Raw genomic sequence first — 55,367 nt, forward strand, 5'->3', positions numbered from 1 at the left:
ACAGAAAGAGGTTGAGGCGGCCGACCACGTCCTCGGTGAACAACGACTGCAACAGGTCGCCGCTGCCGAACACGTGCACCTCGTCGTGCCGCTCGCGGAGGTGGGCGGCCGCCATCGCATCGTGCAACGCGGTCGTGCCCGCCCAGGCAGGCTCGGTGAGCGTCGTCGACACGACGTACTTCGGCACCGCGTTGAACTTCACCGCGATCGGAGAGTCCTCGCCGGCATTGGGCCAGTAGGACGCGAAGATGTCGTAGGTCTTCCGCCCGAGCAGCGGCGCGTCGATCCGGTCGATGACCGCCCCGATCGCCTCGCCGGATGCTTCGTCGAAGAACGGAGCCTGCCAGCCGCCGTAGTCGAAGCCGCCCTCCGGGTCCTCGTCGGCCGCGCCCGGCGACTGGTACACGCCGTCAAGGGTGAGGAACATGTTGGCCACGATGATGCCCATGGGTCTTCCCTCCCGGCGCGTAACACCGCCCCCGACGCGCCGCCTTCATCCTGCCCGCGGGCCGGGACTGTTGTCCAGACCCGGGCGCCTCGGCAGGCCACGGGCGGGGCATTCGGGGACTCAGGGCCGAAAGCGGCCCGGCTGCACCAGGTTCTGCGGTGCCCGGCCGGCTGCGACCGCCGCCAGTTGATTCTTCAGGAGCCGGACGATCCGCGGTTCGAACGCCGTGGTGTCGCCGCCCAGGTGCGGGGTGATCAGCGCGTTGGCGGCCCGCCACAGCGGGTGGTCCGGCGGCAGCGGTTCGGGATCGGTGACGTCCAACGCGCACTTCAGCCGGCCGGAGACGACTTCCGCGGTCAGGGCCGCCGTGTCGACCACCGCCCCGCGCGCGACGTTGACCACCAGCGCACCGTCCGGGAGGGCCGCCAGTACCGCCGCGTCGATCAGCCCGCGGGTGGCGTCCGTCAGGGGGGTGATGAGGATCAGCACCTCGTGGGACGCGGCCAGCTCGGTCAACTCGTCCGTGCCGTGGACGTGGCCGTCGCCGTCGTCCCGGGCGCGGGTCCCCACCCGGGTCAGCTGCACGTCGAAGGGCTCCAGCCGGCGCGCAATTTCGCGGCCGATGCCGCCCACGCCGACGAGCAGCACCTTGCGGTCCGCCAGCGACGGCCGCCGCACGTGGCGCCACCGTCCCTCGGGCTGGTCGCGCGCGGCGACGTCGATCCCGCGCAAGGAGGCAAGCACGAGCCCGACGGCGAGTTCGGCGGTCGCGGCGGCGTGCACTCCCGCCGCGCTGGCGATGGCGACGTCCGGTCCGACGACGGCGGCTATCCCGTCAACCCCGGTGGTTTGGGCCTGCACCAGCTTCAGGTTCGCCAGCTTCGGCAGGCCGGCGACCGCCCGGGACATGTCCGGGTACGGCAGCACCACGACCTCGATCTGTTCGGGCCGGGCGTCCTCGGGGTCGCCGTCGAAATCCCAATAGACGGTGCGGATCCCCGCGGGCAGGGGTTCCAGGGCGGCCATCAGGCCCCGGTCGGGGCAGGCGACGGTGGTGACGGCTGGCGGGGCGGCATTCATGTGACTCCTGGAGCAGCGACCGGGCAACCCGGCGGCGCGAACGGGCTTCGCGTGGAAGCCTACCCTTTCACCGCGCGGGCACAGGCTAACCGCGCGGCACGGGCTGGCCGCGCGGCCGGTGCCGCGCGGCGCGGGCCGCGGTCGGCCGTCAGCCCTTGAAGACCGGCCGGCGTTTCTCCTGGAAGGCCTTGAAGCCTTCGGCGTAGTCGTCGCTCTTGCACAGCCGGCCCTGCGCGGCGTTTTCCTCTTCGGTGGCCAGCCACAGGCCCAGCCGCTGGTCGCGGATGTTCGCCACCAGCTCCTTGGACGCCCGGAACGCGCCGGTGGCGCCCTGGGCCACCTTGCCCACGATGCCGCGGGTGGTCTCCAGCAGTTCGTCCGCCGGCATGGCCCGGCTGAACAGCCCGGCCCTCACCGCCTCCTCGCCGCTCATCAGCTCGGCGGTGTAGATCAGGTCCAGGGTGCGGTGCGCGCCGAGCCGCTCGGTGAACAGCCAGTGCCCGCCCGAGTCCAGGGTGGCCCCCAGGTTGGCGAACGGCGAGCCGATCTTGGCGCTGTCGGCCACGTACACCACATCGGTGGCGATCAGCAGGCCGAGCCCGACGCCGAGCGCCGCCCCTTGCGCGGCGGCGAAGGTGGGCGCGGGGAACTCCGCCATCTTCCGCAGCACCGGGGTGACGACGCCGGACAGGTAACCGTAGGCGTCGTCGGTCGCCGGGTCCACCGCGGAGATGTCGCGGCCGGCGCAGAATCCGCGGCCCTCGCCCCGGAGCAGCAGCGCACGGACGCCGGCGGCGGCGGCGTCGTCGTAGGCCTTGCCCAGGTCATTGACCGCCTGCTCGTCCAGCGCATTCATCTTGCCCGGCGCGTTGAGCACCACTTCGGCGATGTTGTCCTCGATGGACAGCTCAATCATGCTCATACGTGAATCCTCCTGAGGGGCGCCTGGTTGTCGAAGAGAGACTGCGCGAGGGACGGGTGTGGCCCCCCCTCGCCGCGTGGCTACGCGTCGTAGTCGACGCTGATTTCGTCGCTGGTCGGGTGGGTCTGGCAGGTCAGCACGTAGCCGCGCTCGATCTCGTCCGGTTCGAGCGCGTAGTTCTCCTCCATGGTGAACGTGCCGGAGACCACCTTGGCGCGGCAGGTGCCGCACACCCCGCCGGCGCAGGCGAAGGGAACGTCCGGGCGGACGCGCAGCGCGGCGTTGAGCACCGACTCGCGGGCATGCTTGGGCGAGGCGACCTTGCCGGAGAGCCCGTCCAGCCTGAAGTTGATCTCGTAGTTGTCCGCGCTGGGGTCGAGCTGCACCGGCCGGCCGATGTTTCCCTGCGGCTTGGTCGGCTCGCCGGTGCTGAACAGCTCGAAGCGGATCTTATCGGCGGGCACGCCGCGCTCGGCGAGGGTGTCGCGGCACAGCTGCACCAGTTCGAAGGGGCCGCAGAGGAACCACTCGTCCACGTCGTCGGTGCGCAGCACGTTGTCGAACAGACTGGTCAGTTTCTCGGCGTCGATCCGGCCGGAGAGCAGCGGCGAAATGCGCTGCTCGCGGGAGAGCACGTGGTGCAGCGCGAAGCGGGTGGGGTACTTGTCCTTCAGGTCGGCCAGTTCCTCCACGAACATCACGTCCATGGCGGCCTTGTTCGCGTAGATCAGGTCGAACCGGACGCTGTCGCTGGCGGCCAGCACGGTCCGCGCGATCGAGATCACCGGCGTGATGCCGGAGCCGGCGGCGAACGCCACGAAGGTGGCCCCGGCGTCGGCATTGATCTGTTCGGGGTGGTTGATCTCCGTCATCTGGTGCTTGGAGATGAAGGCGCCGGTGGGGCTCATGACGTCCAGGACGTCCCCGGCCTTGAGGTGGTCGTTGGCCCAGTTCGAGAACAGTCCGCCGATGTCGCGTTTGATCGCCACCCGGATTTCGCCCGGCTTCGGCTCGGCACAGATGGAGTAGCTGCGCCGGATTTCCTGGCCTTCGAGCGTGGTGCGCAGCGCCACGTACTGGCCGGGCACGTAGTCGTACTGGCCGTGCAGTTCCTCCGGCACCTCGAACGTGACCTCGACGGCTTCGTCCGTGAGCTTGCGGACCTCGGCGACGGACAGCGGGTGGAAGGTGGCGCGGCGCTTGACGGCCGTGGCCTCCGGGGTGGAAGTAGTCATCTAGAGCACCTTGAAGTAGTCGAAGGGTTCATGGCAGTCGTTGCACTGGTACAGCGCCTTGCACGACGTGGAGCCGTAACGGGACAGCTCGCGGGTGTTGAGGGAATCGCAGCGCGGGCACTTGACGCTCAGGCCCAGCCTGACCGGTCCGGTGCGGACCGGCGCCATGCCCGACGGCGGGGCGATGCCGTACTCGTTCAGCTTGGCCTTGCCCTCGGCGGTCATCCAGTCCGTGGTCCAGGCCGGGGCCAGCACCTGCTTCACCCGGACGTCGGCGTAACCCTCGGATGCCAGCGCGGCGACAATGTCGTCGCGGATGGCGTCCATGGCCGGGCAGCCGGAGTAGGTCGGGGTGATGGTCACCTCGACGGCCGGCCCCCCGCCGTCGTCCGTTTCATCCAGCACCGACACGGACCGCAGGATGCCCAAGTCCTCGATGCTCAGCACGGGGATCTCCGGGTCGCAGACGGTGGCCGCGACGTCCCAGACGCGCGCCGCTTCGGTTCCTGCCGGCCGTTGGGCCGTATTGGTGGACATGAATAGCTCCGTTTACTCCGATGGCCGGCCTGGTTACCAGGTGGCGCCGGGGTGTTCGCGGGCGAGTACCTGCATCTCAGCCAGCAGGTAGCCCAGGTGTTCACTGTGTTTGACGCGGGTCTTGTCCGTCATGGCGGGCTGGACGTCCGGGACCTCCAGGGTCGCCTCCGCGAAGACTTCCGCGATGAAGGCGTCGAAGCCTTCGCGCAGTTCGGAGGGCCGCACCGCGATGCCGGGCAGCCGGTCGATCAGCTCATCGTCCAGGAACAACTGCTCCACGTACGGCCAGATGGAGAGGAAGCCGGCGGCGATGCGCCGGTGCGACTCTTCCGTGCCGTCGCCCAGGCGCAGCGTCCACTGGACGGCGTGGTCGCGGTGGTAGTCCACTTCCTTCAGCGCCTTGGCCGCGATGGCCGCCAGGGTCTCGTCCTGCGAGTCGACCAGCCGCGAGTACAGCTCGTGCTGGTAGGTGGCGATGACCAGCTGGCGGGCGATGGTCCTGCCGAAGTCGCCGTTGGGCTGTTCGACGAGATAGCTGGAGCGGAACTCGCTCTCCCCGCGCCAGTAGGCCAGGTCGTCTTCGGACTTGCCCCAGGCGGAGCCGGCGTAGGTCAGGAACGACCGGGCGTGGCCGATCTGGTCCAGCGCGATGTTGGCGAGCGCGACGTCCTCTTCCAGCTCGGGCGCGCGGGAGATCCACCAGCCCAGCCGCTGGGCCAGGATCAGGGCGTCGTCGCCGAGGCGCAACGCGTACTCGCCGACGTCGTGGCTGGCCTTGGTGCCTTCGGTCACCTGCGCGGCGATGTCCTCCGGGCGCAGGGCGTTGCCGGGCGTGATCCGGGTGGCGCTTTCGCCGCTCACAGGTGCTTCACCCCTTCGCTCTTGGTGTAGTACGTGGCATGGCGGTAATCCTTGCCCTTGGGCGATTCGAAGAATTCGCCCTTCGCGTCAGGATCGCTGGCCACGATGGCCGACGCCGGCACCACCCAGAGCGAGATGCCTTCGTTGCGCCTGGTGTAAAGATCCCGCGCGTTGCGCACGGCCATCTCGGCGTCCGGGGCGTGCAGCGAACCGGCGTGCACGTGGGACAGCCCGCGCGAGGAGCGGACGAATACTTCCCACAGCGGCCAGGGCTGCTTGTCGGACGACGCGGCTTCCGCCGTCGCCGTCTCCACGGGTCGGGCCATTGCGGTCTGGTCTCCAGTTGCCATTCAGGCCACCTGTGCTTTCTGTGCCTTCTTGTCCGCGTAGGCGGCTGCTGCTTCGCGCACCCAGGCGCCGTTCTCGTGTGCCTCGCGGCGGCGCTCCATCCGCTGCGCGTTGCAGGGGCCGCGACCGGCGAGGACTTCGTAGAATTCGTCCCAGTTGAGTTCGCCGTGCTCCCACATGCCGGTTTCCTCGTTGTAGCGGATCTTGTCATCGGGCAGGGTCAGGCCCAGGACCTTGACCTGTTCCTGGATCATTCCCACGAACCGCGAGCGCAGCTCGTCGTTGGTGAACCGCTTGATGTTCCAGGCCATCGACTGCTGCGAGTTCGGGGAGTCGGTGTCCGTGGGGCCGAACATCATCAGTGCCGGGGCGTAGAAGCGGTTGACCGCGTCCTGGGCCATCTGCTTCTGCTCCGGGGTGCCGTTGGCCAGTTCCAGCAGGATCTCGAAGCCCTGCCGCTGGTGGAAGGACTCTTCCTTGCAGATCCGCACCATCGCCCGGCCGTAGGGGCCGTAGGAGGCCCGGCACAGCGGCACCTGGTTGGCGATCGCGGCGCCGTCGACGAGCCAGCCGATGGCGCCCATGTCCGCCCAGCTGTTGGCCGGGTAGTTGAAGATCGAGGAGTACTTGGCCTTGCCCTCGAGCAGTTGCTGGTTGAGGACGTGCCGGGGCGTGCCCAGGGTCTCGGTGGCGGAGTAGAGGTACAAGCCGTGGCCGGCCTCGTCCTGCACCTTGGCCATCAGGATGGCCTTGCGCTTCAGGCTGGGCGCGCGGGTAATCCAGTTCGCCTCCGGCTGCATGCCGATGATCTCGGAGTGCGCGTGCTGGGACATCTGCCGGACCAGTGTCTTGCGGTACTTCTCCGGCATCCAGTCGGCCGGCTCGATCCGGGAATCCTCGGCAATGATCTTGTCAAAGTAGGCCTTCCCGGCCTCGTCCTCGGGGGACGGCACGGCGTGCAACTGGGAGTCGCCGGCCTGTGTCTGCGTTGCCACGATGGTCACCTCACTGTACGAAATCCGGCCGCGAAATAATTACCGACCGTTCGTTCAGGATATAGCGCATTTTCCGTAACCGTCAAGGCCAAGGGCGGCCGTCAGGGATCAACCGGGATCAACTTCCGGCGCCCGCGGGCGGGCGGGCGGAGCGGGCCGCCGGCGACCCCGCCACCCGGGGCGGCGGGAAACGCGGGGCCGGGCGGGAGCAGCCCGGTTTCACGGGGGCGTTCCGGCGGCTTCCACCCTCAGCCGAACCCGTCCGGCGGGGCGGGCGGGCTCTATATATTGGTGGCATGACGCACAGCCCCGCCGAAACCGTCCCTGCCCCCTCCCCCGCGGCACTGCCGGAACCGCCGTCGCCCCGCAAGGTTCCCGTCGAGCGCTCCCACCACGGCGACGTCTTCGTGGACAACTATGAGTGGCTGCGGGACAAGGAGAGCCCGGAGGTGGTCGCGCACCTGGAGGCGGAGAACGCCTACACGGCGGCGGTCACCGGGCACCAGCAGCCGTTGCGCGAGGCCATTTTCGCTGAGATCAAGAACCGCACCCAGGAAACGGACCTGTCGGTTCCGGTCCGCAAGGACGGCTGGTGGTACTACGGCCGGATGGAAGAGGGCAAGCAGTACGGCATCCAGTGCCGGGTCCGGGCCGCGGACACCGGCGACCGGTCAGCCGACTGGACTCCCCCGCAGGTCGACGCCGGCCGGCCGGTGCCCGGCGAGCAGGTGCTGCTGGACGGCAATGCCGAAGCCGAGGGCAAGCCGTTCTTTTCGCTGGGCGGCTCTGCCGTGACCCGAGACGGAAGCCTCTACGCCTACGCCGCCGACTTCGCCGGCGACGAGCGCTTCACCCTGAGGATCAAGAACCTGGACACCGGCGACCTGTTGGACGACGTCGTCGAGAACGTCTTCTACTCGCTGGCGTTCGACCCCGACGGCAGCCGCGTGTTCTACACCGTGGTGGATGAGTCCTGGCGCCCGTTCCAGATCAAGGCGCACACCATCGGCACACCGGCGGCCTCCGACGTTGTGATTTACCAGGAAGACGACCCGGCCATGTGGATGGGGTTCGAGCTCTCCTCCGACCGCCGGCACCTGGTGATCGGGATCGGCTGCTCCGAATACTCCGAGACGCGCCTGCTGGACTTCGCCGCCCCGGAAGCCGGGCTGCGGACGCTCATCCCGCGCAGCGAGCGGGTGCTGTACGACGCCGAGCCGTTCCTGCTGGACGGTGCCCACAAGGTGCTGCTGACCCACAACAAGGACGCGGTGAACTCGATGGTCTCGCTGGCCGACCTCGCGGAGTTCTCCAAGCCCTTGTCCGAGCAGCACTGGGACACGGTGGTGGAGCACGACGACGCCGTGCGGGTCAATGGGGCCGGGGTCACCGCCACCCATATGGTCCTGTCCATCCGCCAGGACACGATCGAGCGCGTGCAGGTGCTGCCCCTGGCCGGCTTGGGGACGGCCGCGCAGGCAGCCCCGGCGGAGCCGGCGTTCGACGAGGAATTGTTCACCGCCGGCGTCGGCGGTTCCGACTACGAGGCACCGGTGATCCGGCTGGCCTACACCTCGTTCCTGACGCCGCCGCGGATCTACGACTACGAGCTGGCCGCCGGTACGCTGCACCTGCGCAAGGAAACGCCGGTGCTCGGCGGCTACGACCCGGCGGACTACGTGGCCGGGCGGGAGTGGGCGACCGCGCCGGACGGCACGAGGATTCCGCTGTCGGTGGTCCGCAAGGCCTCGGTGCGGCGGGACGGCAGCAACCCGGCGCTGGTCTACGCCTACGGCAGCTACGAGGTCAGCATGGACCCGGCGTTCAGCACCGCGCGGCTGTCGCTGCTGGACCGCGGCGTGGTCTACGTGGTGGCGCATGTCCGCGGCGGCGGCGAGATGGGCCGGCACTGGTACGACGACGGCAAGAAACTGCGCAAGAAGAACACCTTCACGGATTTCGTCGCCGCCACGGACTGGCTGGCGGCCTCCGGCTGGGCGGATCCGCGACGCATCGCGGCCATGGGCGGCTCCGCCGGCGGCCTGCTGATGGGCGCCGTCGCCAACCTGGCGCCGGAGAAGTATGCGGCGATCGTGGCGCAGGTGCCCTTCGTTGACGCGCTGACCTCGATCCTGGACCCGGACCTGCCGCTGTCGGCGCTGGAGTGGGAGGAGTGGGGCAACCCGATCACGGACCCGGAGGTCTACGCGTACATGAAGTCGTACACCCCCTACGAGAATGTCCGGCCGGCCGCGTATCCGAAGATCGCTGCGGTCACCAGCTTCAACGACACCCGGGTGCTGTACGTGGAGCCGGCCAAGTGGGTGGCGGCCCTCCGGGAGGCCACAACGGGCACCGAACCGATCGTGCTCAAGACCGAGATGGACGCCGGCCACGGCGGCGCGTCCGGACGGTACGAGGCCTGGAAGGACCGGGCCTGGGATTACGCCTTCGCCCTCGACGCGATCGGCGCCACCGAGCCGGCCTGACCCGCCCGGCGTTCCCCGTCCGCCTTGACTTGAATCACAAATCAGGATTACCTAATGAACATTCGGTAATGAACAGCGAGGGGCTTCCATGACGGACATCGGCGTCGACACTTCCCGGAACAATCCGGCGGAAAGCAACGAGCTGCAGCTGGGCGAACGGCCCGTGCACCCGGCCTTCGTCAACGACCGGGCCGCACGCTGGATGGGTGTGGAAGTCGTGAAGGCGGAGTTTGGCGACGTCGTGATCGAGATGCGGCTGCGCGAAGAGATGCTCAACGGCTTCGGCATGGCGCAGGGCGGCATGGTGTTCGCGTTCGCCGACGTGGCCTTCGCGCTGGCCTGCAACGACCCCGACGGCGACGGCAGCACCCTCACGGTGGCCTCCGGCGTCGACGTCAATTTCCTCAACCCGGGATTCGCCGGCCGGCTGCTGACCGCGACCGCCCGGCTGGTCAACCAGACCGGGCGGAGCGGCCTGTACGACATCACCGTCACCCAGGAGAATCCGGACGGCGGTGCCGACGTCCTGCTCGAATTCCGCGGCCGTTCCCGCACCGTCCCCAACCCCGCCCGCAACCAGCGAAAGCCCTGACTGCGCCGCAGCTCCGACAGCGACGCCCCCAGCCTTCACCGACAGCACTGCCCGACCCGCATTAAAGGACCGTTCCCATGACGACCACCACCGGTACGAAAGCCCGCAAGACCACTCCCGCCGCCGAGGACACCCTCGACCCGGAGGAGCTGATGAGCCGGGACGAGCTGGAAGCCCTCCAGCTGAAGCGCCTGCAGCACACGGTCGCCTACGCCTATGAGCGCGTGCCCATGTACAAGCAGAAGTTCGACGACGCCGGCGTGCGCCCGGAGGACCTCAAGGAACTGTCCGACCTGGCCAAGTTCCCCTACACGGACAAGGAAGACCTGCGCCGGTCGTACCCGTTCGGCATGTTTGCCGTGCCGCAGCAGGAAGTGGCCCGGATCCACGCCTCCTCGGGCACCACCGGCCGCGCCACCGTGGTGGGCTACACCCGCCGGGACATTCAGAACTGGGAGACGCTGTTCGCGCGCTCCATCCGCGCCTCCGGCGTCAAGAAGGGCTGGAAGGTCCACAATGCCTACGGCTACGGCCTGTTCACCGGCGGCCTCGGGGCACATTACGGCGCGGAGAAGCTGGGCTGCACCGTCATCCCGATGTCCGGCGGCCAGACCGAAAAGCAGATCCAGCTGATCCAGGACTTCGAACCGGACGCCATTCTCTGCACCCCCACCTACCTGCTCACCATCGTGGACGCGATGGAGCACGCCGGCGTCGATCCCGCCAAGACGTCGCTGAAGGTCGCGGTGCTCGGCGCCGAGCCGTGGACCGATGAGATGCGCCACGAGCTGGAGGGCAAGCTGGACATCGACGCGTGCGACATCTACGGCCTCTCCGAGGTCATGGGCCCCGGTGTCGCCGGCGAATGCGTGGACTACAAGGACGGCTCCACCATCTGGGAGGACCACTTCCGGCCGGAAGTGATCGATCCGCTCACCGACCGCGTGCTGGGTGACAACGAGTCCGGCGAGCTGGTGTTCACGTCGCTGACCAAGGAAGCCATGCCGGTGATCCGCTACCGCACGCACGACCTCACCCGGCTGCTGCCCGGCACCGGGAGGCCGAACATGCGCCGCATCGGCCGGATCACCGGGCGCTCGGACGACATGATCATCCTGCGCGGGGTGAACCTCTTCCCCACCCAGATCGAGGAGATCGCCCTGCGCATCCCCGGCCTGAGCCCGCACTTCCAGCTGGAGATCAGCCGGCCGCACCGGATGGACGAGCTGACCGTCAAGATCGAACGCCGCGAAGACTGCACCGCCGCCAAGGCCACCGAAGCGGCCCGGGAGCTGCAGCGCCAGATCAAGATCCACGTCGGTTCCAGCTGCAAGATCGTGGTCGCCGACCCCGGCACCCTCGCCCGGTCCAGCGGCAAGCTGCGCCGGGTCTACGACCTGCGCGACAACGCCTGACGGATGTGGGGAACGGCGGGCGGCAGCAGGCCTGTGCAGGCGCCGCCCGCCGCATAACTGACCTAACGGTCGTGGGAGAATAGCACAATGGCGAAAACAAGGACCCAGGAGACCGCCCGCCGCGGCCGCCCCGGCTACGACCAGCAGTCGGTGCTGAACGTCGCCGTCGCCGTGTTCAACAAGCACGGTTACGAGGCAACCTCCATGGGCATCCTCGCCGAGAACCTGGGCATCTCCAAGAGCGCCATCTACCACCACGTTCCGTCCAAGGGCGACCTGCTGCGCCTGGCCCTTGATGAGGCGCTGGGCAGCCTGGAAGCCGTGCTCGAAAACCCGTCGGCTTCCGCCGGCCGGGCGGATGCGCGCCTGGAGTTCGTGCTCCGCGGCACCGTCCAGGTCCTGTGCGAAAAACTGCCCTACGTCACCCTGCTGCTGCGCCTGCGCGGCAACACCGAGATCGAACGCGACGCGCTGGACCGCCGGCGCGCGTTCGACCACAAGGTGGCGGACCTGGTGGACGCCGCCCGGGCCGAGGGCTCCCTGCGCGGGGACATCGACCCGAGGACCACAACCAGGCTGCTGTTCGGCACGATCAACTCTATCGTCGAGTGGTACAAACCGGGCGGATCGCTGTCCCCGCAGAAGCTCGCCGACGACCTGATCGCCATGATGTTCGACGGCCTCCACCTGCCTGCCGCGGCCCGCGTCATCGCCTGACTCCCGGCCGGCACCACCGCCTGATTTCCGGCCCGCACCAACGCCTGACTCCGGCCCCACCGCAGGCCGCACCAACGCCTGATTCCCGGCGGCAGGGCCGGCCGCACTAACGCGGATCCACGGCCGCCGGACGGAGCCGACGTACCTGCTGAATTCGCCGTCCTCCCCTGCTAGGCTGACCTCACCATTCGATGTTATGGGGACGTGATCGATATGGATGGGGAGTTCGGGTGGGTCTCGGCGCTCAGCATGGCGCTCACGATCGCCGCCATTGTCCTGTTCGCCTACCGCGTGCCGTGGGCCTGGTTGCTGCCGGTGGCCGCAACCGCCGTGCTGCTGGCCACCGGGATCCCCTACGGCCGGCTGAACACCAGCACCGTTTTTGTGCTGGCCGCGGCCCTCTACGGCCTGTGGAAATGGACCCAGTACCGGCGGGAAGGCGTCCACGTCCCGCTCCGCTCCGCCCACGGGCGTGAGTGGGGCATCGGCGCGGGGCTGTTGCTGCTGCTGTTCCTGCTCAACGGGTTCGCCGGCGTCACCCCGGTTGCCGAGATCGGACCCCTGCACCTCTTCAACGCCCTGCTGGCCGCACTCCCGGCCGTCATGTACCTGGGCTTCGCCCACGGCATCCTGCAGTCGTGGTGGCTGGGCGTCGCGCTCTCGCTGTCCACCATGTTCCTCTCCGCCATCCGCGACGCTCCGGTCTGGGTCTCCCTGTACGGTGCGATAGCGGCAGGCCTCCAAATCTTCGGTTACCTGGGCTGGCAGGCGGCCTTGCGGCGGCCGGTGCGGAGCAAACACCGGCTGGCGCCGACGCGGCCCGGCCGTCCGGCCGCTCCCGGTCCCGGCACAGCGGGACGGGCCGTGTAACGAGCTAAGGGGAGGGCGGCGGCATGGACTGGCTCATGGCCTTGAAGGTCCTGGACGGTCCCGCCGGCGCGCTGGTTTCCGTGGGCTACCTGCAGGCCTCGGTGGGCCTGCTGACGGTCTTCCTGTTCGGGCTCCACTCCCGCTGGGCCTGGCCCGTGCTGCTGATGCAGGAGGCCCTGGTCTTCCTGCTGCTGCTCACGCCGGCTTTCGACGGCGGCGGCGGGTTCTTCATCGATGCCTCGATAGGCGTGGCGCTGCTGCTGCCCTGCTACGGCGCGTGGCGCTGGCGTGCCGCCGCCCCGCTCCTTGCGCCGGGTGCGGCCGGCCCGGCGGTGTGGGTGCACCGGGCAACGGGACGAACCTGGGCGGTGGCCGTGCTGGTCCTCGTCGCCGCCACGGTTGTTTTCGCGGCCAGCGACATTCAGGCGGGCTTTCCCTTGGAGGGCGGCCTGCTGACCGTCCTCCTGCTCCAGGCGTTCTATGCCGCGGTGATGACGGTGGTGTATCTGGGTTTGGCGCACCGGATCTACGAGGCTTGGTGGCTGTGGCTGGCTTTTGCCGTGGTGCAGCTGGCCACGTCGCTGGTATTTCCCAGCCAGCCGACGCCGCAGCTGCTGTATGGCGCCACCGTGCTGCTGGTGCTGTTCGCCTTCTGGCGTTGGCACACGGTGGTGTTCCTGCCCGTCCCCGGGGCCCGGGCCGCCGGGGACGCGGCAGGAGGAGGAGCTCCGGCTACTTCTCCACCAGTGTGAGCACGTCGTAGGTCGCGACGATCTCGTCGTTCTGGTTGGTCAGCACCGCATCCCAGGCGACCTCGCCGTATTCGTCCGTCTCGCGCGGGGTGATGCGCTTGGCGGTGAGGGTCACCCGGATCGAGTCGCCGGCAGCCACCGGTGTGATGAAGCGCAGGTTCTCCAGGCCGTAGTTCGCCAGCACCGGTCCCGGTGCGGGCTCCACGAACAGCCCGGCGCCCCAGGCGAGCAGCAGGTAACCGTGCGCCACGATGCCGGGGAAGAACGGGTTGGCGGCGGCGGCCTCCTGGTTGGTGTGCGCGTAGAATGTGTCGCCGGTTTCGTTGGCGAACGCGGTGATGTCCTCCAGCGTGACCTGGCGGAGCTCCGAGCGGATGGCGTCGCCGATCCGCAGTTTGGCCAGGTTCTTGCGGAACGGGTGCACGTCGTCGAAATACTGGTCGGCACCGGTATGCCACACGCCGGTCACGGCGGTGAGCATGTTCGGCGAACCCTGGATGGCGGTGCGCTGCATGTGGTGCAGCACGGAGCGGATCCCGCCCAATTCCTCGCCGCCGCCGGCGCGGCCCGGCCCGCCGTGGACCAGGTGCGGCACGGGGGAACCGTGGCCGGTGGACGTCTTGGCGTCTTCGCGGTTGAGCACCAGCACGCGGCCGTGGTGGGCGGCGATCCCGGTCACCAGCACGCGGGCGGCCTCGGGGTCGTTGGTGGCGACGGTGGCCACCAGCGAACCGGAGCCCTTGGCGGCCAGCCGCACGGCGTCGTCCAGGTCCTCGTAGCCGATGACGGAGGACACCGGGCCGAAGGCTTCCAGGGAATGCACGGCGTCGGCCTCGGCATCGGCCCAGGTCAGCAGCACCGGCGACATGAAGGCGCCCTCGGAGTCGCCTACGGTCCCGTCGGCGCGGGTGACCTGCGGCGAATCGAGCGTGCCGTAGGCGAGCTCTCCGCCGCCGTCGATCATGGCCTGGACGGCTGCGCGGACGTCGTCGAGCTGCTCCACCGAGGCCAGCGCACCCATGGTGACGCCTTCGGCCCTCGGATCGCCGACGACGACGCGCTGTTCGATCCGGGCGCGCACGGCGTCGGCTACGTCCTGCATGCGGTCCTTGGGGACGATGGCGCGGCGGATCGAGGTGCACTTCTGGCCCGCCTTGGCCGTCATTTCGGTGACCAGCGACTTGATGTACGCGTCGAACTCCGGGGTGCCCGGCACCGCGTCGGGCCCGAGGATCGCGGCGTTGAGCGAATCCGCCTCGGCGGTAAACCGGATGCCGCCCTCGGCCACGTTCCGGTGGGACTTCAGCACGTTGGCCGTTGAGGCAGATCCGGTGAAGGCGACGGCGTCGCGGTAGTCCAGGTGGTCCAGCAGGTCACGGGCGGAACCGGAGACCAGCTGCAGCGAACCGGCCGGAAGGATGTTGGATTCGATGATCAGCTTGACGGCGGCCGCGGCGACGTAGCCGGTGGGGGTGGCGGGCTTGACGATGGTCGGCACGCCGGCGATGAAGGCCGGAGCAAACTTCTCCAGCATGCCCCACACCGGGAAGTTGAAGGCGTTGATCTGCACGGCCACGCCCGGGATCCGGGTGTAGATGTGCTGGCCCATGAAGGAGCCGTCCTTGGAGAGCACCTCGGCGGGCCCGTCGACGACCACCTGGGAGTTCGGCAGTTCGCGCCGCCCCTTGGAACCGAAGGTGAACAGCACGCCGATGCCGCCGTCGATATCGATCATGTTGTCGATCTTGGTGGCACCGGTGCGGTGCGAGACCTCGTACAGCCCCTCGCGCCGCGCGTTCAGGTACTGGGCCAGCTCCTTGAGCTTGAGCGCGCGCTGGTGGAAGGTCAGCCGGCCCAGCGAGGCCTGGCCGACGGTGCGGCCATGTTCGACGGCAGCGGCGAGGTCGAGTCCGTCGGTACTGACCCGGGCGAGCACGGCGCCGGTGCTGGCATCGCGGACCTCGGTGCCGGACACATCGCCCTCGGGGGTCCACCAGGCATCCTGGATGTAGCTGGGAACAATTTCGACATCAACGGCGGTAGAGGTCATCGTTGACAGCCCTTTCTTCGCCCGGCCCCGGCGCTGGCGCAGGATGGGGCGGGACATAAAATACTGAACGGTCGGTCGGTAACGTATCCAGCCTACATGACAGCCGCAGCCGGCACAGCCCCCTTTTTCGGTGGCCGCATGGCGCGGGCCGCCGGAGGATTCAGGCGAGCCGGCGGCGGAGCGCCTCGACGTCGGCGGGCGTCAGGCCATGGCGCAGCAGGAACGGCTCCACCTGCAGCTGGGCCAAGACCTGCAGCAAAGACCCGCGCATCTCCGCCACCCGGGCCTCCAGCTCGTCGCCGCCAACGTACCGCTCCACCGGATGCGGGTAGGGACTGACGCGGTGCCAGTCGTTGATGCCGCGTATGCCCAGCTCGTGTGCGTCGGCGATCCGCTCGGCCGGGACACCCGCGAGCTGCAGCAGCATCATGGAGACCATGCCCGTGCGGTCCCGCCCGGCGGAGCAATGGACGACGACGGCGCCCTCCGCGTGCGCCAGGGTGCGGAACACCTCGGCGATCAGGTGCGGGAAGACCCGCACGTTGTCCAGGTAGAAACGCGGGTGGTTCATGTACGGGGCGCTGTTGGCGAACTTCGCGTGCCCGGGCTCTTCGGTCGGCCGGTTGAGCACCGTGAAGTTGTCCAGCGCCCCGGCCGGCACCACCGGATCGGTCGGCCGGCGCGAGCGCTCGCCCGGGTTCCGCAGGTCCACGATGGTGCGCACACCGTCGTCGTACGCCTGCTGCCAGCCCGCGGCGGTCAGCCATTCGGCGCGGCCCATCCGGAAGATGTCCCCCGCCACCCTGCGGGCGTTGACCGCGCCTTCCCAGGCAACAGAACCGGGCTGTTCGGACGACATTCCAGCAGCCTACCGCCGGGCGGCTAGTCCTCCCAGTCGAAGAAACCCTTGCCGGACTTGCGGCCGAGTTCGCCGCGGGCCACCTTGTCGCGGAGGATCTGCGGCGGGGCAAAACGGTCCCCGAGCGTGGAGTGGAGGTATTCGGCAATGCCGAGGCGCACATCCAGCCCCACGATGTCGGTGGTCTTGAGCGGGCCGACCGGGTGCTTGTAGCCCAGCACCATGGCGGCGTCGATGTCCGCCGCAGATGCCACGCCCTCTTCCACCATGCGCATGGCTTCCAGGGCGATGGCCACCCCCAGCCGCGAGGACGCGAACCCCGGCGCGTCGTTGACGACGACGGCGGTCTTCCGCAGTGCCTCGACCCAGCTCCTGGACGCGGCGGCGAGCTCTTCCGAGGTCTTCGGGGCCAGCACCACCTCGACCAGCTGGGAGGCCGGGACCGGGTTGAAAAAGTGCAGGCCGCAGAAGTTCCCCGGGCGCTGCAACTGGTCGGCCAGCTTGGCGATGGACAGCGAGGACGTGTTCGTCGCCAGCCAGGCCGTCGGGGACAGTTGGGCCTCGACCGCCTTCAGCGCGGTGGCCTTCAGCTCGAAGTCTTCCGGCACCGCTTCCACCACCAGCCCGCACGTCGCGAACGAACCGTAGTCGACGGAGACCGACAGCCGGGACTTGAGCGTGTCCAAGGGTTCGGTGGCCGTGCCGCGCTCCACGCTCTTGGCCAGGGCCCCGGTCACGCGCTCGCGGGCGGCCTCGGCGGCGGCCTCGTCACGCTCCACCACGACGACGTCGGCTCCCGCCGTCAGGAACGCGTGGGCGATGCCGGCGCCCATGCGCCCGCCGCCGAGGACACCGACGTTGTTGGGAATGGTCTGCACAGAATTCATCTCGCTCACTTCGATCCTTGCTGCTCTGCGGCGCCGGGGCTTCGGACGGCGTCCCCGTCCGGGGCGGCGGCAGCCGTCGTGACCGCACTGCGGGCCGCGCTCTTGGCCGCGCTCTTGTCTAGGAATGCCTGCATCCGGTCGAACTTGGCCTGCGACTCGAACAGGATGCCCTGGGCGATGGTGTCGATCATCGGGTGCGCCTCGCGCGGGGTATGGAACACCGACTTGGTGATGCGCACCGCCAGCGGATCCTGCTTGCCGATCCGGTCCGCCAGCGCATGCGCGGCGTCGAGGAGCGCGGCCGGCTCATGGATCTCGGTGACGAGGCGGGCCGCCAGCGCTTCCTCGGCGCCCAGGATGCGGCCGGCCAACAGGATCTCCTTGGCCAGCGGCTCGCCCACCAGTTCCTTCAGGCGCCAGGTGGCCCCCGCGGCGGCCATGATGCCCAGCCCGACCTCGGGCTGCCCGATCTTCACCGAAGGCGTGGCGATGCGGAAGTCGGCGGCGTAGGCCAGCTCCGCTCCCCCGCCCAGCGCGAAGCCGTCGAGGGCCGCGATGACCGGCATCGGCAGCTGCGCAATGCGGTGGAATACCGTGGAATTGATGCCGGCCAACGCGTCATCCCGACGGCGTTCGCGCAGCTGGGAGATGTCCGCACCGGAGGCGAATATCCCCTTGCCGTTGACTTCGGTGCCGGACAGGATCAGGATCCTGGGCTCCCGTTCCAGGACGGCGCAGACGGCATGCAGTTCGTCCACCATGGCCTGGTCGATGGCGTTGCGGACTTCCGGCCGGTTCAGCGCCAAATGGACGCGGTCCTCCCGCTCGTCCAGCCGCAGCGTGCTGAAGGAGTAGTCGTCGAAGAGCATCAGACCCGCTCAACGATCATGGAGGTGCCCTGGCCGACGCCCACGCACATGGTGGCCAGGCCGCGCTGTGCGCCTTCGCGCTCCATCCGGCCCAGCAGGGTTACGACCAGGCGCGACCCGCTGGAACCGAGCGGGTGTCCCAAGGCGATGGCGCCGCCGTCGTTGTTCACAATGCCCTGGTCCAGCTTCAGGTCGCGCAGCACGGCGAGCGACTGGGTGGCGAAGGCCTCGTTGAGCTCCACGGCGCCGAGGTCGTCGATGCTCCAGCCGGCGCGGTCCAGCACCTTGCGGGTGGCCGGCACCGGCCCGATGCCCATGATCTCCGGTGCGACGCCGGCCGAGGCGCCGTCGACGATGCGGGCGCGCGGGGTCAGGCCGAACTTCTTGACGGCGGCCTCGGAGGCGACCACGATGGCCGAGGCGCCGTCGTTGAGCGAACTCGAGTTGCCGGCGGTCACCACACCGTCCGCGCGGTTGATGGGCTTCAGGCCGGCCAGGACCTCGAGGGTGGTGCCGGGGCGGGGTCCCTCGTCGGTGTCGACGACGGTGTCGCCCTTGCGCCCCTTGACCGTCACCGGGACGATTTCTTCCTTGAGCCGGCCGCCCTCGATGGCGGCGATGGCCCGCTGGTGGGACTGCACGGCGAAGGCGTCGGCGTCCTCGCGGGAAATGCCGTAGATGTCGGCGACTTCCTCGGCGGTTTCCGGCATGGAATAGGTCATCTTGCCGTCGCGGCTGAGGTCGCCGCTGGCGAAGCGTTTGTTGACGAAGCGCCAGCCGATGGAGGTATCGAAGATCTCACCCGGCTTGGCGAAGGCCTTGCCCGGCTTCTCCTGGACCCAGGGTGCGCGGCTCATCGATTCGACGCCGCCCGCGATGACGATGTCAGCGGCGCCGGCCTTGATCATGTGCGAGGCCTGGATGATGGCGCTCAGGCCGGAGGCGCACAGCCGGTTAACGGTGATGCCGGGAACGTGGTCGCCGTAGCCCGCCAGCAGCCAGGCCATGCGGGCCACGTTGCGGTTTTCCTCGCCCGCCCCGTTGGCGTTGCCGAGGATGACCTCCTCGACGGCATCCGGATCGATGCCTGCCCGGATCACGGCTTCCTTGACGACCAGCGCCGCCAGGTCGTCGGGACGGACCGCCGAGAGCGCCCCTCCGTAGCGGCCAACCGGGGTCCGCGCCCCGCCAATCAGGAATGCCTCAGCCATAGAAATAATCCCTCGCGCTTGATCGTTCAACGGTGACGATGAGCGGTCGCTTCGGCTGCCGCAGGCGACTAAAATTACCGACCGACCGTTCTATAAAGAATCCCACGCGGCTGGGGAGGGGTCAACTGCCGTGACGCAGAAGGTCCGAGGCAGCGCCCCGACGGAACCCGGCCGGCTTAACCGGCGGCGGTTTCGTCCCGGCCCTCGGCCTTGGCGGCGATCTCTTCCAGGTCTTTGGCCATTTGCTTGCGCGCCACGCGCAGTCCCAGCGTTCCGAAGAGCGCCATCATCAGCCTCGAGAGCGTTCCGGGATTCTCCAGCTCGGCCCCGAAGAACATGGCCAGCCGGGTGCCGCCGTCCGCCGGCGTGAGCGTGAACCTCGTGGTGTAGTCGGCGCCGTTCGATGCCGCCTTGACCGTCGTCGATGCCGGCGCGTCGACGTCCGCCACCCACATCTCCTCGGTGGCTTCCTTGCCCATCATCTTGCGGGTTTCGCGCCACCGGAAGCCCTCGGCGTAGTCGCCGGGCGTCAGGATCTCGACCCGCGTCACGGAGCTCAGCGTCCGGGCGGAGCCGGGGATGTCGGTGATCACGCGCCACACGGCGTCGACCGGTGCGTTGACGTGCCGGACTATTTCAAGGTGATGGCCCACGGTCGCCCTTTCGGAAGGAGTCAGGTTTCGAACAGCCTAGTGGAGGGGCAGCTCCCGGCCCAGCCGCGGAACGGCAACGATAAACTCGAAGGGTGACTTCCGAGAGCCCCGCCCCAGCCAGTACCGCCAACACTACCGCCGGCCGCGCCGGAATCCCGGCGCAGCCTGCCCTGCCGGAGAAGGTGTCCGACCTCTTCGACCCGACGCGGTGGCGCGTGGTGGAAGGCTTCGACTTCCAGGACATGACCTACCACCGCCAGGTGGAGCGCGACGCGAGCGGCAACGTGGTGCGCGACCTGCCGGCGGTGCGCATCGCCTTCAACCGGCCGGAAGTGCGCAACGCCTTCCGCCCCGGCACCGTGGACGAGTTGTACCGCGCCATGGACCACGCCAGGATGACGCCGGACGTGGCCACCGTGCTGCTCACCGGCAACGGCCCCTCGCCCAAGGACGGCGGCCACTCGTTCTGCTCCGGCGGCGACCAGCGCATCCGCGGCCGCGACGGTTACCGGTACCCGGTGGAGAACGCGGCCGGCGAGTCGGCTGAATTCATCGACCCGGCGCGCGCCGGCCGGCTGCACATCCTGGAAGTCCAGCGGTTGATGCGGACCATGCCCAAGGTGGTCATCGCCGTCGTCAACGGCTGGGCCGCGGGCGGCGGGCATTCCCTGCACGTGGTCTCCGACCTGACCATCGCCTCCCGGCAGCACGGCAAGTTCAAGCAGACCGATGCCACGGTCGGCAGCTTCGACGCCGGCTACGGCTCGGCGCTGCTGGCGCGGCAGATCGGCCAGAAGGCCGCGCGCGAGATCTTTTTCCTGGCGCGGGAGTACTCGGCCGAGGACATGGTCCGGATGGGTGCCGTCAACGAGGCGGTGGACCACGAGCGGCTCGAGGAGGTGGCGCTGGAATACGCGGCGGACATTGCCCGGCAGTCCCCGCAGGCCATCCGGATGCTGAAGTTCGCGTTCAACCTGGCCGATGACGGCCTGGCCGGCCAGCAGGTCTTCGCCGGTGAAGCCACCCGCCTGGCGTACATGACGGACGAGGCCGTCGAGGGCAAGGAAGCTTTCCTGGCCAAGCGCGACCCCGACTGGTCGTCGTTCCCCTACTACTTCTAGGGCGGCGGCATGGACATCCAGCCGGCACTGGCAGCGCTGACCGCGGCGCTGGGCGGCGAGGGCCCCGCCGTCGAACTCGCCCCGGACGGCACCCCGGTGCCGGTGGCCTCGCCCGGGCTGGTCCCCGGGACCGCCGCCGTCGTCCGGACCTCGGGGTCCACCGGCACGCCCAAGGCCACCATGCTCGGGATCGATGCGCTGGCCGCGTCGTCGATGGGCACGGCCCTGCGGCTGGGCGGCGAGGGGCAGTGGCTGCTGACGCTCGCGCCGAACTATGTGGCCGGACTGCAGGTTCTGGTCCGCTCCCTCTACGCCGGCACTCGGCCCCGGGCGATGGACCTGTCCGGCGGATTCACCGCCCGCGCGTTCACCGACGCGGCAGCCGCCCTGACCGACCGGTTCCGGATCACGTCGCTGGTGCCCACCCAGCTGCACCGGCTGCTCGCCGCGGCGGAGCCCGAAACGCTCAAGGCGCTGCGCCGGTTCGATGCCATCCTGCTCGGCGGCGCCCGGATGCCGGCGGCGCTGCGGGCGGAGGCGGCCAAACATTCGCTGAAGATCGTGCGCACGTACGGCATGAGCGAGACCTGCGGCGGCTGCGTGTACGACGGCGTCCCGCTCCAAGGGGTCACCCTGCGGCTGGAGCGAGGCCGGGTGCTGATCGGCGGCGACGTGGTTGCCGGCGGCTACCTGGACAACCCGCAGCTGACCGCCGCGCATTTCAGCGCGTCCGGCGGCACGCGCTGGTTCCGCACCGAGGACCTTGGCGAGCTGGACGACGCCGGTGCTTTGACCGTCATCGGGCGCGCGGACGACGTGCTGATCACCGGCGGCGTCAAGGTGTCCGCGGCGGCCGTCGCGGAGGTGATCGAGGGCCTGCCGGGCGTCCAGGCCGCGCTGGTGGCGGGCATCGACGATCCCGAGTGGGGCACCAAGGTGTGCGCCGCCGTCGTGGGCTCCGCCGCGGAGGCGGACATCGAGGCGCGCGTCCGCCGGGCGCTGGGCGCCCCCGCCGTCCCGCGCCACCTGGTCCGCCTCGAAGCGCTGCCGCTGCTGCCCAACGGCAAGCCGGACCGGCTGGCCGTGGCCGATCTCCTGCGCCGTGCGGCGGAGGAGGCCGCCGGCCGCGACCGCGGCTCCCGTGGCGGGAACCCGCCGTCACCGTGACATCGGCCACTCCTGCGGCGACGGCTGCACGGGCCATCCGCTTCCATGGGCGAGAATAGACCGGTGCTGCGGCTGCCCGCAGCCAACGATGCATGAACCCCCACAGGTAAGGACTCTCCACAGTGGCTACAGCCGGGCAATGGTTCGAAGGGGCACGGCCCCGCACCCTCCCGATGGCGGTCGCTCCGGTGATCATCGGCAGCGCGGCCGCCTACGACCTGGGTTCCTTCCGGCCGCTGCATGCCCTCCTCGCGGCGCTCATCGCGGTCCTGTTCCAGGTGGGCGTGAACTACGCGAACGACTATTCGGACGGCGTCCGCGGCACCGATGACGTGCGGGTGGGCCCGCTGCGGTTGACCGGGTCCGGGCTGGCCAAGCCGAAAGCGGTGAAGGCCGCCGCGTTCGCCAGCTTTGGGCTGGCCATGGTGGCGGGGCTCGCGCTGATCATCCTGTCGCAGACCTGGCCGCTGCTGCTGGTGGGCGTGGGCTGCGTGATCGCCGCCTGGGGATACACCGGCGGCAACAACCCCTACGGCTACCGGGGGCTGGGCGAAGTGTACGTGTTCCTGTTCTTCGGCATTGTGGCCACCATGGGGACCACCTACACGCAGGCCCTGCAGGTCAGCTGGCCGTCCTTCCTCGGCGCGGTCGGGACCGGCCTGATCGCCACGGCACTGCTGATGGCCAACAACGTCCGCGACATCCCGACGGACCGCGAGGTGGGGAAACTGACGCTGGCCGTCCGGATGGGCGACGAGGCGGCGCGCGTCAGCTACGTCATGATGCTCGCGGTGGCGCTCCTGCTGCCGCTCATCATGGTCTACGACTTCCCGTGGATCCTGCTGGTGCTGCTGCTGGTGCCGGCGTGCCTGACGCCGAGCTGGCTGATGCTCAAGGGCAAGAAGCGCGAGAGCCTCATCCCGGTACTCAAGCAGACCGGGCTGATCAACCTCGGGTTCGCCACCGCCTTCGCGCTGGGCGTGGTGCTGAGCCGGCTGTCGTAACCGGCCGGTAGCCACGCTGTGGCGGCTCGCCGGAAGCCGCGGAGACCCCGGTCCCCGGGCCGGGTGCCGTCCGGACTGAAGCTAAGTCAGCCCCGGTCCCCGGGCCGGGTGCCGTCCGGCTTCTGCCCGGTGTCCCGGGTCCTGCGGTAGGAATCCACGTTCAGTTCGCCGTGCTGATCGACGGCGGCGTCCTCGGCCAGCGCGTCCGCAATTTCCGTGGAGGTCCTCGGTGCCTTGGCGCCGGCGGAGAACCGGCGCGCCAGTGCCGCCCCCGCTTCGTCCCTCATCTTGCGGAAGAACAGGTAGGTGATGCACCAGCCCATGATCGCTGCGGCGAGGGCCGAGTAGACAACACCCAGCCTCAAAAAGAGGCAGATGACAAAGATGACGGCCATGATGCCGAGACGCAGGGCGCTGAATTTCCAAAAAGCCACGCCTCAAGTTTACGCTGCGCGCGAGATCGACCGGACGGTCCCACAATTCCTCAGCCCCCGGCTTAACGCTCACCTACAATTGATTTCATGGTCCGTCTCTATGTCCTGCTCGCGGTACTGGCCCTCGCGGTGGTGATCTATGCCCTCATCGAGTGCATCCGGTCGCGGCCCCATGAGGTGCGCAGTATCTCAAAACCGGGATGGATCCTCACGATCATCCTGGTGCCCCTGATCGGAGCCCTGATGTGGTTCGTGTGGGGCCGGCCCAGGTCGGGCGGCCGGCAGGCCCAGCAGGCTCCCCGCCCCGTGGCCCCGGACGATGACATCGCCTTCCTGCGCACGCTCGACGCGCAGCGCCGCGCCAAGCAGCGTGAAGAGGAACTGAACCGCAAGGAGCAGGAGCTCAAGAAGCGCGAGGACCCCCAGCACGGCGGCGGGGACAAGCCCGCGGCCCATGACGACCGCCAGTTGAGCGAAGACGACCCGGAGAACGGTCCCCGCTAGGCGGACGCCGACCTGACGCCGGCGTCCGGCTCCCGCCAGTCCCCGGACCCGAAGAAGGCCCGCCGCCCCGATGGGGCGGCGGGCCTTCTGTTGAGTCGGAGGCGCGGGCCTTCGGCCGATCCGGCCGGCCTGTCCTAGACCCCGGCGTAGCTGTGCAGGCCGGCGAAGAAGACGTTCACGATCGTGAAGTTGAAGACCACGCACAGGTAACCGACGATGGACAGCCAGGCGGCGCGGGTACCGGTCCAGCCGCGGGTGGCGCGGGCGTGCAGGTACCCGGCGTACACCACCCAGATGACGAAGGTCCACACTTCCTTGGTGTCCCACCCCCAGTAGCGGCCCCAGGCCTGTTCGGCCCAGATCGCGCCGAGCACCAGCGTGAAGGTCCAGAACACGAAGCCCACGGCGTTGAGCCGGTAGGCGGCGTTCTCCAGTGTCAGTGCCGAGGGAGCCAGCCGCATGAAGGCCAGCTTGTCCGCCTTGCCGGCGCGGCCGCGGGCCTCGCGTTTCGCTTGCACGAGCTGCAGCACGGACATGGCGAACGTCAGCGTGAACAGCGCCGAGGCGAGCACGGCGACCGAGACGTGGATGATCAGCCAGTAGCTCTGCAGGGCGGGTATGAGGTGGGCCACCGGCGTCGGGAAACCGATGGACGCGGCGATCAGCATGATGACCACAAGGCCGATCACGAACGAGCCGAGGAAGCGAAGGTCCTTGCGGGTCAGCGCAATCAGGTAGACCACTGCCACCATCAGCGCACCCGTGGTGCAGAACTCGTACATGTTGCCCCACGGCACGCGGTGGGCGGCCAGGCCTCGGGCCACCACGCCGGCGGCCAAGATGACGGTAGCCAGCACGCTCAGGGCCACGCCGATCCGGGCGGCGGCACGCCGTTCCTTGCCGTAGTTCATCGAGTCGGCGGCCATCTCGACGCCGGCGCCGGCGCCCGCGCCGGCTGCCCTCCCGCCCGCAGCTGTCGACGCCGCACCGGCGGCACCGACGAGCACGCCCTGCTCGGCCGCGTCGTGCCCGGCAGCCAGCCGGTCTTCCACCGCCTTGATGGTCTTGCTGGATGTCACCAGGTCCCAGCAAAAGGCGATGAAGGCGACGGTGAAGGCCATCGCACCGAGCAGGATGAACAGCTCGCTGTACTGGGCCATGGTCTGGTCAATCGTGGGCATGGGAAGAGATGTCCTTAGTGGTTGTCAACGCCGGCGGCGCTCTTGCTATTGTGCGCCCCGGGTGCGGCATCCGTCAGCCACTGGGTGCGGAGGAGTTTGCTGATGGCGGCCGCTTCCGGGGCCAGCCTGTGGTCCTCGCCGCGGGCCAGCAGGCCCCATTCGACCATCGTGCGGCCGTCCTCGTGGGTGCCGGCCCGCACCCAGACGCGGCGGCGGCCGATGAACAGGGAGGCGCCCAGGCCGGCCAGGGCCAGCGAGGAGAACACGAGGGCGCCGACCTTGCCGGGATCATGGTGGATGTCCAGTGCTGCATAGCGGACGAGGCCGTCGAACGTGACGCTGCCCATCCCGTTGGGCAGTTCCGCCGTTTCGTAGGCGGCGAGTTCGATGCCCCCGTCCTCCTGGTTGCGGTCGTTGAGGACGGTCAGCTCGGTGGTGTCCAGGACGTAGACGTTCTTGGGGTCGCCGTTGTCCAGGCCCAGGTCCCCGTAGTAGGAGTTCAGGTACAGCCGCGGGTTCATGGGATCGGGGTCGCTGCCGTAGGCCACCCCGTCTTCGCCCTCCATCGCGGTCGGCAGGAAGAACCCCACGAAGCCCAGCTGTTCCGGCTGCGCGTCCGGCGCCTTGATCACCAGCGTGGAGGTGTAGGCGCCGTCGTTCGGGATGGCGATGACGGGGCCCTGATGGGCGATGTTGCCCTCGCCGTCCCGGACGGTCACGACCGGCGCGTAGCCGTTGCCCATGAGGTACACGTTCGTTCCGCCGAGGGTCAGCGGGTGGTTGATTTTCAGCACCTGCTGTTCCTCGGGCGCCCCCGGCTCGCCGCGCACGGTCAGGGTGGCGGTGAAGTCGAGCGGCTGGCCGTAGTGGGTCTGTGATTCCCGGTCGAAGACCACATCGAACTCGTCGAGGCGCATGGAGAACGGCTCCAGCCGGTCCTCGGTGAACCCGGTTCCCGGGTTGAAGTTGTCGTAGCCGATGAGCGAATTCACGAACGTTTCGCCCTCGACCAGGATCCGCTGGCCGGTGTAGCCGAACTGCCCGCCGATGGCGACCGACACCAGCACGCCGATCAGCGAGGTGTGGAAGACCAGGTTGCCGATTTCCTTGGCGAAGCCGCGCTCCGCCCCCACGGAGGGCCGGTCGGTGTCCGCGTCGCGCACATCCACCCGGTAGCCGCGGCGCTTCAGCAAGCGGGCGGCGTCTTCGACGGCAGAACGGGCGGAAACGCCGGCGTCCGCGGGGACCGCCATGGACCCGTACTCGGGCAGCCGGGACAACCGGCGGGGAGTCCTGGGCGGCTGCGACCGCATGGCCTTGTAGTGCTGGATGGCGCGCGGGATGACGCAGCCGATCAGCGACAGGAAGAGCAACAGGTAGATGGCGGAGAACCACACCGAGGAGTAGACGTCGAAGAGCTGGAAGCGGTCCAGCCACGGCCCGACCTCGGGGTTGTCCGCAATGTACTGGGTCACGACGGCGGGGTTGGCAGGACGCTGCGGGAACAGCGAGCCGGGCACCGCGGCCACGGCCAGCAGCAGCAGCAGGAACAGCGCGGTTCGCATGCTCGTCAGCTGGGTCCATGCCCAGCGCAGCATGCCGGCGAAACCCAGCGCGGGGACGGCAACGTCGTCCCGGCCCCGGTTGCGTTTCCGGTCTTTGGCGGGCTGGCGGTCCTTCACGGTCCGGCCGGCGCCGTCCGCGCCCGGTCCGGCCGCTGCGGGGGCACCGGCTTCGTCGTGGCGTCCAGCGCCTTCGGGTGTCTGACTCATCAGATCGGGAGCCTCACTTCATTTGCAAACCAGTCCTGCAATTGCGTCACCCAGTCTCCCCACAACCCGCTGGCCATCAGCAGGCCCAAAACCACCAGCATGGCGCCGCCGGCCCGCTGCAGGAACAACCGGTGCCGGCGGAAGAACGCCATGGCGCCCATCCCCCGCCGCACGCCGAGCGCGATCAGCAGGAACGGAACCCCCAGTCCCAAGCAGTACACGAAGGCCAGGAACGCGCCCTTGGCCGCGTCGGCGCCGCCCGAGTAGGCCAGCGCCTGCACGGCCGAGAAGGTGGGGCCGATGCAGGGCGCCCAGCCCAGCCCGAACGTCATGCCGAGGACTGGTGCCCCCCACAGCCCGGCCGGCGGCCGCGACTGGATCTTGCGGTCCCGCTGGAAGTAGGACAACCCGCCCATGAAGATGATGCCCATGGCGACGACGACGACGCCCAGCACCTGGGTGACCCAGCCGGCTTCGCTTCCCTTCAGCCAGGCTCCGAGCTGGCCGAAGATCGCCCCGATGATCACGAAGACGATGGAAAAGCCCAACACGAACAAGCCAATGCCGGCGAACATCCGGCCGCGGCGCTGGCGTTCAAGGTCCACGCCGGTCAGGCCGGTGACGTAGCCCAGGTAGCCGGGCACCAGCGGCAGCACGCACGGGGACAGGAAGGAGACAAGCCCCGCCAGCATGGCCACGGGGATTGCCAGCAGCACGGAGCCGTTGAGCACCGTGTCGCCGAAGGCGCCGCCCACAGTCATCGGCAGCGCGGCCGTCGCCCACCCCATTGTTAGGCGGCCACTGCGTCTTTAATCAGGGCCCGGAGCGTGCCCTTGTCCGCCACGCCCAGGATCCGGGCGGCGACGCGGCCCTCCTTGTCCAGCACCAGCGTGGTGGGGACGGCCTGCGGGGGCACGTAGGCGGTCATCGCCAGCAGGACGTCGCCGTTCTTGTCCATGAAGCTGGGATACGTCACCCCGAAGTTGCGCTCGAAGGCCTCTGCCGTGGGGCGCTCGTCCCGGATGTTGACGCCGTAGAACCGGGCGCCGTCGGCGAATTCCTCGCTCAGCGCCTGCAGGTCCGGAGCTTCCAGCCGGCAGGGCGCGCAGGAGGCGTACCAGAAGTTGAGGACGGTCACCTGACCGGCCCAGTCGGCCGCATCGACGGTGGTGCCGTCGAAGAGCTTGGCGGTCAGTTGGACGGGTTCGCCGCGCGAGTCCGGCGCGTACTCGGTGACCGAACCGTCGCCGGCAATGTAGTTCTTGTTGTCGCCGGCGTTGGCTTGCTGGGCCAACGGATCCTCGACGGAACAGGCGGCGAGCGAGAGGGCGCCCAGCAGCCCCGCACCGACTTTGAACGCGGTACGGCGATTGAACGAACGGGGGTTATCGGCAGTCACAGTCACACTTTTCTTCGTGGGGTTGGGGGTGTCCCACTTCTACAACGCGTAGTAATTCTATTATGCTCCGGGCAGGTTCGCCGCACCGGGCAGCAGGTGGGCGCACGGCTCGGCGTAATGCACCCCGGCGAGGCGGCCGCCGTCGAACTCCAGGGAAGTCACGGAGGCCAGCGTGCACTGGCGGCGGCGGGGATCATGCCAGAGCCGTTTGCCCTCGGAGGCCAGCCGGGTCACCCAGATGGGGAGCTGGTGGCTGACCAGGACCGCCTCGGCGCCCTCCCCGCCGCGTTCCACGGCTATCCGGCGGGCGTCGTCGATGGCCTTGCGCATCCGGGCGGCCTGCGCCGCGTACGGCTCCCCCCAGGACGGCCGAAAGGGATTGTAGAGGTGCGGCCAGTGCCGGGGCTGGTTCAGGTGCGAGCGGATGTCCGCCAGCCCCTCGAAGTGGTTCTCGGCTTCGATGATCCGCTCGTCGGTGACGATCTCTAGGTTGAGCGCCTTGGCGGTCGGGGCCGCGGTCTCCTGGGCCCGGGTCAACGGCGAGGCCACCAGGTAGCTGATCGTGGCGCCATCGTCGCGGCGTTCGGCAAAGTAGCCGGCGGCACACTCGGCCATTTCCTGGCCCAGCGCCGACAGCCTGAAGCTCGGCAGCCTGCCGTACAGCACGCGGTCGGGGTTGTGGACCTCGCCGTGGCGGAGCAGGTGGACGGTAGCTTCGGGCATGGGTACAAGTGTCTCAAACCGCCGGTGTTTGCCCAAAAGCCCCGCTGTCCGCCCGCGCGGGTGTAGGGCCTGGCCGCTGTGGGCCGCCCGGGAAGAAAATCATCCTTCAGGCCGACCGACACGGCGCTGGCCTGCATTGTAGTGTTGCCTTAACAGCTGCCAAGCACCTCTGCGGCCGGCGCGCAGGCCGGCCGCACGGAGGGCGACCCGTGTGGATGAGATGAAAAGGAACCGGCCATGAGCACCCCAGAAAATGAACCGAACCAGCCCGGTGACGCGGAGGGCCGGCCCGGAGGCCAAGAACAGCCACGGTACGGGCAGAACCTGCCGCAATACGGCCAGAACGCGCCCCAGCAGCCCGGTTCGGATCAGCCTCCCTACGGGCAAAATGCCCCGCAGTACGGACAGTACGGGCAGAACCCGCCGCAGCCCGGACAGCCATACGGACAGCAGCCGTACGGGCAGGGCCAGCAAGGACAGTCCCCGTACGGCCAGCAGTACGGCCAGGGTCAGCAGGGACAGTCCCCGTACGGCCAGCAGTACGGGCAGCAGCCGTACGGCTACCAGAACGCCGTACCCGGCCAGTACGGCTACCCCGGCGGGCAGGCGCAGACCGCTGCCAAGCCCACGGCGCCGCGCGAAGTCGTCATCGCCTTCTGGTTGATCATTGCTGCCGCCGTGCTGACCGCCATTGAAATGCTGACGGAACTGGCGGACCTGGACGGCACCATGGCGACGGTGCTCAACGACCCGTCGGTCCGCGAGGCCCTGGGCGAGCAGGGCGGCCAGTTCTCTGACGCCGAGCTGGCGGAAATGATGAGCGGTACGGCAGGAGTGTTCATCGTCATCACCGCGGTGATCGCCGTCGGGCTGTACCTGATGGTGGCCTTCGGCGTGAAGGCGGGCAAGAACTGGGCCCGGATCACCGGCGCGGTGTTCGCCGCGCTGTCGCTGTTCGGACTCTTCAACATCTGGTTCGGCACCTTGTCCGTGCTGCTGGGCATCGCGGCGATCGTGCTGCTGTTCCTGCCGGCGTCGAACAGGTTTTTCCAGGCCACCAAGGCGCACAAGTTCGGCGTCTACGGCCGCTGACCGGGAGCGTGTTCCGGCCGCCTGGCGGCCGGAACACCGCGGGGCGCGGTGTTCAGCTGTGCTCCGTCGCCTGCGCCCGCTGCGCGTGGTAGGCCAGGATCTGCAGTTCGGTGGCCATGTCCACCTTCCGCAGCTGCACGGATGGCGGAACCTGCAGCACCGCGGGCGCGAAGCTGAGAATGCTCGTGACGCCGGCTTCGACGAGCCGGTCGCAGAGCCCCTGGGCCGCACCCGCGGGCACGGCCAGGACCGCCATGTTGGCGCCGGTCTGCCGCAGGATCAGTTCCAAGTCACCGATCGGGCTGACGCGCATCCCGGAGACCTCCGACCCGACGACCTGCGGATCCGCGTCGAAGAGCGCCACGACTCCGAACCCCTTGGTGGTGAATCCGGAGTAGCCGGCCAGGGCCCGGCCCAGGTTGCCGATGCCGACAATCGCGACTTTCCAGTCCTGGGTGAGCCCCAGGGCCGCGGCAATCTCCTGGCCGACCAGCCGCACGTCGTAGCCCACGCCGCGGGTACCGAACGACCCGAGGTAGGAAAGGTCCTTGCGCAGGGTGGGCGGGCTCACGCCGGCGGCCTCGGCCAGTTGCTCGGACGATATGCGTTCCGTGCCCTCGGACACCAGCGAATTCAGGGCCCGGAGGTAGATGGTCAGGCGTGCGAGCGCGGCCGGCGGGATCTCGTGGCCGGATGGCTTGGCAGCCTCGGTATCCGGGAGGTGGGTCACTGTTGTCGCTCCGATGCCTGCTGCGGGGCTCCGGCCGTGCCGTTTCCAGCCGTTCCGGGTCCTGGGTGCCGCCGGCGGCTGTCCAACCGCAGGCTTGTGTCTCCCCAAGATTAAGCTGCCCCGCGCCGCTCTCCAACTCCTGTGACGCCGGCCGGACCGCCCCGGGCTACTGTGTGAGCAGCCGTCGCAGCCGGTCCGGGTCGATGTGCCAGAAGTCCCGCTGGACGCCGTCGATCATGACCACGGGGATCTCCTCGGCGAAGCGCCGCTCGAGCTCGGGGTCCTCGAGGATGTTCTTCTCCTCCCAGGCGAGACCGAGCTCGCCCGCAACGCTCCCGACGGTCTCCCGTGCCGCCTGGCACAGATGGCAGCCGGGTTTGGTCAGCAGCACCAGTTCGTGCCCGGGGCCGGTGTCGGATCCACTCATGCCTTCAACGGTAGCGGCCGGCGGCGGTGAACGGACAATCCCCGGCGCCTCGTTAGACTCGAAGCATGCCCAAGACCGCCGCCGGCCATGCACAGCGCGCCTCGGTCTCCACGGACCCGGGGACGGAAGCGGCATTTTTCGACGTCGACAACACCCTGATGCGCGGCGCCAGCCTGTTCCACGTGGCCCGCAAGATGTACCAGAGCGGCGCCTTCCGGATGCGCGACGCTGCCGGCTTCGGTTTCAAGCAGGCCCGCTTCCTGATGCGGGGAGAGAACCTCAAGGACATCCAGTCGATCCGTGACACGGCGCTGGCCCTTGCCACCGGCCTGCTGAGCGACGACGTCAAACAACTGGGCGACGAGGTCTACGACGAAGTCATCGCCTCCAAGATCTGGCCCGGGACCAGGGCGCTGGCGGACCAACACCTGCGGGTGGGCCGCAAGGTCTGGCTGGTCACGGCCACGCCGGTTGAGGTGGCCGCCGTCATCGCGGACCGGCTGGGCCTGACCGGCGCCCTGGGCACGGTGGGCGAAACCGAAGGCGGGGCCTACACCGGACGGCTCATCGGGGACATCCTGCACGGGCCGGCCAAGGCTATCGCGGTCGAGGAGTTGGCCATCCGCCAGGGCCTGGACCTGGCGCGCTGCTGGGCCTACAGCGACTCCTACAACGACGTCCCGCTGCTGACCCTGGTGGGCAACCCGGTGGCGATCAACCCGGACGCCAGGCTGCGCCGGCACGCCCGGGAAAACAACTGGCCGGTCTACGACTACAGGAGCGGCCGTCGGGCGGCCACCTTGGGCCTCAAGGCCGCCACCGGTGCCGGCGCGGTCTACGGTCTCTGGCGCGGGGTCAACAGATTCCGGCGGCCGGCGGCGTAACGGCCGGACCCACGCGCCTACGGGGATGAAAACCGGTTAACGGCACAAGGCCCGCCAGTTTCCTGGCGGGCCTTGGAAGCCTGGGAACCGGTTGTCGGTCCTACTTCTTGTTGCGGCGCTGGTGACGGGTCTTGCGAAGCAGCTTACGGTGCTTCTTCTTGGCCATACGCTTGCGGCGCTTCTTGATAACTGAACCCACGAGTCCCTCATTCACTGATAGTTTCGTCAGCTGCCGGTGCCCGGCGGGGCACACGTCAACTCACGGTTTTCGACGATGACGTAAAACGTTCCTTAACAGGGTACCGCCTCCGCGCCCCCCGCTTTGACCGCCGGACGGCAGCCGGCCCGCTCCGGAGCGTCAGGCCGTCCCGGTCTCCCGGTCGATCACGGCTCCGCGCAGGTACTCCTCAACGGCCGATTCGGGCACCCGATAGGAACGTCCAAAGCGCACGGCGGGCATTTCGCCCGAATGCACCAAGCGGTAAACGGTCATCTTGGACACGCGCATGACCGCGGCCACTTCCGACACCGTCAAGAAGCGCACACTCGAGAAATTGTTCTCGTCAGCCATTACGCACTGTTCCTTTACTGTAAGCAACACCGGCGGCGTGCCGCCTTGCCCCGCCCCAAACAACCGTCTTCCTAGATACTTTAGAGGCTGTTGTGGCAAAAGTGAAAGTGCACACTGTAGCTTAAGCGTTTTAACCAAGCACGGCCTTTTACCCTCAGGCCGCTTTCGTGGCGCGATTCCCGGCGGCCGACGCCAGCTGGGCCAGCACCTCCGCCGTGACGTCCCACTCCATGCAGGCATCCGTGACGCTCTGCCCGTAAACCAGCGCCGCTCCCCCGCCGTCCTGGGACACCTCCAGTTTCTGTGCCCCGCCCACCAGGAAGCTCTCCAGCATCAGGCCGGCGATCGCGCTGCCGCCGGCTTCGACCTGCGCGGCGATCTCCAGCGCCACCTCGGCCTGGCGGTGGTGGCTCTTGCCGCTGTTGGCGTGGCTGGCGTCCACGATCAGCCGCGGATTCAGGCCGGCTTCCGCCAGCGCCCCGGACGCCGCCGCCACCTCCTGGGCTCCGTAGTTCGGGCCGCTCGCGCCGCCGCGCAGGATCACGTGGGTGTCGGGGTTGCCGTTGGTGGAGACCAGCGCCGCCCGCCCCTCGCCGTCGATCCCCAGGAACACCTGTGCCGCGGCCGCTGCGTGGCAGGCGTCGAGCGCCACCTGCAGCCCGCCGTCCGTACCGTTCTTGAAACCCACCGGCATGGAGAGCCCGGAGACCAACTGGCGGTGGATCTGGCTCTCGGTGGTGCGCGCACCGATCGCTCCCCAGCTGACCAGGTCCGCCAGGTACTGCGGGCTAATCGGCTCCAGGAACTCCGTGGCCACCGGCAGTCCGAGCTCCGCCACCTCCAGCAGGAACGTCCGCGCCAGCCGCAGGCCGGCGGCGATGTCGTGGGAGCCGTCCAGCCGCGGGTCGTTGATCAGCCCCTTCCAGCCCACGGTGGTCCGCGGCTTCTCGAAGTACGTGCGCATCACGATCAGCAGCTCTTCGCGGTGCTCACGTGCCACCTGCGCCAGCCGGCGCGCGTAGTCCAGGCCCGCCGCGGTGTCGTGGATCGAGCACGGTCCGACGATCACCAGGAGCCGGTCGTCCACCCCGTCCATGACGGCGCGGATTTCGTCCCGGCCGCGGGCGACGACGGCGGCGGCCTCGGCGGTCAGGGGCTGTTCCTGCAGCACCTCGCCGGGTGACGGCAGCGGGCTGAAGCCGCCCACCCGCAGGTTGTTCGTGCTGCGCGGCGAGGCCGGGGTGGCCGCTTCGACGTTGGCCGGCGTCGGCGCTTCGGTTTCCAGGAGCTGGTTGGCTGCTGAATTCATGGTCGGTGTCCCGTCTGTTGGCGGCGGGACTTCGCTACAGAACCCGCCGGAGAAATGGCGAAGGGCAGAGAATCATCTCTGCCCTGTTGGCTCTGAAGGTCGGTATGCGTAGGCGCTAAGCGGTTACGTCAGGCCCCTCCAGAGCCAACGCAAAATACGCATACCAACGAGTCGTCATACCCGGAACTGTACGCCCGATCCGCAGCCGAAGGAAAACGCGGGCCCGGGACATGACAGATTATGACGACGGCGGGGCACCGGCTCCTGCGGCCGGCGGTGCGGGACCGGCCTCGCTCAGGCCAGGCCGGCCAGCACATCTATGCCGAAGACCGGCTCCCGGTCCAGCGGGCGCACGTCTGCGATCCCGTGCGGTTCCAGCGCGGCCGCGAGCGAGCGTTGGAACCGCGGGACGTTCATGCCCAGCCCGCCGCCGAGCACCACCGGGCCGCCCATGTCCAGCCGCCGGGCGACCAGGGCAATCTGGCCGGCCAGGTCGGCGGCCGCGTGGTCGACGATCGCCTCCGCCGCCGGATCGGCGCCGTCGGCGGCGGCCACCACCAGGCGGGACTTACCCGCCCAAAACCGCCGGTCGGTTTTCGCCGAGTGGAACAGCGCTATCAGCTCGGCCGGCTCCTGCACCCCGCAGTCGTCCAGCAACAGGTCCGTGAGCCGGTCCCGCCGCAGGCCCGCATCCAGGCGCGCGAGTGCGTGCCGGACGGCTTCCCGCCCCAGCCAGTAGCCGCTGCCCTCATCGCCCAACAGGTGCCCCCAGCCGCCGGCGCGGACCTCAAGCCCGGCCTCGTTGATGCCCCACACCGACGATCCGGTGCCTGCGACCACGCCGATCCCGCTGCGGAGGCGTCCGGCGGCGAGCACCAGGCGGGTGTCGTGGACAACATGGACGACCGCCCCGGGGGCCAGCGGGGCGATCAGGGCGCGCAGCGCCGCCGCGTCGCCCTCGGTGTCGATCCCGCCCGCCCCTGCATAGACCGCCGTGATCCCGGGCGCACCGAGCCGGCCGAAGACCTCGGCCAGGGCCGCGGCGGCCTGGGCGGGGCTGGCGTTCTGCACGTTGGCGCTGCCCGCCGTGGCTTCGGCGACCGGCAAGCCGTCGTCCAGCCGGATGCCGTGTGTCTTGCTGCCCCCGATGTCTAGCCCGATGAGTCTTTGCACCATGGGGTGAGCTTACTCGGGGCGTCCCGCCGCCGCGGAGGCCGGGCCGGAACGTCCGTCAAGCCTGCCCGGACCCGCGGGATGACCCGTGCACCAAGACGAAACGGTGCCCGCCGTGGCGGGCACCGTCGTCGTCATCAGTGTTGTGGGCTGTGCTGGCTGCCTTAGATGAGGCCCAGGGCGAGCATGGCGTCGGCTACCTTTTTGAAGCCGGAGATGTTCGCGCCCGCCACGTAGTTGCCGGGCATGCCGTATTCCTCGGCGGTCTCGGCGCAGCGGTCGTGGATGCCGACCATGATGTCCGCCAGGCGCTGCTCCGTGTACTCGAAGGTCCAGGCGTCGCGGCTGGCGTTCTGCTGCATCTCCAGGGCCGAGGTGGCCACGCCGCCGGCATTCGCGGCCTTGCCCGGGCCGAACAGCAGGCCTGCGTCCTGGAAGATGGAGGCCGCTTCGCTCGTGCAGGGCATGTTGGCGCCCTCGGCGACGGCGACCAGCCCGGACTCCACCAGGCGCCGGGCGGATTTCTCGTCCAGCTCGTTCTGGGTGGCGCACGGCAGCGCCACGGTGCAGTTGACGTCCCAGATGTTGCCGTCGGCCACGTAGTGCACGGCAGAGCCGCGGCGCTCGGCGTACTCCGAAATGCGGCCCCGCTCGACTTCCTTGATCTGGCGCAGCAGTTCGACGTCGATGCCGGCCTCGTCGACGATGTAGCCGCCGGAGTCGGAGGCGGTGACGACCGTGGCGCCGAGTTCCTGCGCCTTTTCGACGGCGTTGATGGCCACGTTGCCGGAGCCGGAGATGGCGACGCGCTGCCCGTCCAGGCTCTGCCCGCGGGTCTTGAGCATTTCCTGCGCGAACAGCACCGCGCCGTACCCGGTGGCTTCCGGGCGGACCAGCGAGCCGCCCCAGCCGATGCCCTTGCCGGTGAGGACGCCTGACTCGTAGCGGTTGGTGATGCGCTTGTACTGGCCGAAGAGGTAGCCGATTTCGCGGGTGCCCACGCCCATGTCCCCGGCCGGAACGTCGGTGTATTCGCCGATGTGGCGGTAGAGCTCCGTCATGAAGGACTGGCAGAAGCGCATGACCTCGCCGTCGGACCGGCCGCGCGGATCGAAGTCGGAGCCGCCCTTGCCGCCGCCGATGGGCATGCCGGTCAAGGCATTCTTGAAGATCTGCTCGAAGCCGAGGAACTTGATGATGCCCAGGTAGACGGAGGGGTGGAAGCGCAGGCCGCCCTTGTAGGGGCCAAGCGCGGAGTTGAACTCCACGCGGAAGCCGCGGTTGATCTGGACGTTGCCTGCGTCGTCCACCCAGGGCACGCGGAAGATGATCTGGCGTTCGGGCTCGCAGATGCGCTGCAGGATGGCGGCGTCGGAATATTCGGGATGCCGGGCGGACAGCGGCTCGAGGGTTTCGAAGACTTCGGTGACGGCCTGGTGGAATTCCGTTTCGCCTGGGTTGCGGCGGAAGACTTCGTCGCGGACTTCAAGCAGGTGGGCATCCATGGGTGCGTCCCTTCACTAGCTGACGTATGGGGGCACTCAGGTTGCTGCGGGCCCTCACACAGAAAACCACAAGAAGCGGGATCTAAGAAACACACCTGACACATCGCCGAACCGCCTCGTAACGCGCCGGGCGGCGGTACAGTCGGCCGGTTTGTCTCACGGACGCGGGCAGTTCCGGCACCGATCCGCGGGGTGGCGGGGCGGAAAGTGCGGGCCGTCACGGGCAAATCGCGCCGGCCCGTCGGGTCCGAATGTGCGGCTCGTCACGGCCCGGGCGCCCTCCGTGTCCGGCGCGGGTTGCCTCTGCTGCGCCGCCGGGCTGCTGCGTGCGACGAGGCCGGGCTGCCGCCTGCAACGGCGCCGGGGCTGCCGCTCAGCCGCGGCGGCGGCGCGGCAGTTTAGGCAGGTGCGCGAAGATGTCCGCGGCCTTGGTCGTTGCCTTGTTCGCCGCCTGGCCCAGCGACCGGCTCAGGTTGGCGGGAACCGGAACCTCGAGGCTCCGCCCCGTCACCGAATGCCCGGGTTCCTGCGGGGCGACGACGGCGGCTGCCACCGCGGGCGCCACCGGCTCCGCCTCGGTCGCGGGCAGGACATCGACCCCGAACCCGATGATCCATTCGGCCACATGCTGCAGCGGCCCGGTCTGCAGCGAGTAGTAGCGCTTCTGGCCCTGGGCGCGCATAGAGACGAGTCCGGCTTCGCGCAGCACCTTCAGGTGCTTGGAGACGGTCGGCTGGCTGACCTCCAGTTCTTCGACCAGTTCGCCAACCGCTTTGTCGCCGTCACGGAGCGAGCCGAGTATGTCCCGGCGGGTACCTTCGGCAATCACTGCAAAGACATCATCGATGGCCATTGCATTACCCTAACCGCATATATGCTCCGCGGCACACCCCTGGCGGTGGTCCTGGCCCCGGGCGGGGCAGAATCGTTATACCGCGTACCGGGGACGGACATCCCACTGAGGTTCTGGCGCAACCTCTTGGCAGCGCAGTCCCTTGGCTCGGCGTGTGTGCCGATCGCTGACGGCCGGGCCGGCCGATTAACCGCCTAGTCGAACCAGGGATCGAGTCCGTGGTAGGGGAAAACTTCCTTGCGGGTGGCCATCACGGTGCGGTCCACGCCGTCGTTGGGGTCATAGCCGACCTCCCACGAGCGCCACCACAGGTCGGCGTCGTCGCCCATGTACAGCGGCGCCTGCTGGCCGTACCGCACCTCGACGTAGTCCTGCCAGGACTGCGGCACCTCGCTGTGCAAAGGAATGGCCCGGCCGGAAACAATCGCCAGCATGTGTGTCCAGGAGCGGGGCACCACGTTGAAGACGTCGTAGCCGCCGCCGCCCGTGGCGATCCAGCGGTCGCCGCAGACCTCGCGCGCCAGGTCGGCCGTGTCCAGCATCATTTGCCGCTGGGCATCCACGCTCAGCCGGAGGCTGCTCAGCAGGTCGCGGACGTGGTTGTCGCAGCCGTGCTGGCTGACGATCACTTCGGGGGCGAAGGCCCTGACCAGCTGCGGGACCACCGCGTGGAAGGCCCGCAGGAAGGCCGCGTCGCCGGAGCGGGGCGGCATGGCGACGTTGACGGAACTGCCGGGCGCCTCCGGGCCCCCGCTCTCGTTCGCGAAGCCCGTCCCCGGGAACAGGTGGGTGCCGGTTTCATGCAGGGAGATGGTCAGCACCCGCGGGTCGTTGTAGAAGATCGACTGGACGCCGTCGCCGTGGTGTGCGTCGACGTCCACGTACGCGACCTTCTGCACGCCGTTATCCAGCAGGTGCTGGATGGCCAGGGCGCAGTCGTTGTAGATGCAGAACCCGCTCGCCTTGCCGCGCGCGGCGTGATGCATGCCGCCGGCGAAGTTGACCGCATGCAGCGCGGAGCCGTCCAGAATCGCGGCCGCGGACTGCAGCGAGGCCCCGGCGATTCGGGCGCTGGCGGTGTGCATGCCCGGAAACACCGGATCGTCTTCGGTGCCCAGGCCCCGCTCGTCATCAATGGCGTCCGGGTTTTCACTGACCGCCTTCACCGCGGCCACGTAGGCCGGGTCGTGCACGGTCTGCAGTGCCGCGTCGTCGGCGATTTCGGCTGCGGCCAACGTGACGTTCGGGCGGTGGAAGATGGCGAATTCGTCAGCCAGCTTGGCCGTCAGGTCCAACCTGATCGGGGACATGGGATGATGCGCGCCGAAATTGTAGGCCAAGACGGATTCACTCCACACCGCCAGAGTGGGAACCGCGGGAACTGGGGTCGCTGACATCACAGACAGGCTACGCGAAAGCATCGGTGCGCGCGCATTCTTCCCGCGCCCCGTGCGATCAAATGATGATTTACTACTGCAAGGAGCAAGTCAGCGATTTCGGAGCCGGACAGAAGCGATCGGGATGACCAGACAGCAGCCGTCATGGCTAGCCGGGCGGGAACACGAACGATTCTCGCTTTTGCGCACGCTCCGCGACTTCGTGGACAGCGTTGCCAACAGTTCCCCGGCACGGCTGGCGCTGATCGTCTACGTGGCGGTGATCCTGGTCTTCACCGGGCTGCTGTCCTTGCCCGCCGCGGCGCGCGACGGGGTCATCACGCCGCTGCACGACGCCTTCTTCACGGCAGTCTCGGCCGTCTGCGTCACGGGCCTGACCGTGGTGTCCACCGCCGGCCACTGGACCTTCTTCGGCCAGGCCGTGATCCTGCTGGGCATCTTCATCGGCGGCCTGGGCACGCTGACGCTGGCCTCGCTGCTGGCGCTCATGGTGAGCAAGCGGCTGGGCGTGCGCGGCAAGCTGATCGCCCAGTCCGCCATGAGCAACGCGGGCCGCCTGGGCGAGGTCGGCGCGCTGCTGCGGATCGTGATCACCACCTCGGTGATCATCGAGGTGGTGCTCGCCCTGGTGCTGATCCCCCGCTTCCTGATGCTTGGCGAATCCTTTCCCCAGGCCGCCTGGCACGGCATCTTCTATGCCATCTCGGCATTCAACAATGCGGGGTTCACCCCGCACTCCGATGGCCTGGTCCCCTACGAGACCGACGAGTGGATCCTGCTTCCGCTGATGGTCGGCGGTTTCCTGGGCAGCCTCGGGTTCCCGGTGGTCATGGTGCTCCTGGAGCGCGGTTGGCGCTTCAGCAAATGGAACCTTCACACCAAGCTCACGGTCGAGGTGTCCCTGATCCTGCTGGTGGTCGGCGCCCTGGTCTGGGGCGCCATGGAGTGGAGCAACCCGGAGACCCTGGGCGGCATGAGCACCTGGGACAAGGTTCTGCACGCAACGTTCGCGTCCGTGATGACCCGCTCGCTCGGCTTCAACCTGGTGGACATGAACAACATTGAGCCGTCCACCATGCTCTTTTCCGATGCCCTGATGTTCGCCGGCGGCGGTTCCGCCTCGACCGCAGGCGGCATCAAGGTCACGACCATCGCGATCGTGTTCCTGGCCATCGCAGCCGAGGCCCGCGGCGACCGGGACGTGAAGGTCCATGGCCGGACCATCCCCGAAGGCGCCATGCGGGTGGCCATCTCGGTGATCGTCATGGGTGCCACGTTGGTGGCCGTCGCCGCCGGCCTGCTGCTGGCCTTCACCGGCGACAGCCTGGACCGGGTGCTGTTCGAGGTCATTTCCGCGTTCGCCACCGTCGGACTGAGCACCAACCTGAGCGCTGAGCTGCCGCCCGAGGGCAAATACGTGCTCTGCGCACTGATGTTCGCCGGCCGCGTCGGCACCATCACGTTGGCCGCCGCCCTGGCGCTGCGCGAGCGCCGCCAGCTGTTCCACTACCCCGAAGAGAGGCCCATCATTGGCTGACAAGTCCGCATCGAACAGACGTCCCGCCCACAACGCGCCCGTGCTGGTGGTCGGTCTGGGCCGCTTCGGCGCCTCTACCGCGGAACAACTGGTCAAGCAGGGCCGCGAGGTGCTGGCGATCGAACGTGATCCAACCCTGGTACAGAAGTGGTCGGGACAGTTGACCCACGTGGTGGAGGCCGACGCCACGAACATCGACGCGCTGCGCCAACTGGGCGCACAGGAGTTCAGCTCCGCCGTCGTCGGTGTCGGCACCTCGATCGAGTCCTCGGTGCTGATCACCGTGAACCTGGTGGACCTGGGCATCGAACACCTCTGGGTCAAGGCCATCACCCCGTCGCACGGCAAGATCCTCTCGCGCATCGGCGCCAACCATGTCATCTACCCGGAGGCCGACGCCGGCCGCCGCGCCGCCCACCTGGTGGGCGGCCGGATGCTGGACTTCATCGAGTTCGACGACGGGTTCGCCATCGTCAAGATGTACCCGCCGAAGGAGACCCAGGGCTTCACGCTGGGTGAGTCCCAGGTGCGCTCCAGGTACGGCGTCACGGTGGTGGGCGTGAAGTCGCCCGGCGAAGACTTCACCTACGCGCGGCCCGAAACCAAGGTCTCCAGCCGGGACATGCTGATCGTCTCCGGGCATGTGGACCTGCTGGAGCGTTTCGCGGCCCGCCCGTAGCGGGGCCGCCCGCCGGTCCCCCGGAGCCAGGGCCCGCCGCGGCTCAGGCCAGCTCGCGCGACAGTTCGGCCGCCCGTTCCGCAGCGGCCGCGGCACCGCGCGCGATCACCTGCGGCAGCCCGTCGTCGTCGAAGGAGGCGATGGCGCGCTCCGTGGTGCCGTTCGGGCTGGTGACCGCACGGCGCATGACCGCCGGGTCGGCGTCCGGCGCGGCGAGCATGATGCCCGCGCCGGCCACTGTCTCGCGGGCCAGCGTCATCGACAGCTCCGGGTCCAGGCCCAGCTCCACGCCCGCGGCGGCCATCGCCTCGGCCAGGTAGAAAGCATAGGCGGGGCCAGAACCGCTGACCGCGGACACCGCGTCCAACTGGTGTTCCGGAACCACGACGACGGTGCCGGCGCCGGCGAATACTTCGCGGGCGGCCTCCAACTGGGCATCGGTCACGTGGCTGCCGGCGGAGAGGCCGACGGCCCCCCGGCGCACCTTGAGCGGCGTGTTGGGCATGCTGCGCACCAGCGGCTGGCCATCCGGCAGGGCGGCTTCCATGGCGGCAACGGTGACTGCCGCGGCCACGGACACCACCACGGTCGCCGCGTCCAAGGCCGGCGCAATGGTCCGGCACAGGTCCGCGATGCCGGCCGGCTTCACGCCCAGCACGGCTACGTCGGCGCCTTGCACCGCATGGGTGTTGGCCGCCGGGTCGTCTTGTTCCGCCAGCACCGTCAGGCCGGGATAACGTCCGCGCAGTTCCGCGGCGCGTTCGCTGCGGCGCACCGTCGCGGTCATATTTTCTGCCGGTGTTCCGGAGGCCAGCAGCCCGGCCAGGATGGCCTCGTTCATGGACCCACAGCCCAGGAAAGCGATGCGGCGTGCGGTTGGCGTTCCCGTGGCGTCAGCAGTCATGTCTGCCATTGAATCATGGGGCCGTCCTCCGGCGCGTGCCGCCGTCCGGTGCCCCGCGCACACCTGCGGGGAAGGACTCACAGGTCCCGTTCAGGTGTTTAACGGCGTTGTCCCAAGGTCTGCGTCTAGTGTCATAAGCACCTCATCAAGGTGCGAGTGATGATGGACCGGACCTGCTGGTTCCGGTCCAGGCGCCGGCGAACAGCGGTTGACTCCCCCAACCGACCGCAACGTTCGCCGGCGTCGCCATTTAAGCCCTCCACCGCACAGCCCCACCGCGTGACGTTTCCGCGGTTGTTGGGCCGGGGTTTGCTAGCTGCCCACCTTCTCGACGGCGGGGGCCGGCTCCAGCGCCTGCCGCACCAGCATGGTGCCCACGGGGCTGACCGGGGCGTCACTGTCGTAGAGCAGGTGATCGAAGCGTTTGAGAATCAGCCCCTCCCGCAGCGCCCACGGGCAGATCTGCAGCGTCTCGGTCTCGAACATTTCCATCGCCGCCTCGGCAACCATCGCACCCGCGAGCAATTGCGGCGCCCGCACCATCGAGACACCCGGCAGGTTGACACGGTCGCTGACCGGCATCGCGGCCAGGCGGCGCGTCCACAGGGACAGGTCCGTGCGGTGCAGTTCCCGCCGCACGTACGGGCCGGCGGCCGAGGGGGCGGCTCCGGCGATCCGTGCCAGCGAGCGGAAGGTCTTGGAGGTTCCGACCACCATGTCCGGCCGGCCGTGGGCAGAAATTTCTTTGACCGCTGGAGCCAGCGTCTCGCGGATATACCCGTGCAGGTCCCTGATGCTCTTCACGCTCGGGGGGTCCTCGGGCAGCCACTCCCTGGTCAGCCGGCCCGCTCCCAGCGGCACCGAGACGGCGTGTTCGGGCAATTCGTCATGACCGATGGCCATCTCGAAGGAGCCGCCGCCGATGTCCAGGTCGAGGATGGTGCCCGACCCCCAGCCGTACCAGCGGCGGACGGCCACTAGGGTCATGCCGGCCTCCTCCGGGCCGGTCAGCTCCTGCAGCGTGACATCGGCTTCCGCCTTGACCCGGTCCAGCACAGCCCTGCCGTTGGTCGCTTCGCGGATGGCGGAGGTGCAAAAGGCCAGCATGTCTTCGGCCCCGTGCAGCCCGGCGAACCGCCAGGCCTCTCGGATAAAGCCGATGAGTTCCTGCTGGCCCTCTTGGCTGATACTGCCCTCGGCATCCAGGTACGCCACCAGCGACAGCGGCCGCTTGTGCGAGGCGAAAGGCACCGGCCGGGCACCCGGGCGGGCATCCACCAACAACAAATGCACCGTGTTGGAACCGATGTCGAGAACACCCAGACGCATGTTCATATTATGCAGGCCTGCGGCACGGGCACCGCAAACGGGCACCGCGTCCGGCCCCGACCGCCGCGGGCGGCGGCCGGGGCGTCCGCTACTTCTTGGCGGCGGCCTTGCGCCGTACCGGCTTCTTCGCCGCCGCTTTCGCCGGTCCCTTCGCGCGCTTCTCCGCCAGCAGTTCGATGGCCTGCTCGCGTGTCAGCTCTTCGATGCTGGTGGCGCGCGGCACCGTGATGTTCGTGACGCCGTCGGTGATGTAGGGGCCGAACCTGCCGTCCTTGACCACGATGTTCTTCTCCGACACCGGGTCCACGCCGAACTCGGCCAGCGGTGCGGCGGCGGTGCGGCCGCCGCGGGTCTTCGGCTGCGCGTAGATCTCCAGCGCCTGTTCCAGCGTGATGGTGAAGATTTCCTCTTCGGAACCGATCGACCGCGAGTCGCTGCCCTTCTTCAGGTACGGGCCGAAGCGTCCGTTCTGCACGGTGATTTCGGTGCCCTCGGCATCGGTGCCAAGCACCCGCGGCAGGCTCAACAGCTTCAGCGCGTCCTCGAGGGTGACGGTGTCCACGCTCATCGACTTGAACAGGGAACCGGTGCGAGGCCTGACCTTGGCGGGCTTTTTCGGCGGCTTGGGCTTGCCGTTCTTGTAGTACTCCACCGGCTGCGCGGCCAGTTCCTCGGCCGTCGGCTCGTGGATCACTTCGGTGACGTAGGCGCCGTAACGGCCTTCCTTGGCCACGATCGTCCGGCCGGTCTCCGGGTCCTTGCCAAGCTCGCGCTCGCCCGGCCCCTGGGTTTCCATCAGCTCGAGGGCTTTCTCCGGGGTCAGCTCGTCCGGAGCCAGGTCGTCGGGAACGTTGGCCCGCTCCGGCTCCTCGCCGTCGCCCTCGCCGTTGCGTTCCAGGTAGGGGCCGAACTTGCCCACCCGCAGGGTGATGCCCTCGGCAATCTCGATCGAATTGATCCGGCGCGGGTCGATTTCGCCCAGGTCGTTCACCACGGTGTTCAGGCCGGTTTCCTTACGGTCCCCGTAGTAGAAGCCGGAGAGCCACTCGGTCCGGCTGGCCTCGCCGCGGGCAATGCGGTCCAGGTCCTCTTCGAGTTCCGCCGTGAAGTCATAGTCGACGTAGTCGCTGAAGTACTCCTCCAGGAGCCGCACCACGGAGAACGCGATCCAGCTTGGCACCAGGGCGGAGCCGCGGGTGCGGACGTAGCCGCGGTCCATGATGGTGGAGATGGTGGCGGCGTAGGTGGACGGACGGCCGATGCCGCGGTCTTCCAGCGTCTTGATCAGTGATGCTTCGGTGTAGCGCGGCGGTGCCGATGTCTCGTGCCCGACGGCGTCGACCGCCTGCGCGTCCAGCGCGTCACCCTTGGCGAGGTTCGGCAGGCGCCCGCCGGTGGCATCGTCCTCGTCCTCGCGTCCGGCGTCCTTGCCCTCCTCGTAGGCGGCCAGGAACCCGGGGAACGTGATGACGGTGCCGGATGCGGTGAACTCCGCGTCCCGCCCGTCCCCTGCCGTGGCGCCGAGCCGCACGGTCGACGTCGATCCCTTGGCGTCGGCCATCTGCGAGGCCACCGTGCGTTTCCAGACCAGCTCGTACAGCCGGTACTCGTCGCTGGAAAGCTGGCTGCGGACCTGGCCGGGCGTGCGGAACGAATCACCGGCGGGCCGGATGGCTTCGTGGGCTTCCTGGGCGTTCTTGTCCTTGCCCTTGTAGACGCGGCGGGCATCCGGGACATACTCGGGCCCGTACAGCTCTGAGGCCTGGCGCCGCGCGGCGTTGACGGCCTGGTCGCTCAGCGCCGGCGAGTCGGTACGCATATAGGTGATGTAGCCGTTTTCGTACAGCTTCTGCGCCACCTGCATGGTCGAGCGGGCGGAGAACCGGAGCTTGCGGGCCGCCTCCTGCTGCAGGGTGGAGGTGGTGAACGGCGCCGCCGGCCGGCGGGTGTAGGGCTTGTTCTCTACCGCGCGGACGGAGAAGCTGGCGCTGCGCAGGGAGTCTGCCAGCGCGGTGGCGGCCGCCTCGTCCAGATGGACGGCGGAGCGGGCCTTGAGTTGGCCCAGATCGTTGAAGTCCTTGCCGACGGCGACCCGGCTGCCGTCCACCGAGACCAGCTTCGCCTTGAACACTCCGCCCTTGGCCGCATCCTCCGGCGCCACGGTTGCCACCAGGTCCCAGTAGGAGGCCGCCCGGAACGCCATCCGCTCGCGCTCGCGCTCGACGACCAGCCGGGTAGCCACGGACTGCACGCGTCCGGCGGACAGCCCTGCCTTGACCTTGCGCCAGAGCACCGGCGAGAGTTCGTAGCCGAAGAGCCGGTCCACGATGCGGCGGGTCTCCTGGGCGTCGACCAGGTCGGTGTCCACCTCGCGGACCTCGGTCAGGGCGCGCTGCAGGGCTTCGCGGGTAATCTCGCTGAACGTCATGCGGTGCACGGGCACCTTCGGCTGCAGCACCTGCAGCAGATGCCACGCGATGGCTTCGCCCTCGCGGTCACCGTCAGTTGCCAGATAGAGTTCGTCGGCGTCCTTGAGCATCGACTTGAGCTCGGAGACCTTTTTCTTCTTGTCCGGAGACACCACGTAATACGGCTCGAAATCGTTCTCGATGTCCACCGCAAACTTGCCGACCGACGTCTTTTTCAGCTCGGCGGGCAGGTCGGAGGGCTGGGGCAGGTCACGGATGTGCCCCATGGAAGCCGTGACCTCAAAGCCCTCGCCAAGGTACCCGGCGATGGTTTTGCCCTTGGCCGGGGACTCGACGATGACGAGTTTCTTACCGGTTTTTTCGCGGGCCTTGGCTGGCACTGTGCTCCTACGTAAAGAAAGGGTGTTGATGCGCTTGTAAATACGTCCCCCAACCCGGCGGGGTGGAGGACCGTCAGCACTAGGTTAGCCGCAACAGTACCGCGAAACAGAAAACGCCAGCGGGTGCAGCCGGCCGCCTCCGGGGCCGCGGACCGTCGCCGATGCCCGCGGCAGGGCCCTAATCGTTGTCGATGTCGCCGGGCAGGAAGGAGAAAACATAGTAAAGCTTTTCCGCCCCTTCGCCCCGGTTTTCGGGATTGGTGGTCGGGCTGTATTCCAGCAGGATCTCGCCGATCCGCCGGCCGAGGTCCTTCCGCTGTTCCTCGGTCAGGTAGAACCGTCCCGTGCTGAGCGCCGCCAGGTGCCCTTCCTGTCGCCAGGTGTCGGGGTTCGGCAATTGCTTGTCCCGTTTGACGTACTTGGACAGGCGTTCGCGCAGGTCGTTCAGTTCCACATCCACCACACCCATGGTGGCGGCACGGCTGTCCGCCACGCTGGTCACGTCCAGGCGTCCGGCGGCGGCCTGCCAGTGCCGTTCGCGGCCGTCGCCCTGGTTCACGCACCGTTTGACGAATCCCCACTTTTCCAGCGCCCGGAGGTGGTAGCTCATGGCGCTGGGCGTCAGTCCGTGCCGCTGCGCCAATTCCGTGGCGGTGGCCGGCTGCTGCGTATCAAAGAGCTCTTCGATGACCTTCAACCGCACGTTATGGGCCAGGGCACGGATGGCGCGGGCATCGGAGATATTGACCCTGTCTCCGGCTGCCGGTTCGGCCGGAGTGGCCGCCGCTGCCGTGGCCGCCCGGCCGGTCGTGGTGGTTGAAGCCTTAGTCATGATCAGTAAGTGTAATGCCGGTCACGGCTGCCGGGCGGGGTTGCCGGGCCAATCCCGGACTGCAATCCGGCAACGATTCCCTTTTACCCGCCGGCAGGCACCAGGAAGCCGTCTGCCACCAGGTTCCGCACTTCGGCGGACAGTTGCGGGGCGAAGTCCGGCTCCTCGCGGCCCAACAGCGCCGCCAGCGCACCGATGATCTGGTCCACGCCCAGTTCGCCGTCGCAGGCGGAAACGAACCCGGCCAACTCGGTGCTCATCAGGTTGGTCCGGCGCAGCCCCGCGCCTTGGCGCAGCAAGATGACGCCGGGGTGTTCGGCGCCGGGCCGCTGGTGCCGCTCCTCGGTCACGTCCTCGGCCACCCGCAGGTGCTGGCGGCCAAAGTCCGCCGCGTGCTCGGCCAGCCAATCGGCCCGCTCGACCGCCGCGGCCAGGTGCGGGCCGATGGGCTGCTCGATCGGATAGGTGATCTCCTCGAACCGCCGCAGCAATCCTGCAGCTGCGGCGGCCGCCGTGGTTTCGGGCAGGGAGCGGCGCAGCCATACGAGCCCGAAGCCAAGGGCCTCCACGTCGCGGGACGCGAAATCGTCCAGGTAGGCGGCGTACGCGGATTCGAACAGCTCGGGGTCGCGGTTCACCGAGGCGTCCCGCAGCCACGTCTGCGCATACTGCGCCGGGCTGAGCTGCTCCCGCTGGATGACCCAGGCGTCGGTGTCCGGCGCCAGCCACTGCTCCAACCGGGCGTGCCAGCTGCCCGTGCCCGCCGGAATTTCCCAGTTGCCCAGCATCTGTGCGACGCCGCCGTCGGCCAGCACCGAGGGCAGCGAGCGGAAGAGGGAGGCCACGATGTCGTCGCCGGGCAGTCCGCCGTCGCGGTAGGTGAATTGCTCCTCGGTGCGTTCGGCCGTGCGGCGCGGCGTGATCACAAACGGCGGGTTGGACACCACCAGGTCGAACCGTTCCCCCGCCACCGGCTCCAACAGGCTGCCCAGGCGCAGGCTGACCCGCTCCGCCAGGTTGTCCGGGTCCAGCCCGAGGGGGCCGGCGTTGAGCGCGAGGTTGAACCGGGTAAAGGCCAGCGCCCGCTCCGAAATGTCCGTCGCGGTGGCGTGGCGGGCGTGGCCCAGCAGGTGGAAGAGCTGGATCCCGCACCCGGTGCCCAGGTCCAGGGCCCGTTCCACCTCGGAGCGGACGGTCAGCTGGGCCAGCGTCAGCGAGGCCTGGCCGATGCCCAGGACGTGGTCGTGCCGGAGGACGCCGGGCCGCTGGTGCGCACCGAGGTCGCTGGCCACCCACAGCTCGGTCTCGCCGAAGGCGTACGGGCGGAGGTCAACGGCCGCCCGCCACTCGCCGCCGTCGCGCTCGGCCAGCCGGAGGGCCGCGAGCCCGTCCACCCCGGTGCGCGGGAACGCCCGGGTCAGCTGCCCGGGCGGCACGCTCCGGCCCAACAGCCAGAGGCGCACGACGGCGGCCAGGCGGCCCTGTGCCGGATCCTCCAGCAGTCGGGCGGTGGCCAGAACGGCCGGAATCAGCTGGTCGCGGTCCAGGGCCTCCCACGCCTCGGCGCCGAGCAGCGTTGCCACCCCGTCCACGCTGTAATCCAGGGCGGTCAGGTCGGCGGCCAGGTCCGTCAGCAGCCGCCGGTCGCTGCTGGCGGGCGCGCCGGGGACGTCGGAGAAATCTGCACTATCCACGGGCCAAGTCTAGTAACCCGTACGGACACGCCCCGGACCTGCCCGGGGCCGAGGTGGTGGCGGGGGTATGACTACCTTGGACCTTGCCGAACCAAGTGGCGGTGGGAGTACGGGCACGCCCCGGACCTGCCCGGGGGCCGAGGGTGCGACGGCACCTGAGTGGCCGCCGGTCGCCGCTGCCCAGGCGTCCGCGGCGCTGCCGTGATGGTTAAAATGACCTCATGCTCGTCACCACCACCTACCTTGAACAGACCGATCCGGCCCAGCTGGTGCCGGGCTCGCGCCCGCTGCCGGATGATGCCGCCGTGGTGCTGGTGCGGCAGATCAGCCCCGAGTTCAGCAAGTTCCTCTACCGCAGTGTGGGCAGCGGCTGGAACTGGGCTGACCGGCTGGTGCTCACGCGCAGCGAATGGGAACAGGCGGTGCGTGCCCCCGGGGCGGAAACCTGGGTGCTGTACACCGCCGGCGCCCCGGCGGGCTACGTGGAACTCTTGGGCCGACCCGGCGGGACGGGTACCGAGGTCGAAATCATGTACTTCGGCCTGTTCCCCGAGGCGATCGGCCGCGGCCTCGGCGGCGCCCTGCTGGCCGAAGGCATCCGGCAGGCTTGGCAGTTGCACGGGCGCTGGAACGGGTTTCCCCCGGTGCGGCGCGTCTGGGTGCATACTTGTTCGCTGGACGGGCCGGCGGCCGTGGCCAACTACCAGGCGCGGGGCATGAGCGTGTTCAAGACCGAGGCCGAGGACACCGAACCGCAGGATGCCACCGCGGGCCTGTGGCCGGAGACCGCGAACGCCTGACCAGCCGCGGGACCTGACGTCGGTGGGCAGCCCCGCGACGTCACAAACAGCTCCGGGACGCTCCCCTGCCCGGGACCGGACGGCGCGGAAGCCGCAGGGGCGAGACAACGGGAGTCAGCCGGCGCCAGTCAGCAGCGGCAGCCAGCGGCGGCAGTCAGGCGGCGGCAGGCTCCGGGCAGCCGTCCGGGCAGCGCAGGGTCTGCGGATCCGCTGCGCACGCGGAACAGTACAACGTCAGCTGGCGGCAGTCCGGGTTGGAGCAGTTCTCGAACTTGTTGGTCGGCGCCTGGCAGCGGACGCATTCCCCGATGGTCTTGGCGTCCGGCGTGAACTCCAGGTGCATGCGCTGATCGAAGACGTAGAGCGATCCTTCCCATAGCCCGGCGTCGCCGAAGGTTTCGCCGTAGCGGACAATTCCGCCGTCGAGCTGGTAGACCTCTTGGAAGCCACGGTTGACCATCAGAGACGAGAGCACCTCGCAGCGGATGCCGCCGGTGCAATACGTCACCACGGGCTTGTCCTTAAGATCGTCGTACTTGCCCGAGTCCAGTTCCTTGATGAAGTCGTGGGTGGTGGCCACGTCCGGCACGATGGCGTCTTTGAACTTGCCGATCTGCGCTTCGAAGGCGTTGCGGCCGTCGAAGAAAACCACGTCTTCGCCCGCGGCCTTTTTCGCGTCGATGAGCTGGTGCAGTTCCTCCGGGCGCAGGTGCGTCCCGCCGCCGACCACACCGCCCTGGTCCACTGTGAGCTCCCCCGGAGCACCGAAGGATACGATCTCGTCCCGGACCTTGACGCTCAGCCGCGGGAAGTCTTCCGCCCCACCCTCGGACCACTTCACGTCGAGGTTGCGGAAGGCAGGGTATTCGCGTGTGGTTTTCACGTACTGCTTCACCGCGTTCAGCTCTCCGCCCACGGTGCCGTTAATGCCGTCCCTGGAGATCAGGATTCGGCCGCGCAGGCCGAGTTTCTCGCACAGCGCGCGTTGCCAGAGCCGGACGGCGTCCGGGTCCGGCAACGGGGTGAAAGCGTAATAAAGCACAATTCGGTTCAAAGCCACGCATCAAGGTTACGCGGTGGCCGGTAATCAGGGATTGTGACAGGGTTGTCATCGATTAGGCATGCCGCCCGCGCCCGCTGTTCGGTACAGTCCTGCTATGGGTCACGAATATACGACTGACGTCCCCGACGACGTCCTTGCCGCCTGGGTCGCCGGCTGGTCGGCCTGCCGCGGCTACTCCGCCGAAGAGGTCGACGGACACCCGGCCGTGTTGCTGGCGGACAAGACCGGGGACTGGGAGTACTTCGCGTTCGAACCGGGCGACGAGGAATTCGCCGCCGTGGCCCGCGACACCACCAAGTCACCGGGACGGATCTTCACCGTGCTGACGCGCGACGCGCAGCGGATCCATCAGTTGGCGCCGCAGCATGGGCTGCGGGTGCACCACAACGCGCAGTCGTTGATGGTCACCGACATGTCCGGCCAGGACACCGAGGCCCCGTGGTACCGCGACGCCGATTACAAGACCGAGGTCGAGAAGCACGGGAACGTGCACCGGGTCCGGGTGGTGCATGAAGGAAACGAGGCCGCCCACGGCGTCGCCGCCGCCGTCGACAATTTCGCGGTCTTCGACCACATCGAAACGGACATTAACTACCGCCGGCGCGGGCTGGCCACGCACGTGATGCGCGCGCTGATCGCCTCCGTGCTGGAGCACATGGTGGACACCGGGCTGCTGATCGCCTCGCACGACGGCCAGATGCTCTACCGGCACCTGGGCTGGGACACGGTCTGTGATGTGATGATCCTCAAGCCCGCCGCGGAGGGCTGACCGCCTGCTGCCTGGCACACCGGTGCTGCCTGCCCACCCATGCAGCCCGGCACACCCCTGCTGCCTTGCTCACCCGTGCAGCTGGCCCGCACGGCCCGCAGCTGCCGTGTTGCGGGGCTGCCCGCCGCGCTCCGGTGTGGTGACACAATGTTCGGGTGGCCCTGCACGATTCCCTGATTCCGCTGCTCGGCTCCGGTCCGGAGCCTGAGCAACTGGTGCATGTCCGCGAGCTCCCTGCCCGGGAGGCCGTCGCGGAGCCGTGGCCGGAGTGGGTCCACGATGATATCCGTGCCGCCTATGCCGCGCTCGGGGTGCACGAGCCGTGGCGCCATCAGGTCCGCGCCGCCGAGGGCGCCCATCAGGGCCGCCATACGATCATTGCCACGGGAACCGCCTCGGGAAAGTCGCTGGCCTACCAGGTGCCGGCCCTGGACGCCATCCACCGGACGGCACTGGCAGACACCGTCAGCCTCGAGCCGAGCGGCGCCGTCGCCCTGTACCTGGCCCCGACCAAGGCGTTGGCGGCCGACCAGCTGGCGGCCATCAAGGCGCTGAAGCTGCCCACCGTGCGGGCGGAAACCTACGACGGCGACACCGACCCGGGTGCCCGCCGCTGGATCCGGGACCACGCCAACTTCGTGCTGGCCAATCCGGACATGCTGCACTTCGGCATCCTGCCCAATCATGCCTGGTGGGCACGGTTCTTCCGCCGGCTGCGCTTCGTGATCATTGACGAGGCACACAGTTACCGCGGCGTCTTCGGCTCGAATGTTGCCAATCTCGTGCGGCGATTGCGCCGTGTCTGCGCCAGCTACGGCGCGGACCCGGTGTTCATCGGCGCTTCTGCCACCTCCGCGGACCCCGCAACGTCCTTCGGTCGGCTGATCGGCGCGGAAACAGAGGCCGTGACCGAAGACTGCTCGCCACACGGCTCCACGACGGTAGCGTTCTGGGAACCCCAGCTCACCGAGCTTAAGGGCGAGAACGGCGCCAAGGAACGGCGCACGGTGGTTGCCGAAGCCTCCGACATGCTGGCCAATCTCGTGGCGGCACAGGTGCGTACGATCGCCTTCATCAAGTCCCGCCGGGGTGCCGAGACGATTTCCTCCATCACCAAACGGCTGTTGGACGACGTCCATCCCTCGCTACCGGGGCGGGTGGCTGCCTACCGCTCCGGCTACCTGCCGGAGGAGCGCCGCGAGCTGGAAGGCAAGCTCAGGTCGGGGCAGCTGCTGGGCGTCTCGAGCACCTCGGCGCTTGAGCTGGGCATCGACATTTCCGGGCTGGACGCCGTCCTGGTCGCGGGCTGGCCGGGCACCCGCGCCTCGTTGTTCCAGCAAATCGGCCGCGCCGGCCGGTCCGGGCAAGACGCGCTGGCTGCCTTCGTGGCCAGCGACGATCCGCTGGACACGTATCTGGTGCACCACCCCGAGGCCGTCTTCGACGTCTCCGTCGAGGCGACCGTTTTCGACCCGTCGAACCCCTATGTCCTGGGGCCGCACCTGTGCGCCGCCGCCCAGGAGCTTCCGTTGACACCCGCGGACATCGGGCTGTTCGGCGCCGCGGCTCCCGGCCTGCTCGACCAGCTGACGGCCGACGGCTATCTCCGGCGCCGGCCGGCCGGCTGGTACTGGACCCACCCGGAAAGCGCGGCGGCCATGGTGAATCTGCGGGCCGACGGCGGTGGGCCGATCAGTATTGTCGAATCGGAATCCGGGACGCTGCTCGGGACCATGGACTCCCCGCAGTCCCACTATCAGGCCCATAGCGGCGCCGTGTACGTGCACCAGGGCACGACGTACGTCGTGGATGAACTCAACGAGCAGGACCACTGCGCGATGGTGACCCGGGCCAATCCGGACTACTACACCCAGGCCCGCGACGTCACGCAGATCGAAGTGCTCGGCGCGCAGCGGACCGAGCAGTGGGGCGAGGTCCAGGCCTGCTTCGGCGATGTGAAGGTCACCACCAAAGTCGTCTCCTTCCAGCGCAAGGCCTTCATCTCCAACGAAATCCTGGGCGAAGAGCCGCTGGATCTTGGTGCCAGGGAACTGTTCACCAAGGCCGTCTGGTTCACCATCGGCGAGCAGCAACTGACCTCCGCGGGATTGGTCGCGGCCCGTGTGCCCGGTGCTCTGCATGCGGCCGAACATGCCGGCATCGGGCTGCTCCCGCTGGTGGCCTCCAGCGACCGGTGGGACATCGGCGGGGTATCGACAGCACTGCATGCCGATACGGGCAAGCCGACCATCTTCGTCTACGACGGGCATCCCGGCGGTGCGGGCTTCGCCGAGCGGGGCTTCGAGGCGGCCAGGATCTGGCTGGCGGCCACCCGGGACGCCATCCGGTCCTGCGAGTGCGAAACGGGCTGCCCGTCCTGTGTGCAGTCCCCCAAATGCGGCAACAAGAACAATCCCTTGGACAAGTCGGGGGCGGTCACGCTGATCGAGGCTCTGCTTTCCGAAGCCGGCCCTGCCCCTGCCGACAGGCACCAGACGGCCGTCGCGTAACAGCGGGGCACCGCACGCGGTTGATTGGCCAGGTGCGGCTCACCGGCCCGGCGGTGGCCCCGCGCGGGCCAGACCCTCGGCATGCGTCCACTGTCCGTCAAGCCACCCCAGCAGGTCAGGCAACCGGGTCCGCGTCCGGACATCCACCACCACACCGCCGGGTCCGGAGCGGCGGCACGCCAACAGCTCGGCATCCTGCTTACGCGCCACGTCCGCCGCCAGGGTGCATGGTTCGCCGTCCAGCAGGCCGCGGGCAGCATCGGCGCCGGCCAAGGCAGCCAAGTCGGCCGCCTTCCCTGCCCGCGCCGATGCCAAGCCCGCCTGCATCACCATGACGACCACCGCAAGCATCAGGCAGAGCATGAGCACCAGCCCCACCGACAGCACCGTTCCGGCGCCGTGGTCCGTGCCGTCCGGTCCGGGTGCGCCGAAACCGACGCCGGCACCGGTACCGGGCGGCGCGGCACCGGCCGCCGGCCGCCGGCTACCTGGCCCCATCTCCTGCGCCTGACGGATCCACCGGTCCACCGATCGGCTCGGCGGGGCCGGTGGCCCGGGCCTCCAGCGTCCAGCGCCCAAAACCGGGCCATGGACCAGATACCTGTGCCGTGACATGGACCGTAACCCAACCGCCGCCGCTGCCGGACGCCAACGTGGCGCCGTCCCCGGCGATGGAGCGGACCGTGTGGGCGGCTGCCGTCTCCGACTCGCCGCGGCCAAGCTGCCGAACCGCGGCCTGTGCGGCCTTCTCCACATTCAGCTGTGCTGCTCCGGCGGCCGCACCGGCCAGCAGGAAAGCCAGCACGACGACGACGGAGGGCAGGACAACGGCGAACTCGGCCGTGACGCTGCCGCGCTCGCCAGGGCCGTGGGCGGCCGGGGCATACCTGCTGGCGCGGAAGCGGGCGGCTCGGCACACAGACATCGGTCAGACCGCCCTCAGCGCCAGCTCCACCAGGTCCGTGAGCATGCCGCGGACTTCGCCGCTTCGCAGGATCAGGACCAAGAGACCGGCGAACGCTACCGCGGCAAGCGTGGCGATGGCGTACTCGGCGGTAGCCATTCCGGCTTCAGAGCCGGTCAGGTGCCGCCAGTTTCTCCTGGCGTGCCCGTCCCGACGGCCCGCAGGGAAGTCAATAACCTGCGCAAGAAGGCCGGGGCCGTCATGCGCGGCAGGTGGTTGTTCCGCTGCGTCCCCAAGCGGTTGAGCCGCCGCCTTCCTGGTCGGCTGAGCCGGCGCGGGCGGTTGAGCCGGTGCGGGTGGTTGCGCCACCGTCTCCCCGGGTAGTTGCGCCGTCGCGAACGCTTGCGCCGCCTTGTCCCCGGGTAGTTTAGCTGCGGGGTTCGGCGGCAGCGCACGTGGCGTGCGGTCCCGGATTTCGGCCAGTGACAACATGTTTTTCCT

General features: G+C 68.9%; 55 protein-coding genes (1 of these 55 running past the window's edge). 17 read left to right on the top strand and 38 right to left on the bottom strand.

Annotation, left to right across the window (positions count from 1 at the left end; translation table 11 throughout):
• The 8 genes from AC5RVZ_RS05760 to paaA form a co-directional block, all read right to left on the bottom strand.
• Nucleotides 1-448 carry the 5' portion of a dihydrofolate reductase family protein gene (locus AC5RVZ_RS05760; RefSeq protein ID WP_494064840.1) on the bottom strand. Its footprint begins 188 nt before the window's first position, so 448 of the gene's 636 nt are visible here — the first part of the coding sequence; its start codon is at nt 446-448; its stop codon lies beyond the left edge, outside the window.
• 120 nt (nt 449-568) lie between these two features.
• Entirely contained in the window at nt 569-1,528 is a 960-nt protein-coding gene (locus tag AC5RVZ_RS05765; RefSeq protein WP_494064841.1) for a 2-hydroxyacid dehydrogenase, read from the bottom strand.
• A 148-nt stretch (nt 1,529-1,676) separates the two neighbouring features.
• A complete protein-coding gene (locus AC5RVZ_RS05770; RefSeq protein WP_494065495.1) occupies nt 1,677-2,444 on the bottom strand; it encodes an enoyl-CoA hydratase/isomerase family protein in 768 nt (255 codons plus the stop codon).
• Nucleotides 2,445-2,530: 86 nt separating this feature from the next.
• Entirely contained in the window at nt 2,531-3,685 is a 1,155-nt protein-coding gene (gene paaE / locus AC5RVZ_RS05775; RefSeq protein ID WP_494064842.1) for a 1,2-phenylacetyl-CoA epoxidase subunit PaaE, read from the bottom strand.
• Complete coding sequence (gene paaD / locus AC5RVZ_RS05780) at nt 3,686-4,222, bottom strand: 1,2-phenylacetyl-CoA epoxidase subunit PaaD (protein WP_494064843.1); 537 nt, start codon at nt 4,220-4,222, stop codon at nt 3,686-3,688.
• A 33-nt stretch (nt 4,223-4,255) separates the two neighbouring features.
• The gene (paaC, locus tag AC5RVZ_RS05785) at nt 4,256-5,083 is read right to left on the bottom strand and encodes a 1,2-phenylacetyl-CoA epoxidase subunit PaaC (RefSeq protein WP_494064844.1); all 828 of its coding nucleotides are present in this window, start codon (nt 5,081-5,083) and stop codon (nt 4,256-4,258) included.
• The gene (gene paaB / locus AC5RVZ_RS05790) at nt 5,080-5,409 is read right to left on the bottom strand and encodes a 1,2-phenylacetyl-CoA epoxidase subunit PaaB (protein WP_494065496.1); all 330 of its coding nucleotides are present in this window, start codon (nt 5,407-5,409) and stop codon (nt 5,080-5,082) included. The genes paaC and paaB overlap by 4 nt, the downstream gene beginning before the upstream one ends.
• A 24-nt stretch (nt 5,410-5,433) precedes the next feature.
• Nucleotides 5,434-6,426 carry a 1,2-phenylacetyl-CoA epoxidase subunit PaaA gene (gene paaA, locus AC5RVZ_RS05795; protein ID WP_494064845.1) on the bottom strand — a complete coding sequence of 331 codons (993 nt, stop codon included), beginning with the start codon at nt 6,424-6,426 and terminating at the stop codon, nt 5,434-5,436.
• 296 nt (nt 6,427-6,722) lie between these two features.
• Between paaA and AC5RVZ_RS05800 the strand changes: the two genes are divergently transcribed.
• From AC5RVZ_RS05800 to AC5RVZ_RS05825, 6 genes are all read left to right on the top strand, one after another.
• On the top strand, nt 6,723-8,915 hold the full coding sequence (locus tag AC5RVZ_RS05800; RefSeq protein WP_494064846.1) for a S9 family peptidase: 2,193 nt from the start codon (nt 6,723-6,725) through the stop codon (nt 8,913-8,915).
• An 88-nt stretch (nt 8,916-9,003) separates the two neighbouring features.
• Nucleotides 9,004-9,507, top strand: a complete 504-nt coding sequence (locus AC5RVZ_RS05805; protein WP_494064847.1) for a hotdog fold thioesterase — start codon at nt 9,004-9,006, stop codon at nt 9,505-9,507.
• A 77-nt stretch (nt 9,508-9,584) separates the two neighbouring features.
• Complete coding sequence (gene paaK, locus AC5RVZ_RS05810) at nt 9,585-10,922, top strand: phenylacetate--CoA ligase PaaK (RefSeq protein ID WP_494064848.1); 1,338 nt, start codon at nt 9,585-9,587, stop codon at nt 10,920-10,922.
• A gap of 87 nt (nt 10,923-11,009) precedes the next feature.
• A complete protein-coding gene (locus AC5RVZ_RS05815; protein ID WP_494064849.1) occupies nt 11,010-11,639 on the top strand; it encodes a TetR/AcrR family transcriptional regulator in 630 nt (209 codons plus the stop codon).
• A gap of 213 nt (nt 11,640-11,852) precedes the next feature.
• Complete coding sequence (locus tag AC5RVZ_RS05820) at nt 11,853-12,509, top strand: nicotinamide mononucleotide transporter (RefSeq protein ID WP_494065497.1); 657 nt, start codon at nt 11,853-11,855, stop codon at nt 12,507-12,509.
• Nucleotides 12,510-12,532: 23 nt separating this feature from the next.
• Nucleotides 12,533-13,261, top strand: a complete 729-nt coding sequence (locus tag AC5RVZ_RS05825) for a nicotinamide mononucleotide transporter (RefSeq protein ID WP_494064850.1) — start codon at nt 12,533-12,535, stop codon at nt 13,259-13,261.
• Here AC5RVZ_RS05825 and paaZ read toward each other — a convergent pair.
• The 6 genes from paaZ to AC5RVZ_RS05855 all read right to left on the bottom strand — a co-directional run bounded on the left by paaZ (nt 13,242) and on the right by AC5RVZ_RS05855 (nt 19,790).
• Complete coding sequence (paaZ, locus tag AC5RVZ_RS05830) at nt 13,242-15,311, bottom strand: phenylacetic acid degradation bifunctional protein PaaZ (protein ID WP_494064851.1); 2,070 nt, start codon at nt 15,309-15,311, stop codon at nt 13,242-13,244. The genes AC5RVZ_RS05825 and paaZ overlap by 20 nt on opposite strands.
• Before the next feature lie 160 nt (nt 15,312-15,471).
• The gene (locus AC5RVZ_RS05835; RefSeq protein WP_494064852.1) at nt 15,472-16,170 is read right to left on the bottom strand and encodes a tyrosine-protein phosphatase; all 699 of its coding nucleotides are present in this window, start codon (nt 16,168-16,170) and stop codon (nt 15,472-15,474) included.
• 23 nt (nt 16,171-16,193) lie between these two features.
• On the bottom strand, nt 16,194-17,057 hold the full coding sequence (locus AC5RVZ_RS05840; RefSeq protein WP_494065498.1) for a 3-hydroxyacyl-CoA dehydrogenase family protein: 864 nt from the start codon (nt 17,055-17,057) through the stop codon (nt 16,194-16,196).
• 5 nt (nt 17,058-17,062) lie between these two features.
• Nucleotides 17,063-17,926 carry an enoyl-CoA hydratase/isomerase family protein gene (locus AC5RVZ_RS05845; protein ID WP_494064853.1) on the bottom strand — a complete coding sequence of 288 codons (864 nt, stop codon included), beginning with the start codon at nt 17,924-17,926 and terminating at the stop codon, nt 17,063-17,065.
• Nucleotides 17,926-19,137 carry a thiolase family protein gene (locus AC5RVZ_RS05850; protein ID WP_494064854.1) on the bottom strand — a complete coding sequence of 404 codons (1,212 nt, stop codon included), beginning with the start codon at nt 19,135-19,137 and terminating at the stop codon, nt 17,926-17,928. Before AC5RVZ_RS05850 ends, AC5RVZ_RS05845 begins: the two co-directional genes overlap by 1 nt.
• 176 nt (nt 19,138-19,313) lie before the next feature.
• The gene (locus tag AC5RVZ_RS05855) at nt 19,314-19,790 is read right to left on the bottom strand and encodes an SRPBCC family protein (protein WP_494064855.1); all 477 of its coding nucleotides are present in this window, start codon (nt 19,788-19,790) and stop codon (nt 19,314-19,316) included.
• Between the two features lie 152 nt (nt 19,791-19,942).
• Between AC5RVZ_RS05855 and AC5RVZ_RS05860 the strand changes: the two genes are divergently transcribed.
• The 3 genes from AC5RVZ_RS05860 (at nt 19,943) to AC5RVZ_RS05870 (ending at nt 23,082) form a co-directional block, all read left to right on the top strand.
• The gene (locus tag AC5RVZ_RS05860; protein WP_494065499.1) at nt 19,943-20,911 is read left to right on the top strand and encodes a 1,4-dihydroxy-2-naphthoyl-CoA synthase; all 969 of its coding nucleotides are present in this window, start codon (nt 19,943-19,945) and stop codon (nt 20,909-20,911) included.
• A gap of 9 nt (nt 20,912-20,920) precedes the next feature.
• A complete protein-coding gene (locus AC5RVZ_RS05865) occupies nt 20,921-22,078 on the top strand; it encodes an AMP-binding protein (RefSeq protein WP_494064856.1) in 1,158 nt (385 codons plus the stop codon).
• A gap of 122 nt (nt 22,079-22,200) precedes the next feature.
• The gene (locus AC5RVZ_RS05870) at nt 22,201-23,082 is read left to right on the top strand and encodes a 1,4-dihydroxy-2-naphthoate polyprenyltransferase (RefSeq protein ID WP_494064857.1); all 882 of its coding nucleotides are present in this window, start codon (nt 22,201-22,203) and stop codon (nt 23,080-23,082) included.
• A gap of 86 nt (nt 23,083-23,168) precedes the next feature.
• Here AC5RVZ_RS05870 and AC5RVZ_RS05875 read toward each other — a convergent pair whose 3' ends face one another.
• Entirely contained in the window at nt 23,169-23,516 is a 348-nt protein-coding gene (locus AC5RVZ_RS05875) for a DUF4229 domain-containing protein (protein ID WP_494064858.1), read from the bottom strand.
• 87 nt (nt 23,517-23,603) lie between these two features.
• Between AC5RVZ_RS05875 and AC5RVZ_RS05880 the strand changes: the two genes are divergently transcribed.
• Nucleotides 23,604-24,020 (top strand): PLD nuclease N-terminal domain-containing protein, encoded by a 417-nt coding sequence (locus tag AC5RVZ_RS05880; RefSeq protein ID WP_494064859.1) that lies wholly within the window; start codon nt 23,604-23,606, stop codon nt 24,018-24,020.
• Nucleotides 24,021-24,154: 134 nt separating this feature from the next.
• Here the strand turns inward: AC5RVZ_RS05880 and ccsB are convergent, their stop codons facing one another.
• Genes ccsB through AC5RVZ_RS05905 form a run of 5 tightly spaced genes read right to left on the bottom strand, consistent with a single transcriptional unit; the run spans nt 24,155 to nt 29,095 of the window.
• Nucleotides 24,155-25,201 (bottom strand): c-type cytochrome biogenesis protein CcsB, encoded by a 1,047-nt coding sequence (gene ccsB, locus AC5RVZ_RS05885; RefSeq protein WP_494064860.1) that lies wholly within the window; start codon nt 25,199-25,201, stop codon nt 24,155-24,157.
• Nucleotides 25,202-25,215: 14 nt separating this feature from the next.
• Nucleotides 25,216-26,973, bottom strand: a complete 1,758-nt coding sequence (gene resB / locus AC5RVZ_RS05890; protein WP_494064861.1) for a cytochrome c biogenesis protein ResB — start codon at nt 26,971-26,973, stop codon at nt 25,216-25,218.
• Nucleotides 26,973-27,761 (bottom strand): cytochrome c biogenesis CcdA family protein, encoded by a 789-nt coding sequence (locus AC5RVZ_RS05895; RefSeq protein ID WP_494000626.1) that lies wholly within the window; start codon nt 27,759-27,761, stop codon nt 26,973-26,975. The genes resB and AC5RVZ_RS05895 overlap by 1 nt, the downstream gene beginning before the upstream one ends.
• 2 nt (nt 27,762-27,763) lie before the next feature.
• Nucleotides 27,764-28,378 carry a TlpA family protein disulfide reductase gene (locus AC5RVZ_RS05900; protein ID WP_494000627.1) on the bottom strand — a complete coding sequence of 205 codons (615 nt, stop codon included), beginning with the start codon at nt 28,376-28,378 and terminating at the stop codon, nt 27,764-27,766.
• 54 nt (nt 28,379-28,432) lie between these two features.
• Entirely contained in the window at nt 28,433-29,095 is a 663-nt protein-coding gene (locus tag AC5RVZ_RS05905) for a histidine phosphatase family protein (protein ID WP_494064862.1), read from the bottom strand.
• Nucleotides 29,096-29,332: 237 nt separating this feature from the next.
• On the opposite strand from AC5RVZ_RS05905, the gene AC5RVZ_RS05910 reads away from it, so the two are divergent.
• On the top strand, nt 29,333-30,187 hold the full coding sequence (locus tag AC5RVZ_RS05910) for a hypothetical protein (protein WP_494064863.1): 855 nt from the start codon (nt 29,333-29,335) through the stop codon (nt 30,185-30,187).
• A gap of 52 nt (nt 30,188-30,239) precedes the next feature.
• On the opposite strand, the gene AC5RVZ_RS05915 is transcribed toward AC5RVZ_RS05910, so the two are convergent.
• Both AC5RVZ_RS05915 and AC5RVZ_RS05920 read right to left on the bottom strand, forming a co-directional pair.
• On the bottom strand, nt 30,240-30,917 hold the full coding sequence (locus AC5RVZ_RS05915) for a redox-sensing transcriptional repressor Rex (protein ID WP_494064864.1): 678 nt from the start codon (nt 30,915-30,917) through the stop codon (nt 30,240-30,242).
• A gap of 166 nt (nt 30,918-31,083) precedes the next feature.
• Complete coding sequence (locus tag AC5RVZ_RS05920) at nt 31,084-31,344, bottom strand: glutaredoxin family protein (RefSeq protein ID WP_494064865.1); 261 nt, start codon at nt 31,342-31,344, stop codon at nt 31,084-31,086.
• A gap of 65 nt (nt 31,345-31,409) precedes the next feature.
• On the opposite strand from AC5RVZ_RS05920, the gene AC5RVZ_RS05925 reads away from it, so the two are divergent.
• On the top strand, nt 31,410-32,228 hold the full coding sequence (locus tag AC5RVZ_RS05925; protein WP_494064866.1) for an HAD family hydrolase: 819 nt from the start codon (nt 31,410-31,412) through the stop codon (nt 32,226-32,228).
• A gap of 100 nt (nt 32,229-32,328) precedes the next feature.
• Here AC5RVZ_RS05925 and AC5RVZ_RS05930 read toward each other — a convergent pair whose 3' ends face one another.
• The 7 genes from AC5RVZ_RS05930 to AC5RVZ_RS05960 form a co-directional block, all read right to left on the bottom strand.
• A complete protein-coding gene (locus AC5RVZ_RS05930) occupies nt 32,329-32,427 on the bottom strand; it encodes a 30S ribosomal protein bS22 (RefSeq protein ID WP_003792170.1) in 99 nt (32 codons plus the stop codon).
• 159 nt (nt 32,428-32,586) lie between these two features.
• Nucleotides 32,587-32,799: a helix-turn-helix domain-containing protein gene (locus AC5RVZ_RS05935; protein WP_493978048.1), complete on the bottom strand. Its 213-nt coding sequence runs from the start codon at nt 32,797-32,799 to the stop codon at nt 32,587-32,589.
• A 154-nt stretch (nt 32,800-32,953) separates the two neighbouring features.
• Nucleotides 32,954-34,108 (bottom strand): 3-deoxy-7-phosphoheptulonate synthase, encoded by a 1,155-nt coding sequence (locus tag AC5RVZ_RS05940; RefSeq protein ID WP_494064867.1) that lies wholly within the window; start codon nt 34,106-34,108, stop codon nt 32,954-32,956.
• Nucleotides 34,109-34,402: 294 nt separating this feature from the next.
• Complete coding sequence (locus AC5RVZ_RS05945; protein ID WP_494064868.1) at nt 34,403-35,284, bottom strand: N-acetylglucosamine kinase; 882 nt, start codon at nt 35,282-35,284, stop codon at nt 34,403-34,405.
• Nucleotides 35,285-35,445: 161 nt separating this feature from the next.
• Nucleotides 35,446-36,786 (bottom strand): NADP-specific glutamate dehydrogenase, encoded by a 1,341-nt coding sequence (gdhA, locus tag AC5RVZ_RS05950; protein ID WP_494064869.1) that lies wholly within the window; start codon nt 36,784-36,786, stop codon nt 35,446-35,448.
• A 373-nt stretch (nt 36,787-37,159) separates the two neighbouring features.
• Complete coding sequence (locus tag AC5RVZ_RS05955) at nt 37,160-37,639, bottom strand: ArsR/SmtB family transcription factor (RefSeq protein WP_494064870.1); 480 nt, start codon at nt 37,637-37,639, stop codon at nt 37,160-37,162.
• Between the two features lie 194 nt (nt 37,640-37,833).
• Complete coding sequence (locus AC5RVZ_RS05960; protein ID WP_494064871.1) at nt 37,834-39,036, bottom strand: acetoin utilization protein AcuC; 1,203 nt, start codon at nt 39,034-39,036, stop codon at nt 37,834-37,836.
• A 124-nt stretch (nt 39,037-39,160) separates the two neighbouring features.
• Here AC5RVZ_RS05960 and AC5RVZ_RS05965 point away from each other — a divergent pair, with 124 nt between their 5' ends.
• Both AC5RVZ_RS05965 and AC5RVZ_RS05970 read left to right on the top strand, forming a co-directional pair.
• Nucleotides 39,161-40,573: a TrkH family potassium uptake protein gene (locus AC5RVZ_RS05965; protein WP_494064872.1), complete on the top strand. Its 1,413-nt coding sequence runs from the start codon at nt 39,161-39,163 to the stop codon at nt 40,571-40,573.
• 40 nt (nt 40,574-40,613) lie between these two features.
• Nucleotides 40,614-41,252, top strand: a complete 639-nt coding sequence (locus AC5RVZ_RS05970) for a potassium channel family protein (protein WP_494064873.1) — start codon at nt 40,614-40,616, stop codon at nt 41,250-41,252.
• Between the two features lie 43 nt (nt 41,253-41,295).
• Here the strand turns inward: AC5RVZ_RS05970 and proC are convergent, their stop codons facing one another.
• The 5 genes from proC to AC5RVZ_RS05995 form a co-directional block, all read right to left on the bottom strand.
• Nucleotides 41,296-42,156 (bottom strand): pyrroline-5-carboxylate reductase, encoded by an 861-nt coding sequence (proC, locus tag AC5RVZ_RS05975; RefSeq protein WP_494064874.1) that lies wholly within the window; start codon nt 42,154-42,156, stop codon nt 41,296-41,298.
• A gap of 312 nt (nt 42,157-42,468) precedes the next feature.
• Complete coding sequence (locus AC5RVZ_RS05980; protein ID WP_494064875.1) at nt 42,469-43,485, bottom strand: Ppx/GppA phosphatase family protein; 1,017 nt, start codon at nt 43,483-43,485, stop codon at nt 42,469-42,471.
• Nucleotides 43,486-43,573: 88 nt separating this feature from the next.
• Nucleotides 43,574-46,294, bottom strand: coding sequence for a type I DNA topoisomerase (gene topA / locus AC5RVZ_RS05985; protein ID WP_494064876.1), 2,721 nt, complete (start codon nt 46,292-46,294; stop codon nt 43,574-43,576).
• A 178-nt stretch (nt 46,295-46,472) separates the two neighbouring features.
• Nucleotides 46,473-47,126 carry an ArsR/SmtB family transcription factor gene (locus AC5RVZ_RS05990; protein WP_494064877.1) on the bottom strand — a complete coding sequence of 218 codons (654 nt, stop codon included), beginning with the start codon at nt 47,124-47,126 and terminating at the stop codon, nt 46,473-46,475.
• A gap of 83 nt (nt 47,127-47,209) precedes the next feature.
• Nucleotides 47,210-48,820 (bottom strand): DUF7059 domain-containing protein, encoded by a 1,611-nt coding sequence (locus tag AC5RVZ_RS05995; RefSeq protein WP_494064878.1) that lies wholly within the window; start codon nt 48,818-48,820, stop codon nt 47,210-47,212.
• 221 nt (nt 48,821-49,041) lie between these two features.
• On the opposite strand from AC5RVZ_RS05995, the gene AC5RVZ_RS06000 reads away from it, so the two are divergent.
• Nucleotides 49,042-49,620, top strand: a complete 579-nt coding sequence (locus AC5RVZ_RS06000) for a GNAT family N-acetyltransferase (RefSeq protein WP_494064879.1) — start codon at nt 49,042-49,044, stop codon at nt 49,618-49,620.
• A gap of 154 nt (nt 49,621-49,774) precedes the next feature.
• Here AC5RVZ_RS06000 and trhO read toward each other — a convergent pair whose 3' ends face one another.
• Nucleotides 49,775-50,680, bottom strand: coding sequence for an oxygen-dependent tRNA uridine(34) hydroxylase TrhO (trhO, locus tag AC5RVZ_RS06005; protein ID WP_494064880.1), 906 nt, complete (start codon nt 50,678-50,680; stop codon nt 49,775-49,777).
• A gap of 97 nt (nt 50,681-50,777) precedes the next feature.
• Here trhO and AC5RVZ_RS06010 point away from each other — a divergent pair, with 97 nt between their 5' ends.
• Nucleotides 50,778-51,452: a GNAT family N-acetyltransferase gene (locus AC5RVZ_RS06010; protein ID WP_494064881.1), complete on the top strand. Its 675-nt coding sequence runs from the start codon at nt 50,778-50,780 to the stop codon at nt 51,450-51,452.
• A 155-nt stretch (nt 51,453-51,607) separates the two neighbouring features.
• Nucleotides 51,608-53,962 carry a DEAD/DEAH box helicase gene (locus tag AC5RVZ_RS06015; protein WP_494064882.1) on the top strand — a complete coding sequence of 785 codons (2,355 nt, stop codon included), beginning with the start codon at nt 51,608-51,610 and terminating at the stop codon, nt 53,960-53,962.
• Between the two features lie 39 nt (nt 53,963-54,001).
• On the opposite strand, the gene AC5RVZ_RS06020 is transcribed toward AC5RVZ_RS06015, so the two are convergent.
• From AC5RVZ_RS06020 to AC5RVZ_RS06030, 3 genes are read right to left on the bottom strand one after another with little or no spacing between them, the layout of a single operon-like run.
• The gene (locus AC5RVZ_RS06020) at nt 54,002-54,460 is read right to left on the bottom strand and encodes an Rv3654c family TadE-like protein (protein WP_494064883.1); all 459 of its coding nucleotides are present in this window, start codon (nt 54,458-54,460) and stop codon (nt 54,002-54,004) included.
• Nucleotides 54,447-54,887 (bottom strand): TadE family type IV pilus minor pilin, encoded by a 441-nt coding sequence (locus AC5RVZ_RS06025; protein ID WP_494064884.1) that lies wholly within the window; start codon nt 54,885-54,887, stop codon nt 54,447-54,449. Before AC5RVZ_RS06025 ends, AC5RVZ_RS06020 begins: the two co-directional genes overlap by 14 nt.
• Before the next feature lie 3 nt (nt 54,888-54,890).
• Nucleotides 54,891-55,025: a DUF4244 domain-containing protein gene (locus AC5RVZ_RS06030; RefSeq protein ID WP_494049469.1), complete on the bottom strand. Its 135-nt coding sequence runs from the start codon at nt 55,023-55,025 to the stop codon at nt 54,891-54,893.
• Between the last annotated feature and the right edge of the window lie 342 nt (nt 55,026-55,367).

It is taken from the genome of Arthrobacter sp. Cza30, assembly GCF_059090765.1.

Bases quoted from the DNA above. Each gene is read 5' to 3' on its own strand.
- AC5RVZ_RS05935 (WP_493978048.1), bottom strand. From the start codon at position 32,799: ATGGCTGACGAGAACAATTTCTCGAGTGTGCGCTTCTTGACGGTGTCG.
- AC5RVZ_RS05770 (WP_494065495.1), bottom strand. From the start codon at position 2,444: ATGATTGAGCTGTCCATCGAGGACAACATCGCCGAAGTGGTGCTCAAC.
- proC (WP_494064874.1), bottom strand. From the start codon at position 42,156: ATGACTGCTGACGCCACGGGAACGCCAACCGCACGCCGCATCGCTTTC.
- AC5RVZ_RS05990 (WP_494064877.1), bottom strand. From the start codon at position 47,126: ATGACTAAGGCTTCAACCACCACGACCGGCCGGGCGGCCACGGCAGCG.
- AC5RVZ_RS05925 (WP_494064866.1), top strand. From the start codon at position 31,410: ATGCCCAAGACCGCCGCCGGCCATGCACAGCGCGCCTCGGTCTCCACG.
- AC5RVZ_RS05815 (WP_494064849.1), top strand. From the start codon at position 11,010: ATGGCGAAAACAAGGACCCAGGAGACCGCCCGCCGCGGCCGCCCCGGC.
- paaB (WP_494065496.1), bottom strand. From the start codon at position 5,409: ATGGCCCGACCCGTGGAGACGGCGACGGCGGAAGCCGCGTCGTCCGAC.
- ccsB (WP_494064860.1), bottom strand. From the start codon at position 25,201: ATGCCCACGATTGACCAGACCATGGCCCAGTACAGCGAGCTGTTCATC.
- AC5RVZ_RS05850 (WP_494064854.1), bottom strand. From the start codon at position 19,137: ATGGCTGAGGCATTCCTGATTGGCGGGGCGCGGACCCCGGTTGGCCGC.
- AC5RVZ_RS06025 (WP_494064884.1), bottom strand. From the start codon at position 54,887: ATGTCTGTGTGCCGAGCCGCCCGCTTCCGCGCCAGCAGGTATGCCCCG.
- AC5RVZ_RS05960 (WP_494064871.1), bottom strand. From the start codon at position 39,036: ATGTCAGCGACCCCAGTTCCCGCGGTTCCCACTCTGGCGGTGTGGAGT.
- AC5RVZ_RS05980 (WP_494064875.1), bottom strand. From the start codon at position 43,485: ATGCGTCTGGGTGTTCTCGACATCGGTTCCAACACGGTGCATTTGTTG.
- AC5RVZ_RS05945 (WP_494064868.1), bottom strand. From the start codon at position 35,284: ATGGTGCAAAGACTCATCGGGCTAGACATCGGGGGCAGCAAGACACAC.
- AC5RVZ_RS05820 (WP_494065497.1), top strand. From the start codon at position 11,853: ATGGATGGGGAGTTCGGGTGGGTCTCGGCGCTCAGCATGGCGCTCACG.
- AC5RVZ_RS05845 (WP_494064853.1), bottom strand. From the start codon at position 17,926: ATGCTCTTCGACGACTACTCCTTCAGCACGCTGCGGCTGGACGAGCGG.
- AC5RVZ_RS05840 (WP_494065498.1), bottom strand. From the start codon at position 17,057: ATGAATTCTGTGCAGACCATTCCCAACAACGTCGGTGTCCTCGGCGGC.
- AC5RVZ_RS06020 (WP_494064883.1), bottom strand. From the start codon at position 54,460: ATGGGGCCAGGTAGCCGGCGGCCGGCGGCCGGTGCCGCGCCGCCCGGT.
- AC5RVZ_RS05865 (WP_494064856.1), top strand. From the start codon at position 20,921: ATGGACATCCAGCCGGCACTGGCAGCGCTGACCGCGGCGCTGGGCGGC.
- AC5RVZ_RS06030 (WP_494049469.1), bottom strand. From the start codon at position 55,025: ATGGCTACCGCCGAGTACGCCATCGCCACGCTTGCCGCGGTAGCGTTC.
- resB (WP_494064861.1), bottom strand. From the start codon at position 26,973: ATGAGTCAGACACCCGAAGGCGCTGGACGCCACGACGAAGCCGGTGCC.
- AC5RVZ_RS05910 (WP_494064863.1), top strand. From the start codon at position 29,333: ATGAGCACCCCAGAAAATGAACCGAACCAGCCCGGTGACGCGGAGGGC.
- AC5RVZ_RS05765 (WP_494064841.1), bottom strand. From the start codon at position 1,528: ATGAATGCCGCCCCGCCAGCCGTCACCACCGTCGCCTGCCCCGACCGG.
- paaZ (WP_494064851.1), bottom strand. From the start codon at position 15,311: ATGACCTCTACCGCCGTTGATGTCGAAATTGTTCCCAGCTACATCCAG.
- AC5RVZ_RS06000 (WP_494064879.1), top strand. From the start codon at position 49,042: ATGCTCGTCACCACCACCTACCTTGAACAGACCGATCCGGCCCAGCTG.
- paaD (WP_494064843.1), bottom strand. From the start codon at position 4,222: ATGTCCACCAATACGGCCCAACGGCCGGCAGGAACCGAAGCGGCGCGC.
- AC5RVZ_RS05955 (WP_494064870.1), bottom strand. From the start codon at position 37,639: ATGGCCATCGATGATGTCTTTGCAGTGATTGCCGAAGGTACCCGCCGG.
- AC5RVZ_RS05905 (WP_494064862.1), bottom strand. From the start codon at position 29,095: ATGCCCGAAGCTACCGTCCACCTGCTCCGCCACGGCGAGGTCCACAAC.
- AC5RVZ_RS05920 (WP_494064865.1), bottom strand. From the start codon at position 31,344: ATGAGTGGATCCGACACCGGCCCCGGGCACGAACTGGTGCTGCTGACC.
- paaK (WP_494064848.1), top strand. From the start codon at position 9,585: ATGACGACCACCACCGGTACGAAAGCCCGCAAGACCACTCCCGCCGCC.
- paaE (WP_494064842.1), bottom strand. From the start codon at position 3,685: ATGACTACTTCCACCCCGGAGGCCACGGCCGTCAAGCGCCGCGCCACC.
- AC5RVZ_RS05880 (WP_494064859.1), top strand. From the start codon at position 23,604: ATGGTCCGTCTCTATGTCCTGCTCGCGGTACTGGCCCTCGCGGTGGTG.
- AC5RVZ_RS05940 (WP_494064867.1), bottom strand. From the start codon at position 34,108: ATGAATTCAGCAGCCAACCAGCTCCTGGAAACCGAAGCGCCGACGCCG.
- AC5RVZ_RS05965 (WP_494064872.1), top strand. From the start codon at position 39,161: ATGACCAGACAGCAGCCGTCATGGCTAGCCGGGCGGGAACACGAACGA.
- AC5RVZ_RS06010 (WP_494064881.1), top strand. From the start codon at position 50,778: ATGGGTCACGAATATACGACTGACGTCCCCGACGACGTCCTTGCCGCC.
- AC5RVZ_RS05825 (WP_494064850.1), top strand. From the start codon at position 12,533: ATGGACTGGCTCATGGCCTTGAAGGTCCTGGACGGTCCCGCCGGCGCG.
- AC5RVZ_RS05805 (WP_494064847.1), top strand. From the start codon at position 9,004: ATGACGGACATCGGCGTCGACACTTCCCGGAACAATCCGGCGGAAAGC.
- AC5RVZ_RS05895 (WP_494000626.1), bottom strand. From the start codon at position 27,761: ATGGGGTGGGCGACGGCCGCGCTGCCGATGACTGTGGGCGGCGCCTTC.
- AC5RVZ_RS05800 (WP_494064846.1), top strand. From the start codon at position 6,723: ATGACGCACAGCCCCGCCGAAACCGTCCCTGCCCCCTCCCCCGCGGCA.
- gdhA (WP_494064869.1), bottom strand. From the start codon at position 36,786: ATGGATGCCCACCTGCTTGAAGTCCGCGACGAAGTCTTCCGCCGCAAC.
- AC5RVZ_RS05835 (WP_494064852.1), bottom strand. From the start codon at position 16,170: ATGTCGTCCGAACAGCCCGGTTCTGTTGCCTGGGAAGGCGCGGTCAAC.